The 57,395-nt window shown below is 62.9% G+C and carries 46 protein-coding genes and 2 pseudogenes (2 of these 48 cut by a window edge); 19 read left to right on the forward strand and 29 right to left on the reverse strand.

The genetic code is table 11. The annotated features are described in order from the left end of the window. From ACSVIK_RS00250 to ACSVIK_RS00275, 6 genes and pseudogenes are all read right to left on the reverse strand, one after another. Positions 1–873, reverse strand: partial view of a methyl-accepting chemotaxis protein gene (locus ACSVIK_RS00250; RefSeq protein WP_442442366.1) — the 5' end (the start) only. It extends 921 nt beyond the left edge of the window; the window shows 873 of its 1,794 coding nt (coding positions 1–873); it begins with the start codon at positions 871–873; the stop codon falls past the left edge of the window. Positions 874–1,009: 136 nt separating this feature from the next. Next, complete coding sequence (locus ACSVIK_RS00255) at positions 1,010–1,189, reverse strand: hypothetical protein (protein WP_442442367.1); 180 nt, start codon at positions 1,187–1,189, stop codon at positions 1,010–1,012. A gap of 59 nt (positions 1,190–1,248) precedes the next feature. After that, positions 1,249–2,616 (reverse strand): ammonium transporter, encoded by a 1,368-nt coding sequence (locus tag ACSVIK_RS00260; RefSeq protein WP_442442368.1) that lies wholly within the window; start codon positions 2,614–2,616, stop codon positions 1,249–1,251. A 260-nt stretch (positions 2,617–2,876) separates the two neighbouring features. Further along, a pseudogene (locus ACSVIK_RS00265) lies at positions 2,877–3,848 on the reverse strand (methyl-accepting chemotaxis protein); the annotation flags it as partial. 456 nt (positions 3,849–4,304) lie between these two features. Next, positions 4,305–6,650 (reverse strand): DUF1989 domain-containing protein, encoded by a 2,346-nt coding sequence (locus ACSVIK_RS00270; protein WP_442442369.1) that lies wholly within the window; start codon positions 6,648–6,650, stop codon positions 4,305–4,307. Between the two features lie 110 nt (positions 6,651–6,760). Continuing rightward, the gene (locus tag ACSVIK_RS00275) at positions 6,761–8,131 is read right to left on the reverse strand and encodes an NAD(P)-binding domain-containing protein (RefSeq protein ID WP_442442370.1); all 1,371 of its coding nucleotides are present in this window, start codon (positions 8,129–8,131) and stop codon (positions 6,761–6,763) included. 301 nt (positions 8,132–8,432) lie between these two features. On the opposite strand from ACSVIK_RS00275, the gene ACSVIK_RS00280 reads away from it, so the two are divergent. Genes ACSVIK_RS00280 through ACSVIK_RS00290 form a run of 3 tightly spaced genes read left to right on the forward strand, consistent with a single transcriptional unit; the run spans position 8,433 to position 10,947 of the window. Further along, positions 8,433–9,530, forward strand: coding sequence for an ATP-binding protein (locus ACSVIK_RS00280; RefSeq protein ID WP_442442371.1), 1,098 nt, complete (start codon positions 8,433–8,435; stop codon positions 9,528–9,530). After that, positions 9,527–10,177, forward strand: a complete 651-nt coding sequence (locus ACSVIK_RS00285; protein ID WP_442442372.1) for a response regulator — start codon at positions 9,527–9,529, stop codon at positions 10,175–10,177. The genes ACSVIK_RS00280 and ACSVIK_RS00285 overlap by 4 nt, the downstream gene beginning before the upstream one ends. Further along, a complete protein-coding gene (locus ACSVIK_RS00290; protein ID WP_442442373.1) occupies positions 10,174–10,947 on the forward strand; it encodes a PAS domain-containing protein in 774 nt (257 codons plus the stop codon). The genes ACSVIK_RS00285 and ACSVIK_RS00290 overlap by 4 nt, the downstream gene beginning before the upstream one ends. 889 nt (positions 10,948–11,836) lie before the next feature. Here the strand turns inward: ACSVIK_RS00290 and ACSVIK_RS00295 are convergent. Then, positions 11,837–13,174, reverse strand: coding sequence for an imelysin family protein (locus tag ACSVIK_RS00295; RefSeq protein ID WP_442442374.1), 1,338 nt, complete (start codon positions 13,172–13,174; stop codon positions 11,837–11,839). 190 nt (positions 13,175–13,364) lie between these two features. Between ACSVIK_RS00295 and ACSVIK_RS00300 the strand changes: the two genes are divergently transcribed. Then, the gene (locus ACSVIK_RS00300; RefSeq protein WP_268182054.1) at positions 13,365–13,937 is read left to right on the forward strand and encodes a LemA family protein; all 573 of its coding nucleotides are present in this window, start codon (positions 13,365–13,367) and stop codon (positions 13,935–13,937) included. Positions 13,938–13,939: 2 nt separating this feature from the next. Continuing rightward, positions 13,940–14,845 (forward strand): GIDE domain-containing protein, encoded by a 906-nt coding sequence (locus tag ACSVIK_RS00305; protein WP_442442375.1) that lies wholly within the window; start codon positions 13,940–13,942, stop codon positions 14,843–14,845. A gap of 40 nt (positions 14,846–14,885) precedes the next feature. Here the strand turns inward: ACSVIK_RS00305 and ACSVIK_RS00310 are convergent, their stop codons facing one another. The 9 genes from ACSVIK_RS00310 to ACSVIK_RS00350 form a co-directional block, all read right to left on the reverse strand. Further along, positions 14,886–16,940, reverse strand: coding sequence for a putative bifunctional diguanylate cyclase/phosphodiesterase (locus ACSVIK_RS00310; protein ID WP_442442376.1), 2,055 nt, complete (start codon positions 16,938–16,940; stop codon positions 14,886–14,888). 319 nt (positions 16,941–17,259) lie between these two features. Beyond that, a complete protein-coding gene (locus tag ACSVIK_RS00315) occupies positions 17,260–17,841 on the reverse strand; it encodes a superoxide dismutase (RefSeq protein WP_003462535.1) in 582 nt (193 codons plus the stop codon). Positions 17,842–18,062: 221 nt separating this feature from the next. After that, complete coding sequence (locus ACSVIK_RS00320) at positions 18,063–19,394, reverse strand: DUF58 domain-containing protein (protein WP_442442377.1); 1,332 nt, start codon at positions 19,392–19,394, stop codon at positions 18,063–18,065. Continuing rightward, positions 19,391–20,431: an AAA family ATPase gene (locus ACSVIK_RS00325; protein ID WP_442442378.1), complete on the reverse strand. Its 1,041-nt coding sequence runs from the start codon at positions 20,429–20,431 to the stop codon at positions 19,391–19,393. The genes ACSVIK_RS00320 and ACSVIK_RS00325 overlap by 4 nt, the downstream gene beginning before the upstream one ends. Beyond that, entirely contained in the window at positions 20,428–21,609 is a 1,182-nt protein-coding gene (locus ACSVIK_RS00330; RefSeq protein WP_442442379.1) for a DUF4350 domain-containing protein, read from the reverse strand. Before ACSVIK_RS00330 ends, ACSVIK_RS00325 begins: the two co-directional genes overlap by 4 nt. Next, on the reverse strand, positions 21,606–23,171 hold the full coding sequence (locus ACSVIK_RS00335; protein WP_442442380.1) for a DUF4129 domain-containing protein: 1,566 nt from the start codon (positions 23,169–23,171) through the stop codon (positions 21,606–21,608). The genes ACSVIK_RS00330 and ACSVIK_RS00335 overlap by 4 nt, the downstream gene beginning before the upstream one ends. Continuing rightward, complete coding sequence (locus ACSVIK_RS00340) at positions 23,158–24,138, reverse strand: stage II sporulation protein M (protein WP_442442381.1); 981 nt, start codon at positions 24,136–24,138, stop codon at positions 23,158–23,160. Before ACSVIK_RS00340 ends, ACSVIK_RS00335 begins: the two co-directional genes overlap by 14 nt. Next, complete coding sequence (locus tag ACSVIK_RS00345) at positions 24,135–24,854, reverse strand: RDD family protein (protein ID WP_442442382.1); 720 nt, start codon at positions 24,852–24,854, stop codon at positions 24,135–24,137. Before ACSVIK_RS00345 ends, ACSVIK_RS00340 begins: the two co-directional genes overlap by 4 nt. Positions 24,855–24,940: 86 nt before the next feature. Then, positions 24,941–25,750 carry a hypothetical protein gene (locus ACSVIK_RS00350; RefSeq protein ID WP_442442383.1) on the reverse strand — a complete coding sequence of 270 codons (810 nt, stop codon included), beginning with the start codon at positions 25,748–25,750 and terminating at the stop codon, positions 24,941–24,943. Between the two features lie 160 nt (positions 25,751–25,910). Here ACSVIK_RS00350 and sbcB point away from each other — a divergent pair, with 160 nt between their 5' ends. Further along, on the forward strand, positions 25,911–27,350 hold the full coding sequence (gene sbcB / locus ACSVIK_RS00355) for an exodeoxyribonuclease I (RefSeq protein WP_442442384.1): 1,440 nt from the start codon (positions 25,911–25,913) through the stop codon (positions 27,348–27,350). A 487-nt stretch (positions 27,351–27,837) separates the two neighbouring features. Here sbcB and mvaT read toward each other — a convergent pair whose 3' ends face one another. Beyond that, entirely contained in the window at positions 27,838–28,209 is a 372-nt protein-coding gene (mvaT, locus tag ACSVIK_RS00360; protein WP_268182076.1) for a histone-like nucleoid-structuring protein MvaT, read from the reverse strand. 408 nt (positions 28,210–28,617) lie between these two features. On the opposite strand from mvaT, the gene purU reads away from it, so the two are divergent. The 4 genes from purU (at position 28,618) to ACSVIK_RS00380 (ending at position 31,715) form a co-directional block, all read left to right on the forward strand. Further along, a complete protein-coding gene (purU, locus tag ACSVIK_RS00365; RefSeq protein WP_442442385.1) occupies positions 28,618–29,469 on the forward strand; it encodes a formyltetrahydrofolate deformylase in 852 nt (283 codons plus the stop codon). A gap of 44 nt (positions 29,470–29,513) precedes the next feature. After that, positions 29,514–29,939: a CBS domain-containing protein gene (locus ACSVIK_RS00370; RefSeq protein WP_442442386.1), complete on the forward strand. Its 426-nt coding sequence runs from the start codon at positions 29,514–29,516 to the stop codon at positions 29,937–29,939. A 15-nt stretch (positions 29,940–29,954) separates the two neighbouring features. Then, positions 29,955–30,128 carry a hypothetical protein gene (locus ACSVIK_RS00375; protein WP_442442387.1) on the forward strand — a complete coding sequence of 58 codons (174 nt, stop codon included), beginning with the start codon at positions 29,955–29,957 and terminating at the stop codon, positions 30,126–30,128. Positions 30,129–30,233: 105 nt separating this feature from the next. Then, the gene (locus ACSVIK_RS00380; RefSeq protein ID WP_442442388.1) at positions 30,234–31,715 is read left to right on the forward strand and encodes a helicase HerA-like domain-containing protein; all 1,482 of its coding nucleotides are present in this window, start codon (positions 30,234–30,236) and stop codon (positions 31,713–31,715) included. A gap of 140 nt (positions 31,716–31,855) precedes the next feature. On the opposite strand, the gene ACSVIK_RS00385 is transcribed toward ACSVIK_RS00380, so the two are convergent. After that, positions 31,856–32,074 carry a hypothetical protein gene (locus ACSVIK_RS00385; protein WP_442442389.1) on the reverse strand — a complete coding sequence of 73 codons (219 nt, stop codon included), beginning with the start codon at positions 32,072–32,074 and terminating at the stop codon, positions 31,856–31,858. 714 nt (positions 32,075–32,788) lie between these two features. Here ACSVIK_RS00385 and ACSVIK_RS00390 point away from each other — a divergent pair. Then, the gene (locus tag ACSVIK_RS00390; RefSeq protein WP_268182085.1) at positions 32,789–33,544 is read left to right on the forward strand and encodes a FadR/GntR family transcriptional regulator; all 756 of its coding nucleotides are present in this window, start codon (positions 32,789–32,791) and stop codon (positions 33,542–33,544) included. Between the two features lie 27 nt (positions 33,545–33,571). Here ACSVIK_RS00390 and ACSVIK_RS00395 read toward each other — a convergent pair whose 3' ends face one another. The 3 genes from ACSVIK_RS00395 to catB form a co-directional block, all read right to left on the reverse strand. Then, positions 33,572–34,474 carry an EamA family transporter gene (locus ACSVIK_RS00395; RefSeq protein WP_442442390.1) on the reverse strand — a complete coding sequence of 301 codons (903 nt, stop codon included), beginning with the start codon at positions 34,472–34,474 and terminating at the stop codon, positions 33,572–33,574. 142 nt (positions 34,475–34,616) lie between these two features. Continuing rightward, positions 34,617–35,087: a hypothetical protein gene (locus ACSVIK_RS00400; protein WP_442442391.1), complete on the reverse strand. Its 471-nt coding sequence runs from the start codon at positions 35,085–35,087 to the stop codon at positions 34,617–34,619. Continuing rightward, entirely contained in the window at positions 35,084–35,716 is a 633-nt protein-coding gene (gene catB, locus ACSVIK_RS00405; RefSeq protein WP_442442392.1) for a type B chloramphenicol O-acetyltransferase, read from the reverse strand. Before catB ends, ACSVIK_RS00400 begins: the two co-directional genes overlap by 4 nt. Before the next feature lie 280 nt (positions 35,717–35,996). Here catB and ACSVIK_RS00410 point away from each other — a divergent pair. Continuing rightward, positions 35,997–37,153 (forward strand): annotated as a pseudogene (locus tag ACSVIK_RS00410) (L-talarate/galactarate dehydratase). Positions 37,154–37,446: 293 nt separating this feature from the next. On the opposite strand, the gene ACSVIK_RS00415 reads toward ACSVIK_RS00410, so the two are convergent. The 6 genes from ACSVIK_RS00415 to ACSVIK_RS00440 all read right to left on the reverse strand — a co-directional run bounded on the left by ACSVIK_RS00415 (position 37,447) and on the right by ACSVIK_RS00440 (position 46,155). Continuing rightward, positions 37,447–40,926 carry a tetratricopeptide repeat protein gene (locus ACSVIK_RS00415; RefSeq protein WP_442442393.1) on the reverse strand — a complete coding sequence of 1,160 codons (3,480 nt, stop codon included), beginning with the start codon at positions 40,924–40,926 and terminating at the stop codon, positions 37,447–37,449. Between the two features lie 496 nt (positions 40,927–41,422). After that, positions 41,423–42,943, reverse strand: coding sequence for a tripartite tricarboxylate transporter permease (locus ACSVIK_RS00420; RefSeq protein WP_442442394.1), 1,521 nt, complete (start codon positions 42,941–42,943; stop codon positions 41,423–41,425). A gap of 9 nt (positions 42,944–42,952) precedes the next feature. Beyond that, complete coding sequence (locus ACSVIK_RS00425) at positions 42,953–43,459, reverse strand: tripartite tricarboxylate transporter TctB family protein (protein WP_442442395.1); 507 nt, start codon at positions 43,457–43,459, stop codon at positions 42,953–42,955. 66 nt (positions 43,460–43,525) lie between these two features. Beyond that, positions 43,526–44,503, reverse strand: coding sequence for a tripartite tricarboxylate transporter substrate binding protein (locus ACSVIK_RS00430; protein WP_442442396.1), 978 nt, complete (start codon positions 44,501–44,503; stop codon positions 43,526–43,528). Positions 44,504–44,539: 36 nt separating this feature from the next. Next, complete coding sequence (locus ACSVIK_RS00435) at positions 44,540–45,934, reverse strand: enolase C-terminal domain-like protein (RefSeq protein ID WP_442442397.1); 1,395 nt, start codon at positions 45,932–45,934, stop codon at positions 44,540–44,542. Positions 45,935–45,990: 56 nt separating this feature from the next. After that, on the reverse strand, positions 45,991–46,155 hold the full coding sequence (locus ACSVIK_RS00440) for a hypothetical protein (protein ID WP_442442398.1): 165 nt from the start codon (positions 46,153–46,155) through the stop codon (positions 45,991–45,993). 329 nt (positions 46,156–46,484) lie between these two features. Here ACSVIK_RS00440 and kdgD point away from each other — a divergent pair, with 329 nt between their 5' ends. From kdgD to ACSVIK_RS00475, 7 genes are all read left to right on the forward strand, one after another. Continuing rightward, positions 46,485–47,396 carry a 5-dehydro-4-deoxyglucarate dehydratase gene (gene kdgD / locus ACSVIK_RS00445; protein WP_442442399.1) on the forward strand — a complete coding sequence of 304 codons (912 nt, stop codon included), beginning with the start codon at positions 46,485–46,487 and terminating at the stop codon, positions 47,394–47,396. 110 nt (positions 47,397–47,506) lie between these two features. Then, the gene (gudD, locus tag ACSVIK_RS00450) at positions 47,507–48,856 is read left to right on the forward strand and encodes a glucarate dehydratase (protein ID WP_442442400.1); all 1,350 of its coding nucleotides are present in this window, start codon (positions 47,507–47,509) and stop codon (positions 48,854–48,856) included. A 56-nt stretch (positions 48,857–48,912) separates the two neighbouring features. Further along, positions 48,913–50,238 (forward strand): MFS transporter, encoded by a 1,326-nt coding sequence (locus tag ACSVIK_RS00455; RefSeq protein WP_442442401.1) that lies wholly within the window; start codon positions 48,913–48,915, stop codon positions 50,236–50,238. 22 nt (positions 50,239–50,260) lie between these two features. After that, positions 50,261–51,817, forward strand: a complete 1,557-nt coding sequence (gene garD / locus ACSVIK_RS00460; RefSeq protein WP_442442402.1) for a galactarate dehydratase — start codon at positions 50,261–50,263, stop codon at positions 51,815–51,817. A 12-nt stretch (positions 51,818–51,829) separates the two neighbouring features. Then, positions 51,830–52,771: a 2-hydroxyacid dehydrogenase gene (locus ACSVIK_RS00465; protein ID WP_442442403.1), complete on the forward strand. Its 942-nt coding sequence runs from the start codon at positions 51,830–51,832 to the stop codon at positions 52,769–52,771. Between the two features lie 195 nt (positions 52,772–52,966). Beyond that, a complete protein-coding gene (locus tag ACSVIK_RS00470) occupies positions 52,967–53,896 on the forward strand; it encodes an ABC transporter ATP-binding protein (RefSeq protein WP_442442404.1) in 930 nt (309 codons plus the stop codon). Then, positions 53,893–54,654, forward strand: coding sequence for an ABC transporter permease (locus ACSVIK_RS00475; RefSeq protein WP_442442405.1), 762 nt, complete (start codon positions 53,893–53,895; stop codon positions 54,652–54,654). The genes ACSVIK_RS00470 and ACSVIK_RS00475 overlap by 4 nt, the downstream gene beginning before the upstream one ends. A 231-nt stretch (positions 54,655–54,885) precedes the next feature. Here the strand turns inward: ACSVIK_RS00475 and ACSVIK_RS00480 are convergent, their stop codons facing one another. Together ACSVIK_RS00480 and lon are read right to left on the reverse strand one after the other, a co-directional pair. Then, positions 54,886–55,278 carry a protease inhibitor I42 family protein gene (locus ACSVIK_RS00480; protein WP_442442406.1) on the reverse strand — a complete coding sequence of 131 codons (393 nt, stop codon included), beginning with the start codon at positions 55,276–55,278 and terminating at the stop codon, positions 54,886–54,888. 134 nt (positions 55,279–55,412) lie between these two features. Then, positions 55,413–57,395, reverse strand: the 3' portion of a protein-coding gene (gene lon, locus ACSVIK_RS00485) for an endopeptidase La (RefSeq protein ID WP_442442407.1). Its footprint extends 414 nt past the window's final position; only the last 1,983 of its 2,397 coding nucleotides appear in the window; its start codon lies beyond the right edge, outside the window; the stop codon is at positions 55,413–55,415.

Raw genomic sequence — 57,395 nt, forward strand, 5'->3', positions numbered from 1 at the left:
CGAGCTGAGGTCGCTGAGCAGGGCGCGGCTCCAGTTGCTGCGCCCGCGCAGTTGGGCATCGGTACTCATGCCGAGTTGCACGCCGGCGGCGATGACGCGATTGTTGCCCTCGATCTCGTCGAGGCGCCCAGCCATCTGGCCGAACAGGTCATGCAGGCTGCTCAACGAGGTGCCGACCTGGCCGCTGAGCTGTTGTAGCTGCGCCTCGGCACTTTCGAGCAGGGTCGCCAGGCGTGCGCTGAGCTGGGACATGTCGATCTGCTCGAAGGCCTGGCGGGTGTTGGCCTGGGTGCGCAGGGCCAGGTCGCGAATTTCCGTGGCGACCACGGCGAAGCCACGCCCGGCATCGCCAGCGTGCGCCGCTTCGATGGCGGCATTGATCGACAGCAGTTGCACGGTGCGGCCGATCTCGTCGATGGCGCGGATCACCTGATGCGAGGCGCTGGTGCGCTCCTCGATGGCTTGTTGCAGTTCGGCGAACTGGCTGGCGAAGAACCGTCGGGTGTTGTCCAGCTCGCAGGCCAGCTTGCCGCGCAGTTCATCGGCGCTTTGGCTGCTGTGCTGGAGAAAGCCACGGGTATGGTCGAGGTAGGTCAGTTGCTCGCCACTGCGTGCGGCTATTTCGCCCAGGCTGTTCTCGCTCTGCTCGATGGCCTGCAGGGTGTGTCGTTGCAGCGCTTCGAGGCGCCCACAAAGCAGGCCGAGGGCGCGCCCGTCGCTGACGGGTGGGTCGCTCAGGCCGCGTTCGAGGCAACTGCGCAGGCGTTCGGGCAGGCTGCCATCGTCCTGCGCAAGGGCCGTTTCGATATCACCCGCGAGCAAGGCTCGCTGCCAGTCCGACAGGGTGGGGGCAGGGGGCTTGAACCAGGCCATGGACTACTTCCTCGATGTCCCAGGGCCAGGTCGTGGCCGACCTGGGCGCTGTTGCATAAAGAGCGTTGCGCAGTGCGCATGCCCGGCAGGCGCAACGCCTGGAAGATGCCGGCGGCCTGCGCCGCCGGCAGTGGGCTCATTTGAGTTTGGGTAGCTTTTCGTCCGGCAGGGCGTAGCTGTGCTTCTCGTGGATCATGGTGGCGATCAGCGCATAGAGGCTGACGCCCGCCACCAGCAGGCTGATGACCATCAGGATCGCCGGCTTGTCGGCGAAGGTGAACACGGCGCTGGCGCCTTCGTAGGTGGTGATGCTCATGGCGATGCTCCTTTGCTGCGGGTTGACCCGCCGCCTGATGACGGCGGGGCGCTCGTTGGTCAGGCGGGTTTGGTTTCGCCAACCAGCGTTGCCGGCTCACTGCCGCCGACGCTGCTGCTCTGGCCGTACATCGAGGACCATTCCGGATAGGCCTGGGCCGGTACTTCGGTCAGGTCCAGGCCGCGCTCCTCGGCATGTGCCGGTACGCGCAGCAGGTTGGCTTTCTTCAGGGCATAGGAAATCAGGTAGCCAGGCACGAAGCCCAACGCTGCCATGACCAGGGCGCCGCCCAGTTGGCCGAGGAAGCTGATCTCCGGCATGCCGTTCACGTTCGGGTAGCCGGCCAGGAAGATGCCGCTGATGACGATGCCGGCGAAACCGCCGAAGCCATGCACGGCGAAGGCACCGACGGCGTCGTCGAGGCGGAATTTGAGCAGCAGGTTGTTGATCAGCGGCGCGGTGGCTGACACGCCCATACCGATCAGATAGGCCAGGCCGGGGTGGTAGAGATCCAGGCCCGGCGCCACCGAAATGATGCCCACCAGACCGCCGGACATCATCCAGAACGGCTCGCGGGTGGTCAGGTAGGCGCCGATCAGGCCGCCGGCGAAGCCCATCAGGGTATTGAAGGCGAAGGCCGAGAGGTTGGTCGGCGCACCGTAGATGTTGATCCACTGCGCGCCCGAGTTGTAGATGATGCAGCCACCGAGGAAGCCGAAGAAGCCGACGATGATCAGCATCAGGCCGACCACGCTCATCGGCATGCTGTGACCGACGATGGCATTGGCGCTGCCGTCAGCGTTGAAGCGGCCGATACGTGCGCCGAGGTTGATCACCACCGCCAGGGTGAAGAAGCCGGCGATCATGTGCACGCAACCGGCGGCGCCGACGTCATGGAAGCCCCATTTGACGGTGAGCCAGCCTTCCGGGTGCCAGCCCCAGGACGCCGCCACCAGCCAGAGGAAGCCACCGAGGAAGATGGTCATGATGATGAAGGCGCTCATCCGTGTGCGTTCGATCAGCGCTCCGGAGAGGATCGAGCCGGTGGTGGCGGCGAACATGGCGAAGGCGGCCCAGAAAATGCCGGTGGCGTTGTCGCTGATGTTCGGCCCCATGGACTGGCTCCACGGCATGCCGGCGAGGATGGCGTCCATGCGCGGCACGATGCCGTCCGGGAAGCCGTTGTAGACCGCCCAGCCGAGCAGGAACACGCTGGGGACGATGAAACCGAAGGCGAGGATGTTCTTCACGCCGGCGGCCAGTGCATTCTTCAGGCGCGACGCGCCGATTTCATAGGACAGGAAGCCCACGTGAATGCAGATCATCAGGGCGATACACCACCAGTAGAATATTTCCATATTCAGGGTGTTGGTCATCTCTATCAGAGCTTGTAGCTCCTCCAGAGTCGGTGTCTTCTGCTCTTCCATCTCTCAATCCTCGATACTGTTCTTGGAATGTCTGTCGGTCTTGGCAGTGGGACTTCAGGTAGGCGCCGCTTCGGCCGTTATTTATCTGTGGTTATAAAAAGTTCCCTTGGTGAATAGGCAATCCTTGTGCCAGAAGTCCGTTTGCTGGCAGAGCCCTGTGGCCGCGCCGTCTTGGAAACATCTGGTTTAAAAATGCCCTCTTTGTGTTCATCGCATGGGCACTACGCCTGAAAATGGGTCGTGCCTCAGGGGTTCTTCTGCAGCATGCTCTGAATCTGCTGCACCGACTCCTGGGTACGCCGCGCCAGGTTGCGCACCTCGTCGGCGACCACGGCGAAACCACGCCCTTGCTCGCCGGCGCGAGCGGCCTCGATGGCGGCATTGAGGGCCAGCAGGTTGGTCTGCTCGGCGATGCCCTTGATCACCCCGGCGACCTGGGCGATCTGCCCATAGGTGGCCTGGATGCTCGCCTGTTCGCGTTCCTGCAGGCTGGCGGCGGCCTTCTCGTCGCTGATCTCGCGCACCGCGCCGGTGACGTAAAGCAGCTTGCCCTGGGCATCGCGCAGGCAACGGCCGCGCTCACGAAACCAGACTTCGCCACGGTGCTTATGGCGCATGCGGTATTCCACGGCGTAGAAACCATCGCCGCTCTTGTCCACCATCGAGGCGTTGAAGGCCTGCATCACCGCCTTGAGGTCATCCGGGTTGACCACCTTGAAGTAGCTGTCCCAGCCGTCCGGGAATTCGCTGTGGCTGTAGCCGATCAGCTCGCGGAACTGCTCGGACCAGCGGATCAGGTTCTGTGGGTGGTCGGGGTCGCCATCCACCACGTTCATGGCCCAGCAACCCTCGGTCAGGGTGCGCTTGGTCAGCTCCCAGACCTGGCGCTCCTCCTCCCAGTGCGCTCGCTCGGCGACCAGATACTGGTTCTGCGCCTGGCTGGCGCGCAGCTCGTCTGCGAGCTGCGCGCATTGCCGTTCCGCCTGGACCAGGCGTTGTTGTAGCGCGGCGAACTCTGCGGCGGTGCAGGGGGCTGGCGGCTGTTGCTCGCTGTGTTGGCGAATACGCTGCAGTTCCTCCCAGTCACGCTGCAGGCGCTCCAGGCTGCCGAGCAACTGTGGCTGTCGCTGTAGGTATGGGCGTGCGTTGCCTGGCTGGCGCTGGCTGAGCAGGTGTTCGAGCCATTGGTTGAGTTCGCTGGCCAGGTTTCGGGTGGCGTTGCTGAACCACATTGGCCGATCCTCCTTGGACGTTGACTAGGGCACTGCTTGCCTAGCAATTCCTTGTCCAATTCCGCTCGGTGCCTCCACGCGGGTGCGCTGTGCGCACCCAAAGCCGTTGCAGTGGTGCGCGCAGCGCACCCTACGGTGTTGTCCAGGCTCGGTCGGTGCCTTCACGCGTAGGGTGCGCCGTGCGCACCGAAAACCGTTGCAGCGAAGCATCCATGGTGCGCAGCGCACCCTACAGTGCGGTCGGTGCCTCCACGCGTAGGGTGCGCTGTGCGCACCGAAAGCCGTTGCAGCGAAGCATCCATGGTGCGCGCAGCGCACCCTACAGTGCGGTCGGTGCCTCCACGCGTAGGGTGCGCCGTGCGCACCGAAGGTCGTTGCAGCGAAGCGGCTGCAAGCTGCAAGAGCGGGGGCTTCGGCTTTTTCTTGTGGCTTGCCGCTTGCAGCTTGTAGCTGCTCTCAAGCTCTTACCCGGCTCTTGTCCGGGTCATAGGCCACGGTGCCGGCAGCGACCGTGGCACCGATGCGCTTCTGCTGGCCGTCGAGCTTGCCGATCTCGACGCGGCTGCCGGGCGTGCAGTAGTCCACTGCCAGGCGACACAGGGCGATGTTCTTGCCCAGCACCGGCGAGCGCGTGGCGCTGGTGATGACCCCGACCTGGGCGCGGCCGATACGCACGCAGTCGCCATGAGCGGCCGGCTCGTTGCCGTCCAGCTCCAGGCCGACCAGTTGCTGCAGCGGGTGTTCCTTGCGCCGCAGCAGGGCGTCGCGCCCGATGAAGTCGTCCTGTTTGCTCTTGAGTGGCACACAGAAGCCGATGCCCGCCTCGAACGGATCGGTCTGGTCGCTGAACTCATAGCCGGCGAAGATCAGCCCGGCCTCGATGCGCAGCATGTCCAGCGCATGCAGGCCGAGCGGCGCCAGGCCCAGCGGCTCGCCCAGTTGCCACAGGCGCTGCCAGACCTTCATCGCATCGCTTGGGTGGCACCAGATTTCATAGCCCAGCTCGCCGGTGTAGCCGGTGCGCGAAACCATCAATGGCGCGCCGTCGTAGTCGTCCAGGCGGCCGATGAGAAAGCGGAACCAGCCCAGTTCCTCCAGTTTCGGTTGTGTGCCCGGCGTCCAGATCATCTGCTTGAGCAATTCGCGCGATAGCGGGCCTTGCACGGCGATATTGTTGATCTGCTCGGAGGCGGACTTGATCCACACCTTCATGCCCAGCTTCTCGGCCTGCTGGCGCAGCCAGTCGCCGCCGAAATCTTCGCCACCGATCCAGCGAAAGGCATCCGGCCCCAGCCGTAGCAGCGTGCCGTCGTCGAGCATGCCGCCGTGCTCATGGCACATGGCGCTGTACACCACCTGGCCAACGCTGAGCTTGCGCACGTCGCGGGTCAGGCAGTGGTTGAGCAGGGCTTCGGCGTCCGGGCCGAGTACCTCGAACTTGCGCAGAGCGGACAGATCCATCACCGCCACTCGCTCGCGGCAGGCGTGGTATTCCTCGAGCGTGCCGTAGCCGTCGAACTGGGTGGGCGTCCACCAGCCGCGATAGTCGACGAACTGGCGGGTGAGGGCGGATGTACCCGGGTGAAAGCCGCTTTCACGAGTCAGCACCGGGTCGGCGTCGGGCGTCTTGCGGTTGGCCATGGCGATACTGAAGCGCTCCTTGTCGGCATACAGGCGGATATGGATGTCGGTTGGCTGCCAGCCGTTGGCCGGGTCGATGTCGTCCGGGCAGCAACTGCTGGCGCACACCAGCTCGCGCTGTGCGCGCAGCAGCACGTAGTCGCCGGGGCGCGACCAGGGCTCATCCAACGTAAGCTGCTGGTGTGCATCGACCCCGGTGTTGAAGAAGAAGTTGATTGCCGGCCAGCCGCGCCGGCCCTGCACACCATGGGCGGCGAGCGCGCGGCTGAGGTTGTCGCTGCAGTTGGCGTGGCCGAAGTAGCCCTGCGCCTCGTAGTAGCGCGCGGTGCAGGCCAGGGCGAAGGTGTCGTGGCGGCCCACGGTGTCGCGCAGCACCTCCAGCATCGGTTGCAGGTCGCGGTCGAAGAAGCGGCTGAACAGACCCGGGCCAGGGTAGGCATTGCCGTTGAGGGTGCGGGTAACGGTGGGATCGAGGTCGATCTCGCGGCCGGCATCCAGGCCGCGGCGGTCGAAGGCGACGAAGTCCGAGCACTGCCGACCGGCGACGTCGATCACCTGGATGTACTGGCCGGCCGCGACCACATAGTCGCGCGCCGTGCCGGGGGCGATGGTGAACTCGTCGACCACCTCGCCGAGCGGCGTCGGCAGGCTAGGAGTCAGCAGACTCGATGGGTTGGCGCGCTGAATGATCAGACGCAGCTCACTGGCGCGCTGCTGGCTGTCCACCGTTGTCTGGCCGCCGGGGGCCGCGACTATCACCAGCAGCGCCGCACTGGCACTCAGGCTGCGGCTGAAGCCGGCGGGTGTGCCGTCTGGCCATAGGCGCGCGGCCATGGGCAGGTGGCGAGCATCGATATGGCGTTTGCCCAGACCGCTGGCGACATGCTGCGATTCGCGGCTGCCATCGCTGAGCAGACGACCGATGAAGTCGGCGCCGGGGTTGGCCTGCAGGCCGAGGGCGGCCAGCGCCTCGCGGCCGCTCTCGTCGAAGGCCAACAGCTCAGCGTGCTGGTCGCCTTCGAGATCGATCACCTCGATCCTGTCACCCGGCTCCAGGGCGATCACCGTCAGCCCGCCAGGGGCGACGCGGTGGCGCTCCATTCCAGGTGTTCGAGCGAACAGCGCCGGCTCGTGTGGCCGGGAAATCACGGGCAGGTTCATTTCATGGCTCCACGCGAGAATTCGTTCCGTAGGGTGCGCCGTGCGCACCGACAGCCATGGCATTCGAGGGCCATCCAGTGGTGCGCGCAGCGCACCCTACGGGTACGGTTTCAACCCACGGCTTTTATGGCTGTCTGCGGCTCGTCCGCCAGGTAGGCGGCGAGCGAGTCGTCCAGCGCTTCCAGCCAGGGGGTGTGGTGCGGCGTGGCCAGGGTGCCGGTCATCAGCGAGCGGTGGCACTTGTCGCGGTAGCCCATGATGTCGTCGTACTTGTCGTGCTTCCAGTCGAGGAAGGTCTGGTTCACCGCAGCGATATCGAAGCTGGGGTAGTCGGTGGCGTCGATCAGGGTCTGGATGTACTTGCCCTGGAACTCGAACATTTCCTGGGCATTCTTCAAGGTCAGTTCTTCTTCGCGCCAGGCCAGGTCTTCGGCGTGCATGGCGGCCTGGTCGGGCAGGTCGATGCGCCCGAGGATCACGTCGCGGGCATACCAGGCCTGGGCGTCGAACATGTTGAAGCTGTACCACTGATCCTGCATGCCGAGGTAGATCAGCTTGGGGTTGCTCTCCCAGAACACGCCCTTGTACAGGTTCAGCGGCCACAGGCGGTTGTCGGTCTTCAGCCGCAGGTTCTCGGCCAGGAAAGGGAAGTGATGCTTGTAGCCGGTGCACAGGACGATGGCGTCGACGGGCTTGCTGCTGCCGTCGGCGAAGAACGCGGTGCTGCCTTTGACGTGGCTCAGCAGCGGTTTTTCCTCCCAGTTCTCCGGCCACTTGTAGCCCATCGGCGCGGTTCGGTAGCAACTGGTGATGGAGCGCGCGCCGTACTTGTAGCACTGCGAGCCGATGTCCTCGGCCGAGTAGCTGGAGCCGACGATGAGCACGTCCTTGCCCTTGAATTCCAGCGCATCGCGGAAGTCGTGGGCATGCAGCACGCGTCCGGCGAAGCTCTCGAAACCCTCGAAGTAGGGCACGTTGGGGGTGGAGAAGTGGCCGCTGGCGACCACCACGTAGTCGAAGCGCTCGGTACGGGTGAGGTCGTGGTCGTAGCTGTGCACGGTGACCTCGAACTGGCCGCTGGCCTCGTCGAAGACCACCCCGCGCACGGCGGTGTTGAACTGGATGTACTGGCGCACGCCGGCCTTTTCGACGCGGCCCTTGATGTAGTCCCACAGCACTTCACGCGGCGGGTAGGAACCCATCGGGCGGCCGAAATGCTCGTCGAAGGTGTAGTCGGCGAACTCCAGGCATTCCTTCGGCCCGTTCGACCACAGGTAGCGGTACATGCTGCCGTGCACCGGCTCGCCGTGTTCATCAAGGCCGGTGCGCCAGGTGTAGTTCCACATGCCGCCCCAGTCGCTCTGCTTTTCAAAACAGACCAGTTCGGGAATCTCCGCCCCCTTGGCGGCGGCGGACTGGAAGGCGCGAAGCTGGGCCAGGCCGCAGGGGCCGGCGCCGATGATGGCGATGCGAGTGGTCATGAAAGCTCTCCCGTGCGGATCGTTTTGATGATTGTCAGGAATTGAAATTTCCTTGTGGGAATTACCATACGGGCTCAGCCCCCCATCGCAATTCGCCCGTTGGGAATACCTCCTTGGGGGTAATCGAAGCAGGGCGCTGCCCTGATCGGAGGCGTGCTGGCGTCGGATTGGTGCAGGAAAGGTAGCTAGAGAAATTTCTCAGAAGGAATTTTTCTTTCTTTTCAGTGCAATCTGCTGCGCTCCGGGTAGGGCATGGAACTTGCTCGGGCCCCTAGCCAATCCCTGCCCGAACGGAGGCTGGATGATCCAGGTGCTGCTGCGCTCCCTGTTCCCCCTGCGCCCGGCCAGGTCGGCCGAAACGGCGCTGTCGGCCTGTCGCCAGGCATTGCTGGAGCTGCCGCTGCGGGCGTTGCAGCAGGGCGGCATCGAGGCGCCGTTGCGCGCCTTGCTACCCCTGCTGGAGGACGCCCTGCAGGTGGCGCAGGTCAGCCTGCTGTTGCCTCAGGCGGGAACGCCGGGCTGGCGCCTGCTGGGCGAGCCGCTACCCTGCGATCACGATCAGAGCGGTCTGTCGCCGGGCTCGCTGCAGTGGTGCGGGCGCTGCCTGGAGCAGGGGCGCTTTCTCGCCCTGTGCGGTTTGCACGGCGAGCAGGAACGTGTCGCCTTGCTGCAGGTGTCCTTCGCCCAACTTCCGGATGCCGGTCAGCGCGAATGCCTGCGTGTGATCGGCCGGCAACTGGCCGAGGTGCTGCAGGCCTTCGCCGAGGAGCGCCGCTTGCGCCGCCGCGAGCTGAGTGCCGAGCGTGGCGTGTTGGCGCGCGAGCTGCACGACTCGGTGGCGCAACAGCTCGGTTACCTGCAGATTCGCAGCAGCCGCCTGCAGCAGGTGCTGGCCGATCCGCAGCAACGCGAGCAGGCGCAGGTCATGCTCGATGACCTGCGCGACACCCTGCGCAGCCTGCAGCGTCAGGTGCGCGAGCTGATCAGCAGCGCGCGCCTGACCATGGACGGCCGTACCTTGCGTCAGGCCCTGGAAGCCTCGGTAGCGGAGTTCGCCCGCAGCAGCAGTTGCGTGTTCAGCCTGGACAATCGTCTGCCCGGCCACTGCCTGCCGGCCGAGAGCGAACTGCAGGTGCTGCAGATCGTGCGCGAGGCGCTGGCCAACGTGGTGCGCCACTCCCATGCTCGGCAGGTATGGATTCGCCTGTGGCCGAACGCCGACGGTGGCGTCGTCGAGGTCTGCGACGATGGCGTCGGCCTGCCGCAGCGCCTGCCAGCGACCGGGCATTTCGGCCTGCACATCATGCGTGAGCGTGCCGCCGCCATCGGTGCCGAGCTGCGTATCGAATCGGCTACGACTGGCGGCACCCGCGTGCTGCTGTGCTGGGGGGCGGCATGAGCGCGCCTTTCGATCTGCTGCTGATCGACGATCACCCCATGCTGCGCCGTGGCCTGGCGGAGCTGTTCGAGAGCAGTGGCGAATTTCGCGTGGTTGGCAGCGTCTCCACTGGCCGCGAGGGCATCGCCCTGGCACGCGCGTTGAACCCGGCGCTGATCCTGCTCGACCTGCACATGCCGGGGCAGAGCGGCCTGGCCACCCTGGAGTGCCTCAAGCGCGACCAGCCGGAAATCAGCATCATGGTGCTCAGCGCCTCGGCGGCTCGTGAGGACGTGCTACCGGCACTGCGTGCGGGGGCCGATGGCTACCTGCTCAAGGACAGCGAGCCGGAAGAGCTGCTGGCGGCGGTCAGTGCCTGTGCGCATGGCCATAGCCGGCTCGACCCGGCCCTCTCACGGTTGCTTGCCAGCAGTCTGGGCGAACGCGACAGCGCTGCGCCGGCAGCGCGTATCGAACTCACCGAGCGGGAGCGGCAGACCCTGGCGCTGATCGCCGAAGGCTTCAGCAACAAGCTGATCGGCCGCCAGCTCGGCATCAGCGATGGCACGGTGAAAGTCTACGTCAAGCACCTGCTGAGCAAGCTCAACCTGCGCTCGCGCCTGGAGCTGGCGGCTTGGGCGCATCGTCATTCGGGGGAGGCGTCATGAAGGTTCTGTTGCGCTGGTTGGCGGCCCGGCTACCCTGGCCGGGCGCCGACGAATTGCCCCTGGCGCTGATCCAGCTCGACGGGCAAGGGCGGCTGTGCCGGGTCAATCGTGGCTGGGAGGCCTTCAGTGGTTACCGCGCCAGCGAGTGCATCGGGCGTGAGCATGAGGCCTTCCTGCATCTGGAGGATCACGTCGCCTGGCAGCTCGGCTTGCATGGCCTGACCCCGGCACAACCTCTCTGGAGCGGTTGCCTGCGCTATACCACGCGGGCCGGCGAACTGCGTTGGGCCGATGTACGTGCACGGCGCTGTGCGACGGATCATCTGCTCACCCTGACCGACGTCAGTGCGCAGATGCCGCAGCGCGAACGTTTGCTGGCGCGCCATCGCAGCCTGAGCAACCTGCTCGACGGCCTGCCGGCCATGGTCTATCGCTGCCGCAACAATCGCCATTGGAGCATGGAGTACGTCAGTGTCGGCTGCCTGGAGCTGACCGGCTACCCGGCCGAGCGGCTGATCGACAGTCAGGATCTGACCTATAACGGGTTGATTCATCCGCATGATCGTGAGCAGGTCTGGCGCGGCGTGCAGGAGGGCTTGCGGGCGCGGCGCCCGTTCGTACTCGAATACCGCCTGCTGTGCGCCGATGGGCGGGAAAAGTGGGTCAGCGAGCGCGGCTGTGGGGTGTATTCGGATCTAGGCGAGGTGCTTGGGTTGGAGGGGGTGGTGATGGAGCGTGGGGTGGAGGTGGTGAGGCAGATGGTGGTTTAGTCTTGTTTTCGGGCATCGCCCTCCCGGGCGGGTGTTCTAACGCCGCTATGGTATGTTCAGGTAGTCCGGGTTTCGCCCCCTCGGGCGACTCACTTTTCTTTGAAATGCGCAAAGAAAAGTAAGCAAAAGAAACGCACCCCCGCCATCCGGGTCTCGCTTCGCTCGACTCCCCTCACTCCGGCATTGCTCCGGGGTCGGCTTACAAGGGCCATCCCTGGCCCTTTAAGCCTCTCGCGGCATCCATGCCGCTCGCCCCCTGCGCAATGCCTGCGTTCGGCCTCCTGAAGGGGGAGTTAGCGCGCCTGAACGAACCGGCATTCCACAGGCTGCTCGGTGTGTTCTAGTAGGGCGTACTCGCGAAGCAGTACGCCATTGGTGGGAGTATTAGGCGTGAGCCGTGGTGCCGAACTCGGCATGGCCCGGCGGACTGTTCGCTGGCGCTCCTGAGTCCGCCCTACGGCTGCCAAGCATCGGCGTACTCGCGAAGCAGTACGCCGTGGGGGCAGGGGGTAACCTTGGGTTCAGGCGCGTGCAGAGCCCGCCCAGGAGGGCGAACGGAATCGTCGTGGAAGAGGTTGAGCGGCATGGATGCCGCGAAAGCCACGATGGGCCAGGGATGGCCCACCGTGGCGGGCCTCTGGAGCGGCGATGGAGTGAGCGAACCCTGGCGCAGCCAGGGCCGGATGATCGGGCGGAAGGTTTTGGTTACTTTGCCCGCAAAGTGACTCGCCCGGGAGGGCGAAACCAAAAACATCCGCAAAAACGCGGCAATCCGGAACAGACACCTAAACAGCCAACAAACCAGCTCTCCAAGCCGGCACTCCCATCACCCACAAACAAAAACGGCCCGCCCCCAGTAGGGCGAGCCGTTGCGTTACGCGCGGATCGATCAGAACTCGTGATCAGCGGTATCCGGGTTCAGGTCGGAGATACCCAGCTTGCCAGCGGCCTGCTCGATGGCGCCGGTCTGCTTGACCAGCGCAGCGATGGCGCCACGTACCAGGGCCTGGCCCTCGGCGTTGTCGGCGGCGATCAGTTGGTCGAAGTGCACGTTGTCCTTCTCGGCGCTGTCGACCAGCTTCTGCAGCTCGGCCTGGGTGGCGTCGAGGTCGGCCTTGAGGGTGGTGTCGGTCTGCGCATCGACCTTGGCCACCAGCTCCGACAGGCTCGGGCCGGTCAGGGTGCTGCCGTCGACCTTCTTGTACTCACCCAGGTAGACATTGCGGATGCCCAGGCCATTGTAGAAGTGCGAGTTGTGGGTGTTGTCGCTGAAGCAGTCATGCTCGTCTTCGGTGGAGTTGGCTTCCAGCGCGACTTTCATGCGCTCGCCAGCCAGCTCGCCGAGGGACAGGCTGCCCATGCCGAAGAGCATCTTGCGCAGGCCATTCTCGCCGGAGTCGGCCACCAGTTCGCTGCGGTAGTTGCCTTCGACGCCGGGCTTCCACTGCTCGACCATGTCGTTCAGATCCTTGACCAGCAGGTCGGTGGCGGCCTTGAGGTAGGCACGGCGACGCTCGTTGTGGCCGCCGGTGGCGCCTTCACCCACTACATAATCGGTATACGGACGCTCGCCAGCGCCGGGCTTGGTGCCGTTGAGATCCTGGCCCCAGAGGAGGAATTCGATGGCGTGGTAGCCGGTGGCGACGTTGGCTTCGGAGCCGCCCAGCTCGTTCAGGCTGGCCAGCAGGTCGCCGGTGATGTTGCTGACGTCGATCTTGTCTTCGCCAACCTGTATCTCGGTGTTGGCGATGATGTTGGCCTGCGCGCCCGGGTTACCCAGTGCATGCTGGTAATCGGGGGCGACGTAGTCGATCAGGCCTTCATCCAGCGGCCAGGCGTTGAGCTGGCCTTCCCAGTCGTCCACCACCGGGTTGCCGAAGCGGAACACTTCGCTCTGCATGTAGGGCACGCGCGCGGCCAGCCAGGCCTGGCGGGCGGCTTTCAGGGTTTCTTCGCTGGGGTTGGCGAGCAGGGCGTCGACGGCGCTTTGCAGCGCTTTGCCGGTGCTGGCGGCATCGCTGAACACGGCCAGGGCCAGATCCGCGTAATGATTCACCACGGCCTTGGCGGCGGCTTCGTCCACCTTGCTGGCGGTGGCTGCCGGAGCGGCGCTCTCGCTGGCGGCCGGTGCGGCGGCTTGGCTGGCCGGTGCTTTGTCGTCACCGCAACCGGCGAGAGAAATGGCGATGGCCAGGAGGCTGGCCGAGGCCAGGGGCATACGAATCATGGCGGAGTCCTTTGCGTGTGCGGGTTGTGATAGATACGCGAGCGCATCTGCGAAACCCCGACATAATGCAAATGTTTCGCATTATGTGTAAAGGCCATTATGCGAAGCTGTGCGGGATATCGCTGCCGATAACGCTGGGCTGCCGCTAGAATGCGAGCTTCGTTGCGCAGTTCTACATGGAGATAACTGCATGAGCCTGACCGCTGTGATTCTGCTCGTCGTCGCCGTACTGCTGGGAGCCTATGCGGTCTCCCTCTACAACGGCCTGGTGCGCCTCAAGCATGGCGTGAGCAAGGCCTGGTCGAACATCGACGTGTTGCTCAAGCAGCGCCACGACGAGTTGCCCAAGCTGGTGGAGACCTGCAAGCAGTACATGCAGTACGAGGGCGCCACCCTGGAGCGGGTGATCGCCGCCCGCAGCGCCGTGGCCAGTGCTCGCGAGCAACAGGACGTGGGCGCCCTGGGCAAGGCCGAAAGCGGTCTGCGTGCCGGCCTCGGGCAGCTCTTCGCCCTGGCCGAGAACTATCCGCAGCTCAAGGCCAACGACAGCTTCCAGCATCTGCAGCAGCGCATCAGCGGGCTGGAGAATGGCATCGCCGACCGTCGTGAGCTGTACAACGAGGCGGTGAACCTCAACAACGTGCGCATCGAGCAGTTTCCGGACGTGATCCTGGCGCGGATGTTCAATTTCCAGGCTGCCGAGCTGCTGGTATTCAGTGAGGCGGAGAAGGCCGACGTCGACCTCAAGTCGCTGTTCAATTGACCATGATGCAGGGTGATCCCTTGGGCTTTTTCGTCACCCTGGCCTTTACCCTCGGCGCCTGTCTGAGCGGCGCCTGGTGGTGTCTGCGGCGTTGGTCACAGGCGCGCCATCTGCTGGATACCCCCACCTCGAAGATTCGTTCGGCGGCGCAGGGCTATGTCGAGTTGTATGGTGTGTTGCACGAGTTGCCAGGGATCGAGGTGCGCGGCCCGCTGACCGGCAAGCCCTGCCTGTGGTGGCGCTATCGCATCGAGGAGTACCAGTCCAGCGACAACAAGAGCACCTGGCGGGTGGTCGAGCGCGGCAGCAGCGAGGCCTGGTTGCGTCTGGATGACGGCACCGGCGAGTGCCTGATCGACCCGCGCGGCGCCGAGGTGCGCCCGGTGGTGCGCGATAGCTGGGAGGGCAACCTGCGCCATCCGCTGGGACCGGTAAAGACCGGGTTGTGGCGCTTTCTGAGCAGTGGCAGGCGCTACCGCTACGTCGAGGAACGCCTGCATGCCGGCCAGCCGCTGTATGCCATCGGCGATTTCCGCACTCAGGGCGCGGCGCAGCAGGGCTTCGATCCGACGGCGGCGCAGGGCGCGGTAATACGCGAATGGAAGGGCGACTTCGCCGGCCTGCTGCGCCGCTTCGACAGCGACGGCAACGGTCAACTGGATGAGCGTGAGTGGGATCGGGTGCGCCTGGCTGCGCGACTGGAGGCCGAGGATCGCCAGCGCCTGCGCGTGCAGGAGCCGGCCCGCAACCAGATGGCCAGGCCGAGGGAGGCGCAGCCCTTCATTCTGGCCAACGCCGGGGAGGACGAACTGGCGCGCGGTTTCTATTGGCAGGCGGCGGCTGGCGCCGTGCTGTGTCTGGTCGGTGCACTGGCCACGGCCTGGGTGCTGGGTGTGCAGAACTGGTGAGGCAGCTACCACGACGCCGCGACTGAGCGCGGCGTGCTGGTCACAGGGTGGCGGCTGAGTTCAGGCGCTGAGATTGCTTGAGGAACAGCGTCAGCTCACGCGCCGGTAGCGGTTTGCTGTACAGGTAGCCCTGCCCCTCATGGCAGCCTTGGGCGATGATGTAGGCCTCCTGCTCGGCGGTTTCCACGCCCTCGGCGATCACCTGCATGCCCAGGCTCTTGCCGAGCTGGATGATGGCGCGAACGATGGTGGCGTCGTCCTCGTCTTCGAGCAGATCCTGCACGAAGCTCTTGTCGATCTTGATCTTGTCCAGCGGCAGGCTCTTGAGATAGCTCAGCGAGGAATAGCCGGTACCGAAGTCGTCGATGGCGATCATCGCCCCGGAGCGGCGCAGGCTGAGCAGGTGCTGGGCGGCGGTGCTGATGTCTTCCATCAGGCCGGTTTCGGTGACTTCCAGCTCCAGGCTCTTGGGCGGCAGGCGGTAGACCTGCATCAGGTTGTTGACCACCCGTGGCAGCTCGGAGTGGTGCAACTGCACGGTGGACAGGTTGATGGCCATGCGCAGGTCGCTGAACCCCTGGTCGTGCCATTCGCGCAGTTGCCGGCAGGTCTGGTCGAGCACCCATTCGCCGATGGGGATGATGGTGCCGTTCTGCTCGGCCAGCGGAATGAACAGATCCGGCGCGACGAAACCGTGCTGCGGATGCTGCCAGCGCAGCAGCGCCTCGACGCCGACCACGCGATGGTCGCGGTAATCCACCTGCGGCTGATAGACCAGGTGCAACTGGTTCTGCGCCAGGGCGTCGCGCAAGTCCTTCTCCAGCTCGCGACGGCGGCGCATCTCGCTGTCGACGCTGGCGATGTAGAACTGATAGCGGTTGCGCGAGCGGCTCTTGGCCAGGGTCATGGTCTGCTCGGCTTTCTGCAGCAGCTTCTCGGTGCTGTCGCCATCTTCCGGGAACAGGGTGATACCGATGGTGGCGCGCAGGCGCACCTCATGCTGCTCGAGCATGAAGGGCAGTTCCAGGTCGTCCAGCACGCTTTGCGCCAACTCGGCGGCCTCGTAGGGTTGTTCGATATCGGCTTGCACCAGGGCGAACTGGTCGCCACCCAGGCGGGCCAGGGCGTCGAGGCGGCCACTGTGGCTGCGCAAACGGTCGGAGAGGGCCAGGAGCAACTGGTCGCCACTCTGGTAGCTGAACTGCTCGTTGATGCCCTTGAAGTCGTCGAGGCCGACGCAGAGCACGGCGACACGGCGTTGCAGGCGCCCGGCATCCTCGAGAATCTGGTCGAGCTGCTGTTGCAGTTGCTGGCGGTTGGGCAGGCCGGTGAGAAAGTCGTACTGGGCCATGCGCAGCAGGCTGTTTTCCGCTTCACGGCGCAGTTGCGTGTTGCGCTCGATGGAGGCGAGCAACTGGTTGGCGGTGTTGATCCACAGGCCCAGCTCGTTCCTCTCGTTGCCCGGGAGCATGGGCAACTTGTGCTCGCTGGGGCGGTCGGGGTTGATGTTGGTCAGGTGCTCGATGATCTTCGCCAAGGGTCTGGTCAACAGCCAGTGGTAGACCAGGTAGAGCACCAGGCCCATGGCCATGGCCCGCAGCACGCCGGAGATGAAGATGATCACCGAGTTGGTGATGAAGTTCTCTCCATAGAAGGCGGTGTCGAGGATGATGGTGAGGTCGCCGTAGTATTCGCTGTAGGGGCCGCGACCGACCAGCTTGATGGAGAACTGCTGCTCCTGGCCGAGGATCGGGTCGGTGAGCATGCGTGTGGGAATTTGCGCCAGATCTCGTGAACGCTCGGCCAGCATGGGTTCGTTGGGGTGACCGATGGAGGCGTAGCGCACCGATTCGTGCTGGAACAGGCCTTCGATCACCTGCATGCCCATTTCCCGATCCAGGCTGTAGACCGCCTGAGTCGAGGGGTCGCGGAACATGCCGAGGATGCGGTGCGCGTCGTTGGCCACTGCCTGGCGCGTCTTGTAGGCGTCGAAGACGATCTGCGCGCAACTCAATACGACGCCGACCACGAATGCTGAAAGCAGCACTACGCGGAGCAACTTGAGTGACAAGCTGTTCTTCAATTCCAGCTTCAAAGTCAATTCCTTGTGTCAGTGCAGCAGCGTCATCGGGCAAGTATTGGCAATCTCGCCCTGGCAGTCAAAGGGCCACCATGGGTGTATGCATTTTTCGTGCGTGAGTCCGCACAGCGGGGCGGCGCCGTCTCGATGAGGTTGTCGGTGAAGAAGGCTAGGACTTTAGTGCCATGTGCTGATATAGCGTCGATACTGGATCGTCGGCGAGACGACTGCAAGCATTTGCTCGCAGTGCTCCAAGCCTTCTGCTCTCGTGGCCGGAAGGGCTGAAAAAAAGAACCCGGCGTAGGGCCGGGTTCTCGTCTTACCTTGCCTGGGTTCAGGCAGCGTAGTTCTGGGCAACGAAGTCCCAGTTGACCAGGTTCCAGAAGGCCTCGACGTACTTCGGACGCAGGTTGCGGTAGTCGATGTAGTAGGCGTGCTCCCAGACGTCGCAGGTCAGCAGCGGGGTATCGCCGGAAGTCAGCGGGCAGCCGGCGCCGATGGTGCTGGCCAGGGCCAGGGAGCCGTCGGCCTTCTTCACCAGCCAGCCCCAGCCGGAACCGAAGGTGCCGATGGAGACCTTGCTGAACTCTTCCTTGAACTTGTCGAAGGAACCGAAGGCGGCGTTGATGGCGTCAGCCAGGGCGCCGGTGGGCTGGCCACCGCCGTTGGGCGACAGGCAGTTCCAGTAGAAGGTGTGGTTCCACACCTGGGCGGCGTTGTTGAAGATGCCGCCCGAGGAGGTCTTGACGATCTCTTCCAGGCTCTTGCCTTCGAACTCGGTGCCCGGCACCAGGTTGTTCAGGTTCACCACGTAGGTGTTGTGGTGCTTGTCGTGGTGGAATTCCAGGGTCTCGGCGGAAATGTGCGGCTCGAGGGCATTCTTTTCGTAAGGCAGCGGCGGCAATTCAAAAGCCATGGTCTATCTCCTACTCAGGTCGTGTGCGGTATGCGCATGAGGCCGATCACGGGCGGCCCTGAAGGCAGGCTGATCCCAGCCTGCGAGCGGCGTGGAGTTTGTACTCCTTGCGCCACAGACCCGGGATCATAGCACCCAGCCTCGACCATAACCACGCAACATCTGTGTGGGAAAGCCTTGGCCAGGGCCTCTGCGTCGATAGCTTCGACCGCCTCGTGGGGTCAAAGTGCACCCGCTTTCTTCCAGGCCAGGTAGCTGCTGACCAACTCCGGCCCCAGCTCGCCCGGGCGGGCATCGAGCACCGGCACGTCATGCGCGGCCAGGCGCTCGTGCAGGCCGGCGCGCGCGTTGAGGTAGTCCAGAGTGCCGCAGTAGGCCAGGGCTTGCTCGTAGCCGGTCACGGGCTCCTGGCGCAGTTGGTCGAGCACCTCTTCGCGCAGGCTGGCGACCAGCACGCGGTGCTGGCGCGACAGGCGCCTGACCGCGGCGAGCAGATCCTGGTCATCCTCGTCGCGCAGGTTGCTCACCAGCACCACCAGGGCGCGGCGGCGCTGACGGGACAGGAGCAGGTCGGCGGCGGCGCTGAAGTCGGCCGGCTGCTGGCTGGTCTGCAGGTCGTAGACGGCGCCCAGCAGGCTGTTGAGCTGGGCTTGGCCCTTGACCGGCGCCAGGTAGCGCTGGTGATTGCCGGCGAAGGTCGCCAGGCCCACCGCATCGCCCTGGCGCAGGGCCACGTAGCTGAGCAGCAGGCAGGCATTGAGAGCGTGATCGAAGTGCGACAGCTCGTCGTCCTGGCTACGCATGCGCCGACCACAGTCGAGCAGGAAGACGATTTGCTGGTCACGCTCGTCCTGGTATTCGCGGGCGATGGGCGTGCGTTTGCGCGCGGTGGCCTTCCAGTCGATCTGGCGCAGGGTGTCGCCGTCGCGAAACTCGCGTAGCTGATGGAATTCCAGGCCCAGACCACGGCGCGGGCGTTGACGCACGCCAAGCTGGCTGAGCCAGTCGTCCACGGCTTTCAACTGGGCGCCGTAGAGGCGGGCGAAGTCGGGGAACACACGGCTCTCGCCAGGCAGGTCGAGCAGGCGTCGGCCCTGCCACAGGCGTAACGGGCTGGGCAGCAGCAGTTCGCAGCGGGCGAAGGCGAAGTGCCCGCGTTGCTGGGGTTTGAGACGGTAGCTCGATTGCGTCTGCTGGCCCGGCAGCAGGTCGATGCGCAGTGGCATGCCCTCGAAGGCCATGCCGGCCGGGACATGGTCGAACAGCTCGATCTGCGCCGCGTTCGAGAAGTCGTGATGCACCTGCAACTGCACCTCGCTCCAGCGCCCCAGCGGCAGGTTGCCCGGCAAGCTGCGCTGCACCCGTGGCGTGGGCAGGCGGCGCAGCCACAGGGCATCGCTGGCCGCGACCAGCAACAGGGCGACCAGCATGCCCCAGCTCAAGGGTTGCAGGCTGGCCGGCAGCTCGATGCCGAACAGCGGCAGGGCGCCGAGCAGTACGGCGATTGCCAGCAGCGCAGCGAGCAGGGCGAGGAGCAAGCGCGATGGCTTCATAGGCGCGGTGCCGGTACCTGGTCGAGCAGTTGTTGCAGCACCTGATCCACTGACAGGCCTTCGATGTCCAGTTCGGGCGCCAGGCGCACGCGGTGGCGCAGCACGGCCAGGGCACAGCCCTTGATGTCATCGGGCAGCACGAAGTCGCCGCCGCGCAACAGGGCACGGGCGCGAGCGCCACGCACCAGGGCGATCGAGGCGCGTGGCCCGGCGCCCATGGCCAGGCCCGGCCAGGTGCGGCTGGCGCGGGCCAGACGCACGGCGTAGTCGAGCACCTGGTCATCGATGGGCAGGTCGCTGGCGATCTTCTGCAGGGCCAGCACGTCCTTGGCTTGCAGCAGGGGGCGCAGCGGGGTGACCTCGAGCATGTCGGCCTTGGCCGAGCGGGTCACCTGGCGCACCATGCTCAGCTCTTCGTCCTGCTCCGGGTAATCCATGCGCAGCTTGAGCATGAAGCGGTCGAGCTCGGCTTCCGGCAGCGGGTAGGTGCCTTCCTGTTCGATGGGGTTCTGCGTGGCCAGCACCATGAACGGCAGCGGCACGGCCAGGGCACGACCTTCCAGGGTCACCTGGCGCTCCTGCATCACTTCCAGCAGGGCAGCCTGGGTCTTGGCCGGGGCACGGTTGATCTCGTCGGCCAGTAGCAGGTTGGTGAAGATCGGCCCCTTGCGCAGCTTGAACTGCTCGCTTTGCAGGTCGTATACGGCGTGGCCGGTGATGTCGCTGGGCATCAGATCCGGGGTGAACTGGATGCGCGCGAAATCGCCGCCGAAGCAACGTGCCAGGGCGCGCACCAGCAGGGTCTTGCCCAGGCCGGGAACGCCTTCGACCAGCACGTGGCCGCCGGCGATCAGCGCCGTGAGCACGTCGTCGATCACCGCGTTCTGGCCGATCACGGCCTTGCGCAATTCGTTGCGCAGGGCCTGGGCCAGGGCGCTGGCGCGCTGGCGCTGCTGGGCCTGTGGGTTGGCCGGTGCGGCTGTCGTGGTGTCGGGTGCCGGCAGGTTTTCGGTATCAGGCGTCTGTTCGCTCGTCATAGGGCATTCCTGAGGGTTTGCAGGTGGGCGACCTGGCGGGTGAAGTCACTGGCCGATAGGCGCTGCTTGGGCAGCGGGCGCATGGCTTGACTGATGGCCTTGCTGGGCAGGCGGGTCAGACGGCCAAGTACCTGCCACTGTTCGGCGACGCCGAGTTTCTCGAAGCCGGGATAGCAGCGTCTGGCGCGGCGTTTGATGTCCTGCTGGAGGTTGTGCAGCAGGCTGTGCTGGCCGCTGCGGCGCAGGAGGAAGTCGGCGCTGGCGCGCAGGTGTTCCGCCAGTTGCCGGCGCGCGCGGCTGGCCGGCGCCAGCAGCGGGCCATGGCGCATACCGGCGTGCCACAGCGCGGCGGCGATCAGCAGCGCCAGTGCCACCAGCGCCAGTGGGAAATGGCGCAGCAGCAGGGTGAACAGGTCGTCGTGGTCGGCACGGTAGAGCAGGGTCACGGCGCTGTCCTGGCTGAGGTACCAGAGCAGCCAGGCATTGTCGTATTGGCCGATGGCCTGGTTCTGCCAGATCCACGGATCGCTCATCACGGTGATCAGGCCATCGCCGTGATAGAGCTGCAGCAGGTGAGTGGCGCCGGCGCTGTTGGCCCAGGCGTGGGCACGGTTCTGCGCGTCGTAGAGGTGGAAGGCGGTGTCGAAGGTGATGTAGGCCGGGGCGTCTTCGTTCTGCAGATACAGTTTGGTCAGATCGGGGTAGGCCTCTTCGTTCTGCGCGACGGCCGGTTCACCTTCGGCTTCGTCGTCGTCGAGGTCATCGCTCATGTACTGCTCGATGTCCAGCAGGTCGAGGAGTAGATCGCCGCTCTTGCCTTCGTCTGCGTCCCACAGGCGCTCGGCGATCAGCAGCAGGTGGCCGCCATTGGCCGTCCATTGCAGCACGCGCTCGGCCTGGCGTGGCGTCATCTCGCTGCGATCGGCCAGCAGCATCAGGGTCTGCCCCTGGCTTGGCAGCGTGCTCAGCACGTCGAGGGTATCGGCACGTTGCACGGCGATGCCTTGCTGGCGCAGGAAGTGTTCGGCGGCCAGGTAAGGGTTGGCGGCCACTTCGGGGGCGGGGCCGTGTTCGAGGGTTTCCTGATAGGGTTGCAGGCGCCCCAGCAGATAGATGGCCAGCAGACCCAGGGCCAGCAGCACGGCCATGGCCGTGAGAAATCCGGCGCGGCGGCTCATGCGCGAACCTGCTGACCGAACAGCTCACGCCAGCTCTGGCAGAGGTGCTGGGCCTGTTCGGCTGGCGGTTGGCGATGGCCGTAGGCGAGCGCCTGCCAATGGCCGGTGAGCTGTTCGCTGTAGTGTTGCAGGGCTTGCTGCTGCAGGGTGGCGACCAGATGCAGGACTTCGCCCTCGGTATGCGAAGCCTTCAGCGGCAGATGATGATCGTGCAGCAGGCGGCTGAGCAGCGCGCGGTAGAGCAGGCTCAAGGCCGCGCGCGGATCCTGGTTCCACAGCCGTTGCGCTTCGCTGGCCACGTCTTCGGGCAGGCTTTGCGGGGCCACTTCCAGGCCGAACAGTTGCGTGGGCGCCGCCACCGTGCGGCGTTGCGGCAGGCCGACGCGCTCGCCGAAGGTCTGCAGCCAGTCGCGGTAGCGCCAGAGGATGAACACCAGCAGGGCGAACAGGCTGCCCCAGAGCAATACCTCGAAGACCTGGGCCAGGGTGTTCAGGCTTTTCCAGAACTGGCCGAGCTTTTCCAGCAGCTCGAGGAAGCCCGTGGGCTCGGCCGGCTCTTCCTGCTCTTCTGCCGGCTCGTCGCCCAGGCGCCAGCGGGTGACGGTTTCGCGATTCTGGAAGGGTGGTGCGTCGAGCAGACGGGTGATGCCATCGTGCGCGGCCTGGCTGCTCAGGTGTTGCTCCAGCAGGCGTGGCGCCTGCGGGCCCAGTGGGTCGTTCTGCGCCGCGGCGGCTGCCTCGTCGGCCCAGGCCGTGCTGGCCGGCTGGCCGAGCAACAGCGCACAGCCGAGCAGCAGGGCATAGGCCGTGCCGATCAGGCGCTGGCGCAGGCGGCGGAACACCAGTTCGATGTCCCAGGCTTCCAGCTCGGTGCGGCGGTTGAGGTAGAGGGTGAAGCCACAGGCGACGTAGACCGGCTCCCAGACGATCAGCAGCAGGGCGTAGCCCAGGTTCGACAGGTGCTCGAGCCACAGCCACTGGCCGCCGTCTGCGGCGATCAGGCTCTGCCAGTTCCAGTCCATCTCCATCTGCTGTGGCAGCATCAGGTAGAACAGGGTGCTCAGGCCCAGCAGCAGGGCGCTTTCCAGGTGCACGCCGACCACCGTGAGCCAGGTCGCCGCGCCGCTGCCACGCTGCGACAGCACGATCAGGCGTTGGCTGCGCGCCTGGCCCGAGAGCCCTTCGAGCTGCAGCACCGGCAGGTCGAAGCTGCGCGTGAGGCTCAGTCGGCGCCAGGTCAGGCTGGCCAGCAGTTGCGGTTTCAGCAGTCTGGGCCAGGCCTTGAGTGCCTGCTTGAGCGTCGGCGTGTTGCCGAACAATGCCTGCGAGAGGATGTACAGCGGCAGGCGTTCGTAGGCTGGCTTCAACCACCAGAACAGCAGGATGGCCGCTCCCGGATACTCCCAGAGCAAGGCGCAGAGCAGGGCGAAGATGGGCAGGGTGACCATTGCCCAACTGGCCATCAACAGGCCGGCGTGACGCTGGGCCATGAGCACGCCCAGATCCAGTGCTTCCCAGGCTGTGCGTGGGCGGATGGCCAGGCTGGCTTCAGTCAGGCGCATGCTGCCTCCGCCCGGCCAGGGTCAGGTAGCTCAGCACGAGGATCCAGAGCAGGGCACCGACGGCATATTTGACCTGGGGTGTGGCCACTGTGGTGGACGACCAGAAGGCCTCGATGAAGGCGGCCAGCAACAGGAACAGAATGACTCCGGCCACCAGTTGGATGGCCTGGCCGGCGGCCTGGCGCAGCGCTTCGCCACGGCGTAGGCGGCCGGGGGCGAGCAGCGCCCAGCCCAGCTTGAGCCCGGCGGCGCCAGCCAGGGCGATGGCGGTCAGCTCGAAGGCGCCATGGCCGATGACGAAGGACCAGAAGGTTTCGCCGTAGCCGATGCGGCTCAGATGGCCGGCCACGGCACCGATCATCAGGCCATTGAAGAGCAGGAAGAACAGGCTGCCCAGACCCAGTAGCAGGCCGCCGGCGAAGGTCTGAAAGGCGATGCCGATGTTGTTCATGATGTAGAAGCCGAACATCATCCAGTCGTCGCCGGACGCGCGCTCGGCGAAGCGGCCGATGCGTCGGGCGTCCGGGTCGTACATGCGCTCCATCTCGCTGACCTGATCCGGCGCCACCAGGCTGTAGATCAGCTCGGGAAACAGGTAGGTGAGCAGCCCCATCAACGCCAGGGTGCCGAAGAACAGCAGGCTGGCGGCGCACACCAGGCGCCACTCGCGCCGCACCAGGCGTGGAAAGCCGCCGAGCAAAAAGCGAATCGACTGTGCGCCGAGGGTGCTGCGGTGACGGTAGAACTGCTGGTGGCCGCGCATGGCCAGTTGCTGCAACTGGTCGATCAGGTGGCTGCTGTAGCCGCGCGCCTGAGCCAGTGCCAGATGCTGGCAGAGCTGCCGGTAATCGGCGGCGAAGCGCGTACAGGCTTCGGCCTGGGCCTTGCCCTGTTCGAGCGCTGTGAGCTGCTGGGCGAAGCTGTCCCACTCGCTTTGGTGACGCGTCTCGAACAGGCTCTGTTTCATGGCGCAGCTCCCAGCAGCCCACGGGCGATGCCATTGAGGCGCGCTTCCGCCTGTTCGGCTGGAACCTGCAACGGCTCGGCCAGCAGGGCGGCCAGTTCGGCGCGCCGCGCGCTGGACAGCTGCCCGCCGCGCTCGGCGAAACCGAGCAGGGCGCGTTGTTCGCTCAGCGTCAGCGGGAAGGGGGCCGGCAGTGGCTCGGCATCCGGCAGATCGGGGCGGCTCGGGGCGACCTCGCGATAGACCACCAGGGTGCCGGCGGCGATATCGCCGAGGCGCTTGAAGGCCGGATGATTGAGGCAACTGAGGATGCCGAAGGTGTAACCGAACGGCAGCAGGTCGACGAAACGCAGCAGGTTGCGGGTCAGCGAGGCGGCCCAGCCGATGGGCGTGCCGTCGTCGTGCACCACACGCAGGCCGAGCAACTGCTTGCCGGGGGAGCGGCCCTGGTTGAGCACCTCGAACAGCACCATGTACCACCAGGTCACGAGAAACAGCAGGATGGTGGCCAGGCCCAAGCCGAACTGTCCGAGCAGGCCCAGCACCACGTAGGCCACGCCGAGAATCAGGCCACGTATGGCCAGATCGATGGTGAAGGCCAGGGCACGTGGCACCAGGCTGGCGGGGCGCAGATGCAGGTCGATGCCTTCCGGGGTTTCCACCTGATAGTGGGTATCCAGGGCCGGGGTATCGGCAGCGGTGCTTGTGGTCAGGGACATCGGCGGTCTGTCTGGGCGAAAGCCCGATGCTAGCGAGCAGCGGGACACGAACGCAACCGGGCCGAAGGATGGGCCCGGCATGGGACTCAGGCAGCAGGCGCCGGCAGAACACCGAAGATGCGGCTGTACAGCTCACCTATCAACACGATGAACATCGGCATGGTCCAGATCAGGCCGATACCGAATGGCAGCGCGCTGATCAAGAGCAAGACGCCCATGCTCAGCATCAGGAAGAACACCTTGAACCAGTGACGATTGATCGCTTTGCAGGACACCACCATCGCTTGCCAGGCCGAGAGCTTGCGCTCGACCACCAGTGGGATGGTCAGCAGCAGTGCGATTTGCAGGTAGATACCGGGCACAATCAGCAGCATGTAGCCGATGTTGGTGGCAATCACGATCAGCAGACCGGCGACGAACAGTGGCAAGGTACGCCCGAAGTGGCTGAATATTTCCGCGAAGCGCAGAGGCTGGCCTGCTGCCTGACGAATGCCGATCATGTTGAGGCCGGCCAGGAAGGGGTACATCAGCGCCACGACCGCGACCGAGCTGATCATGATGAAACCGAACAGGCCGAAGGCCCCGGCCACGGCCATTCCGCCTTCAGAGCCGCTCAGGGCGCCGAGGCCGATAAAGCCGATGCCGAAGATCATGGCGACGATGTACAGGATGATCTGGGCCATGAACAGCGCGCCCATCATGACCAGAAAACCGCCCCAGATCAGGCCTTTGGTGCCACTGGTCTTGCGCCAGGCGGTGGCGAGCAGCTCGCCGATGGAGAAGTCGTAACCACGCGCCAGTGCCAGGTGCGGATCGGCGCTGACCTGGTCGCTGCTGATGGGGTTGAGATCGCTGCTGGGGGCAGAGTACGGATTGAGTACGCTGGTCTCACTCACGGTTGCGTCCTTGTAGGGAGTGGCGGGAAACGGCATCGTAGTGGCTTGCGCCGCGTCACTCAATGGCAGTCTGCAAGCATTGGCAGCAATGAGTGCTCGTTCACGTTTCTCGACCGCAACGGCAGAGCCCGCTGCCGTCATCGCTTGTAAGGAATAGGTTTTGAGCCGCAGCATCTTCTGGTACGACTACGAGACCACCGGCATCAACCCACGCTGTGACCGACCGATTCAGGTGGCCGGTATCCGCACCGACGAGGCGCTCAACGAGATCGACGAGCCGCTGAATCTCTATTGCCGTCTGAGTGACGACATCCTGCCGCACCCGGCTGCCTGCCTGGTCACCGGTATCGACCCGCAGCGCCTGGCGCAGCAGGGGCTCGACGAAGGCGAGTTCATCACCCGCGTGCACGCGCAGTTGGCGCAGCCCGGCACCTGCAGCGCCGGTTACAACACCCTGCGTTTCGATGACGAGGTCACGCGCTACAGCCTGTACCGCAACTTCTTCGACCCCTATGCCCGTGAATGGCAGGGCGGTAACAGCCGTTGGGATCTGATCGATCTGGTACGCACCGCCTATGCCTTGCGCCCTGAAGGCATCGAGTGGCCGCAGGAGGACGGGCGCGTCAGTCTCAAGCTGGAGCGTCTGACCCAGGCCAACGGTATCGACCACGGGCAGGCGCACGATGCGCTTTCCGATGTGCGCGCCACCATCGGCCTGGCGCGCCTGCTGCGTGAGCGCCAGCCACGGCTGTACGACTTTCTCTACCAGTTGCGCAGCAAGCAGCGCGTGCTCGACCAGATTCGCCTGCTGCAGCCGCTGTTGCACGTTTCCGGCCGTTTCTCGGCGGCGCGCCATTATCTGGCGCCGGTGCTGCCGCTGGCCTGGCACCCGCGCAACCGCAATGCGCTGATCGTGGTCGACCTGCAGGCCGACCCGGCCCCGCTGCTGGAGCTGGACGCCGAAACCCTGCACAGCCGCCTATACACCCGGCACGATGAACTGCCCGAGGGGCAGGCACCGGTGCCGTTGAAATTGCTGCACATCAATCGCTGCCCGGTGCTGGCACCCGTTTCGGTGCTGCGCGACGAGGATCGCCAGCGTCTGGCGCTGGACTGGTCGCAGTGCGAGCGGCATGCCGCAGCGCTGCGCGACAACCCCGCGGCCTGGCAGGACAAGCTGGCTTCGATCTATCGCGAGGAAGCCTTCGCCGCCAGTCTCGATCCTGAACAGCAGCTATACGATGGTTTCATCGGTGACCGTGACCGCCGGTTGTGCGAGCAGGTACGGCGGGCGCAACCGGAAGATCTGACCAATCAGTCACTTTCTTTCGACGATACTCGTTTGCCGGAATTGCTCTTTCGTTATCGTGCACGCAACTTCGCACAGACACTTTCGGCGGAGGAGCAGCGGCGCTGGTTCGATTTCTGCCGACAACGCCTGAGCCAGCCTGAATTCGGCGCGCCCAATACCCTCGAGCAATTCAAGCTAGCGCTGGAGAAGTTACGCGGTGAATGTTCCGCCGAGCAGGGGCAACTTCTTGCGCAATGGCTCAGCTATGCCCAGGCACTGGAAAGTCGCTATGGGCTCGGCAATTCCTGAGTTGGGGCAATGCCCAATAGTGGTGCGGTCGCTAGGCTCTGTACGAAAAGTCGTCGAGCGAAGGTCAGGCAAGGCGAAATCACTCGAAGAAGCGCAGTTTACGTGTTGTAAATGAGCATTCTGACCGGGCTGGCGTACCAGAGTGATTTCAACGCAGCATCACCGAGCGCAGGCACTTTCCGTACAAAGCCTAGCGTGAACATGAGTGCGTTCAGCTATCACCCCTAGGGCATCTCTGAAGACGTAGGGCTGGCAATCAGCCCAATAGCGATGGCGGCCTGACAAAGACCGGTGAAAAAGCACTGGGCTCGTCGTTGTAAATGAGCCTGTTGAGCGCAACGCAAGTTTGTAGAGGTGCCCCTGTAGGCGAGACGCCGTCGCCAAATTCATGACAGACGGCTGCCGCAGGAGTGCGATATGACCGGGGCCAATCAGCGCGCATAAAAAACGCCAGCAAGGCTGGCGTTTTGGCTTCACTGCGCTTGGATCAGCCCAGCAGGGTGGCCCAGCTTTCTACGGTGTCGGCGCCCCACTTGGCTTTCCACTCTTTCAGGGTCTTGTGGTTGCCGCCTTTGGTCTCGATGACTTCACCCGTGTTCGGGTTCTTGTACTGCTTGACCTTGCGCGCACGCTTGGTAGCAGGCTTGGCGCTACGCGGGGCCTTGACCGACTTGGCCTCCGGATCGAGCAGGGCGATGATGTCGCGCAGCGACTTCTGATACTCACCCATCAGGCTGCGCAGCTTGCCTTCGAACTCGAGTTCTTTTTTCAGCTTGTCGTCTTGCGACAGATTCTTCAGGCGCTCTTGCAGTTCTTTGATGTTCTCTTCGAGCGAACGGTATTCGGTGATCAGCGACATGGAATTTACCTTACGATTTGGATTTACGGCGACGAGTAAGCCAATAATAGTCAGGCGCTCAAAACAAGTAAACACTGAAATAAAAACTTCTGCTTGCGCTCTGCAACCGATTGTATCAGCCGGACAATAGTGAACCGAGATTGTTCGCTTAGTTCATGAATCGCTTTTCAACCTGAAATACCGATGCGCTGTTGGCCTGTTTTTCGTATCTTCGTACCAGGTGCATGAGGTAAACAGTACCTGGCCGTCGGGCAAGTTGAGGTTGTCGATAGCGCATATGAATTCAGGGCGCAGTGCGTCAGGGCCGCTGCCTGGAGTGCATGACGGTGTGCGCGTCTTCGCTCGACGGTTTTTTCTGCAAACCCTAGAATGGCGCCCTTTTGCGCTGTTACCTGGGGTCAAAACTTCATGCGTACGTTCAGACTGGTCATTTCCTGCCCAGACCGTGTCGGCATCGTTGCCAAAGTCAGTAATTTCCTGGCCACCTATAACGGCTGGATCACCGAAGCCAGCCATCACTCCGATACCCAGAGTGGCTGGTTCTTCATGCGTCACGAAATCCGTGCCGATTCATTGCCATTCGATCTGGAGGGCTTCAAGCAGGCCTTCGCGCCCATCGCCCGTGAATTTTCCATGGAGTGGCGCATCACCGATTCGGCGAAGAAGAAACGTGTGGTGTTGATGGCCAGCCGGGAGTCGCACTGCCTGGCCGATCTGCTGCACCGTTGGCACAGCAACGAACTCGATTGCGAGATTCCCTGCGTGATCGCCAACCATGACGACCTGCGGCGCATGGTGGAGTGGCATGGCATCCCTTACTTCCATGTGCCGGTCGACCCCAAGGACAAGGTACCGGCCTTCGCCGAGGTGGAGCGGTTGGTCAAGGAGCACCAGGCCGATGTCATCGTCCTGGCGCGCTACATGCAGATCCTGCCGCCGGCGCTGTGCGCCGAGTATGCGCAGCGGGTGATCAACATTCACCACAGCTTCCTGCCGTCTTTCGTCGGCGCCAAGCCCTATCACCAGGCCTCGCTGCGCGGCGTGAAGCTGATTGGCGCGACCTCGCACTACGTCACCGAAGAGCTGGACGCCGGCCCGATCATCGAGCAGGACGTGGTACGCGTGACCCACCGCGACGATATCGAGGAGATGGTGCGCCTCGGCAAGGACGTGGAGAAGATGGTATTGGCTCGTGGGCTACGCTATCACTTGGAAGACCGGGTTCTGGTGCACGACAACAAGACGGTGGTATTCGACTGATCCGTCGTCGGGGCCGAACCCATTCACTGTGGAGGACGCTGCCCATGCTCAAATCCATCAAGGTGCGCGACTACATGACCCGCCGCCTGGTGACCTTCAGATCCGACACCGATCTGTTCACCGCCATCAATCGCCTGCTGGAGCACCGTATTTCCGGGGCTCCGGTGGTCGACACCCAGGGCCATCTGATTGGCATGCTGTCGGAGGGCGATTGCCTGCGCGGCATTCTCTCCGGTGCCTATTACGAGGGCACTGGTGGTTGCGTCAGTGCCTACATGACCAGCGATGTCGAGGCGATAGGCCCGGACGTCGATGTCATCGAGCTGTCCGAACGTTTTCTCAACGGTCGACATGGCCGTCTGCCGGTGGTCGAGGACGGCCGACTGGTGGGCCAGGTCAGTCGGCATGATGTGTTGCGCGCGGTGAAGGAATTCGCCCAGCACGATCCCGGTCATGTCGAGGCGAACTGAGCGGAGACCCTGTTCATGAGCGATCCACTGGACAAGGCGACATCCAGCGCACCCCCGACCCTGGGCGAGGGCTGTGTGCGGCGCTACGATCCCGAGGCCTTGAGCGAAGAGGATGGCACCGACTTCGCAGGGGCCGCCGAACTGTGGCAGCAATTGCAGGAAGACGCGGACGAGGCGGATCCCACCTGAGGGACGCTTGTCCTGGCTGCCTGGCGTATTCGCAGCGACGCTGGCGGATGGCGCAGATCCCAGGTGCACGAAACAGCGACAGACTCCAACCCAGAGGACGGCAAGATGCCTGCAAGTTCCCAGTTCATCATTGGTGCCGGTAGCCAGGGGCAGCCGGTGGGCCAGCCGCTGCGCCTGGCCAACCGTCACGGGCTGATCGCCGGGGCCACCGGTACCGGCAAGACCGTGACCCTGCAACGCTTGATCGAAACCTTCAGCGATGCTGGCGTGGCGGTATTCGCCGCCGACGTCAAGGGTGACCTCTGCGGCCTGGGAGCCATGGGCGCACCTCAGGGCAAGGTGGCCGAGCGCATCGCCAGCATGCCCTGGCTGGAGCATCGGCCGCAGGCTTATCCGCTGACGCTGTGGGATGTGCATGGCCTCAGCGGTCACCCGTTGCGAACCACCCTCAGCGAGATGGGGCCGTTGTTGCTCGGCGCCCTGCTGGAGTTGACCGACAGCCAGCAGGCGGCGCTCTACGCGGCGTTCAAGGTGGCCGACCGCGAAGGGCTGTTGCTGCTCGATCTCAAGGATCTCAAGGCGCTGCTCGGCTATCTCAAGGACAACCCGCAGGCGCTTGGCGATGACGCCGCGCTGTTCACCAATACCTCGGCGCAGGCGCTGTTGCGGCGTCTGGCTGGGCTGGAGCAGCAGGGTGCCGAAGCGTTGTTCGGCGAGCCGGCGTTGCAGCTCGAAGACCTGTTGCACCCGGATCGCGATGGCCGCGGACGGATCCATCTGCTCGATGCCAGCCGCCTGGTGCATGAGGCGCCCAAGGTCTATGCCACCTTCCTGCTCTGGCTGCTGGCCGAGTTGTTCGAGCAACTACCGGAGCGCGGCGATGCCGACAAGCCGGTGCTGGCGCTGTTCTTCGACGAGGCGCACCTGCTCTTCCAGGGGACGCCCAAGGCCCTGCAGGAGCGCCTGGAACAGGTGGTGCGGCTGATTCGTTCCAAGGGCGTGGGGGTTTACTTCGTTACCCAGTCGCCCAGTGATCTGCCCGATGAGGTGCTGGCGCAACTGGGCTTGCGCATCCAGCATGGCTTGCGCGCCTTCACCACCAAGGAGCAGAAGGCGTTGCGGGCAGTGGCCGAAGGTTTCCGTCCCAACCCTGCCTTCGACAGCCTGACGGTGCTCACCGAGCTAGGGATCGGCGAGGCGCTGGTCGCCACCCTGGAGGACAAGGGCACCCCGGCCATGGTGCAGCGCGTGGCCGTGGCGCCGCCGCAGTCGCGCATCGGCCCCTTGAGTGTAGGCGAGCGCGCAGCGCTGGTGCGCCAGTCGCCTTTGGCCGGGCGTTATGACAGACCCATCGACCGCGAATCGGCCTACGAGCGGTTGCTGGCTCGGGCAACCCAGGCCGCCGATGCCGACAAGGCTGCCAAGGCAACGGCAGAGGCGCCGGGGCTGGGACAAATGGCCGGCGAGTTTCTCGGTGGCATTGCCGGGCAAGCCCTCAAGTCCGCCGTGCGCCAGGCCGCCAATCAACTTGGCCGACAACTGGTGCGCGGTCTGATGGGCTCGCTGTTGGGTAGCAAGAAACGCTGACCGTCGAAGAACCCAGGGCGCGGCCAATGAGCGGGCGCGCGGGCACGACTTGCCGTGGCCGCGCGTTGGTTCATGCGGCAGTACAAGGTCGCTCGTTCTTCTTTGCGATGTCTTCGAGAGAATGACGACAGTGGACGAACTCAGCCGAGTTCTTCTGCCGCTTCCTGTTTCTCTTTGCGTTCTTTTTCGATCTTCTCGATTTCTTTATCGAAGGCCTGGTCGAGCAGGCTGGGGCGTTTGCGCCAGGGTTTGCGGTCGGGATCCGGTTGAGCGGCGTAGGTGATGACTTCCCCGCCGTATACGTCCTTGTAACGCTGCGCCTGGCGCTCGAGCTCGGCGCGCAGTTCGTCTTTCGTCACTTGGCTTTCCTATTTTTTCTTCAATGATTTCAGGTGGCACGTGAAGCGAGTTGCTTCACTGTTGCGGCCATCCTCTGATTCGGCAGTTCTGAACCGGCCATGCTGGCCCGTCAGTACCTTGGAGCATGAATTTCCCGTTTAGTTACAGTGGAGATGTAACTTGCTGTATGCAGCGCCCGAAACAGTGCGCGCCATTATCGCCAAAAGTTCTCGACTGTCCAGCGTCGTCATGCCATCAACGCCGGATATTGCAATTCACCACGCAATTGGCAAGTTGCGCCGGGCTGCAATAATTCCAGTCCTGGTCGGCCTGGCAAATGGTGCGCATTGACCGGATGGCTGACGGGCTCGAAGCAGATGAAGTGTCGCGCGGGCGGGCACAACAGCAGGTAGACCGAGCGGTTCTGTGTTCGGCCGTGCAATTGATAACGGAATGATGTGCGTCTCGTCGGAACAATCGGTAAAGGCATTGTCCGGCGGCTCGGTCGGTAATGGTCGCGCAACGCAGAAATCCCATTACGCAACAATGGCTGCCTGTTCGCGGAACAGTTTGTCTACATCGCGCAGCCACATACGCTGCGCTGTCGCCTGCAACCGGGCGAGGCTGTATTGCAGCGACAGCGCTGGGCAGGGTCAAGGTCGCAATTGGTAGTGTCATCGTACAACTGCTGGGCTATGATTGGTGCTGACCGTAAGCCGAGAATCGCCATCGATATGGACAATATCCCTGCCCAACCCCGCACCCCTCGCAAGCAACGCAGCCTGGCCCAGGAACTGGTGGCCGAGCTGTCGCAGCGTATTCGCGATGGTGTGATCAAACGCGGTGAGAAGCTGCCGACCGAGTCGGCGATCATGGCGGAGCAGGGCGTCAGCCGTACCGTGGTGCGTGAGGCTCTGTCACGCCTGCAGGCCGCCGGCCTGGTGGAGACCCGCCACGGCATCGGCACCTTCGTGCTCGATACGCCCAGCGCCAGCGGTTTTCGCATCGACCCGGCGACCATCGTCACCCTGCGTGACGTGCTGGCCATCCTCGAGCTGCGCATCAGCCTGGAGGTGGAGTCTGCCGGCATGGCGGCGCAGCGCCGCAGTGACACCCAGCTCCAGGCCATTCGCGAGGCGCTGGATGCGATCAACGAGAGCACGGCCAACTCCAGCGATGCCGTGTCTTCTGACTTCCAGTTCCACCTGCGTATCGCCGAAGCCACCGGCAACCGCTATTTCACCGACATTCTCAGCCACCTGGGCACCAGCATCATCCCGCGTACCCGGGTCAATTCCGCGCGTCTGGCGCATGACGATCAGACGCACTACATGGCGCGCCTGGAACGCGAGCACGAGCAGATCTTCGAGGCCATCGCCCGCCAGGATGCCGAGGCGGCGCGGGCGGCCATGCGCCTGCACCTGACCAACAGCCGTGAACGTCTGCGCCAGGCCCACGAGGCCGCCGAAGCCGAGGCGCTGCACGGCTGACAAGGCAGAAGCGGCCCGTTCATTCCTTCAGCGGCGGTAGGCCAGGGCGACGATGCCGCCGACCACGATCAGCCCGCCCAGCACCTGCAGGGCGCCGAGCAACTGACCCAGGATCAGCCAGCCGAAGAACATGCCGGCCACGGGTTCCATGTTCATCACCGGCGCGTTGCGTGCGATATCCAGCCGCGGCATGAGAATGAACAGCAGGGAAAAGGCCGTGCCGTAGAGCAGCACCAGCACCGCCAGGGCCATCCAGCCCGTGCTGGCGTTGGGCAGGCCCAGGCCCCCGGGCAGCGCGCCGCTGAGGCCCGCGAGGATGGAGGCGCTGAATACCACGGCCATGGTCAGCATGCTGCGTACCCGGCCGGGCATGCGTGATAGCCGATGCTCGGTGATCCACAGGGCCACGGCGAATACGCCCGCGGCGGTCAGGCTGAACAGCACCCCCTGCAACCAGCGGGCATCGCTGGCGGTTGCGCCGCTCAGGCGCGCCGACACGTCTAGCACCAGCACCAGGCCGAACAGGATCACGCCCATGATCGCTGCGGCGCGGCCGGTCGGTGCCGGCCCGCCGAGCAGCCAGGTCAGCAGCGCCAGGAGAATCGGCGAGAGGTTCACCACCAATAGCGCCAGGCCCACCGGGATGCGTGCCACGGCGGAGTAGATGCAGAAGCTCTGAATCGCGATCAGCAGCCCCAGCACCAGTTGCCAGCCCCAGGTATCGCGGCTCAGGCGCAGCGAGTCGCGTTGCCACAGCACCAGTGCGCTGAGCACCAGGAAGGTCACCCCCGAGCGGCAGAGGATGGCCAGCAGCAGGCCTGCTTCATGATCGAAGGCGATCCGCGCGGCGATATGGTTGCCGGCGAAGGCGCAGGCCAGGCTGGCGAGAATCAGCGCGGCGATATGCCGGGGGAAGGGAACGGCTGACATGAAGAGGCGTTGTGTCCTTGTGAAGCGAGGCGCCGCCAGGCGACTCGGGTTGAGCTGGGCACGGCTCTGGGCGCGAATGCAGGGGGCCGGTTGCGGCAATGACCAATCCGGGTACGACACTTGGCAGCCGTGGAGGTCACACCTATGCAGCCCCAAGGGCCTTTCTGAGCACCTGGTGCCGATGGATGAAGACACGACGAATGAACCCGGCAACGAGGTGCTTCGCCATGCGTGGTTGGAAGGTGAGTTGGTCGACCAGCAGGCAGACACCGGGCTCGTGAGGGCACGGTGCAATATACCGTTCGTGGCGCCACAGCTTCATCGAGCCCATGGGCGACTGTTCGACGAAGCCCACACCAGGGGTGAGTTCCAGCAGGGTCATGTCCGAGTAATCGATAGGGAGAACGCCGAAGAGAAAGACATGACTGCGAAAAATCCGCATGGCCGGTTGCAGCGTCACGTCAGCCAGTGATCGAACACCCTTCGGTGCAGTCATGCGGAAGAAGGGCCAGATTTCCCTTGAAATGCCTTCGACCGAGGTGATCCACGTCCAGATGCGCTCACGCGGGGCCCTCAGCCTGGACTCGAAGCGGAGCGAGAATGGCTCGCTCATCGGCTGCATCCTTGCCAGTAGTCGTACAGGCCGGCAATGTCGGACGAACACAGCAGGGGCATGGCGTGCCCAAGGCGATCCAACGGCCAGTCCCACCATGCCATTTCCAGCAGCATGGCGATGTCTGGTTCGCCAAAGCGCTTCTTGATCGGCTTGGCGGGGTTACCGCCGACGATGGTGTAGGGTTCTACATCTTTGACGACCAGGGCGCGACTGCCGATGACCGCACCATGGCCGACCTTTATGCCTGGCATGATCATCGCCTCCGAGCCTATCCACACATCGCTCCCTATGACCGTGTCGCCTGCCCGTTGAAAGGCGTCGCGCGATTCGGCAAATGCTGGCTCCTCATTCATGTAAAAGAACGGGAAAGATGAGGCCCAGTCGTAGCGATGCCCCTGGTTGCCGGCCATGATGAACGATGCTCCTGAGCCGATGGAGCAGAAACTGCCGATGATCAGTTGATCGACGTCATCACGGTCGGGCAAAAGGTAGCGGGCACAGTCGTCGAATGAATGGCCATGGTAATAGCCGGAGTAATAGCTGAAGCGCCCTGCCTTGATGTTAGGGTTCTTGATCTGCTCGGTCAGAGGCTTCCCCTTGAAGGGGGTCTCGAAGTGGTTTTCCATGATTTGATTAAGCTCCTGATATCGCAAGAATCGAAAGCGTGTCTTTGCCTTTTTCTTCGATTCCTGCCTCCTATTCATTGTTTCTTGTGACTGATTTATTTGGATCGGGCCAGGTGGCCATGGGGTCATCATCCTACGCATTCCCAGCGCTAGACATGGTCAGTGATCTTTCCTCGTTCATCCTGCCTTGAATGATTGCGCAATCATCGTAGCCTGAAGCGGGTTGTCCATTTTCGGCGGCCCTGTTGGGTCGTCGATTGTCCATCCCGAGGAGGTTTGTATGAACGATCGACCCGCCCCTGTCTGCGCCGATGACGACCGCATCGCCTGGCTGAGCTTGCGCTCGGTGGCGCTGCCGCTGGCCAATCCGATCAGCGATGCCAAGGTGCTCACCGGCCGGCAGAAGCCGATGACCGAGATCGCCATTCTGATCGCCGAGATCGAAACCCGCGACGGTCATCGCGGCCTGGGTTTCAGCTATTCCAAGCGTGCTGGTGGCCCCGGCCAGTTCGCCCATGCTGTGGAAGTGGCGCCGAACCTGATCGGCGAAAATCCCAGCGATATCGCCAAGCTGTGGGACAAGCTGTGCTGGGCCGGCGCCTCGGTCGGGCGCAGCGGCCTGGCGACCCAGGCCATCGGCGCTTTCGACGTCGCCCTGTGGGATCTCAAGGCACGCCGTGCCGGGCTGTCGCTGGCGCGTCTGCTCGGTAGCCATCGTGATTCGGTGCGTTGCTACAACACCTTCGGTGGCTTCCTGCATACGCCGCTCGACCAGTTGTTGAAAAACACCGACATCTCCCGCGAGAAGGGCATCGGTGGCATCAAGCTCAAGGTCGGTCAGCCCGACTGGGCACTGGATATCCACCGCGTTAGCACGGTTCGTGAACACCTGGGCGAGAGCTTTCCGCTGATGGTCGACGCCAATCAGCAGTGGGATCGGGCGACCGCACGGCGCATGTGCCGACGCCTGGAGCCTTTCGATCTGATCTGGATCGAGGAGCCGCTGGACTGCTACGACGCCGAGGGCCATGCCGAACTGGTGCGCCTGTTCGATACACCGATCGCCACCGGCGAGATGCTCACCAGCCCGGCCGAGCACTGGGAGTTCATCCGCCAGCGCGGTGCCGACTTCCTGATGCCGGATGCGCCACGCCTCGGTGGCATCACCCCTTACCTGCGCGTGCAGACCTTGGCGAGCAGGCCGGCATGACCCTGGCGCCGCACTTCGCCATGGAGCTGCATGTGCACCTGGCCGCCAGCCATACGCGCGAGCCCTGGGTCGAGCACTTCGAGTGGCTGGAGCCTCTGTTCAACGAGCGTTTGGAGATTCGCGACGGGCGCATGCTGGTGCCGACTCGCCCAGGGCTTGGCCTGAGCCTGAGCGAACAGGTCGCTGGGTGGACGGTGCAGCAGGCCGAGGTGGGACGGCGAGACTGATAGGGAAGGTTCTTCGGAATCTATGGTGAGCCGTTGGATATGCCCCGCCTGGAGTCGGGGCATGTGGCGAGGTTGGCGCACTCGCGCCAGCAGACTTCGCCCCATTGCGGGCTGTTACGGCCGGCTGCCATCGGCCAGAAGCGGACTGATCCGTACCAAGCTAAGTGGTACTCACTATAAGGCTTTGAGGTCTCTAGTGAGGCAGGCCCTATTAATTTCAAAAACGCCTGAGCAAAATGGCTATATGCCAATTTCTCCTTCGCTTTAGATTGACCTCATGAGGTAGCGGAAAGCTAATCGCTAACACGCAGGAAGTGACCTCTAGCCCAGTCTTCGATATAAGCGGACAGCCTTAATGCTGGTATCTGTGCAATCGCATTGAGTAGCGAAACACCACCGGGAACCCGAATTAAGTTCTGAACTAGGATGCTAGTCGCCTTCATTGCCTTGTGATCTGGATGCTCTCTGCTATGAGACCGCAAGAGGTATTCTAAGACCAAGGAGTTATCCGGATTAGACACTTCTAATATCCATCTTAGCCCTATGAAATTCTTAACCAATCCAAAATGACTTTTGATATCGGCATTATGTACGCCAATATACCTCGAGATTATGGAGAATTTCAGCAGGTCTGGGTCATCTTGCTCATAGACTGTATTCAGGGCAGCCACAGTTAGAGCTATGTGGCTGTGACGATATCTAGCCAAGTCAAACAGGCACTCGCTATATTCAACCAGGTTTATGTTCGATTTGGATAGAGCGACATCAAGCAGTGTCTGTAGCCAAACTGCTGAGTTCAAGTTAAGTAGGCCTTTGGCGAACTCGCGCGAGTAGCTGTCATCTGAAACGAAAATCGCGTTTCCATTTAATGCAATAAAATATGGCGCCAACAGATTTGGGCCGAAGTTTTCTAGAATTTGCTCCGTTATCTCGTCCTGGGTGGACGGATAGTCATACTGCACCACTTCAAAATTTTCTTCTAGTGAACGGATGCGCTCGCTGATTTCATTTACAAGCTGCTCTTTTTCTGATTGAGACGAGATGGTTTTCTGAAACTGTCCATTCAGCCAGCTAATAGACAATTCAGAGCCAAATGACGCCCTTATCTCGTCGCACAAGTGCATCAACTCAATGATTGTGGTGCGAGACACCATTATTTTTTGGTACGATTTCTTAAGTGCGATAAAGATATTGGGAGACGATGCAACCCAAGCGGTATAAGTATCTAGAACGATTCCGTTTTTAGCGTGATCATTAATAATTGCGTAAGCTTGCGAACGCTCCTCTAGCGTGCCCGAGCATGTGGCGATCTCGCCTTTGTACGTCCGAATCATATCGGCAATCTTAATTGGATTTTTCTCCCAAATTGCCGCCATCGCACTTATTGGAATATGTTTCTCGCAGAACTCGGAAATGACATTTTCATCATGCTCGGAGTTCTTTTTGATAATATCCAGCATTGGCTGGACATTATCTTTTTCTATCTTTACAGCCCAAAGTCCGCCGGAATCTGGAAACTCTGTTTCATACCTTTCAAGTACGTAATGAAAGGCTCTAAGAAATTTATGCTTGATTTCCGTAACAGTCCACGTTACATCGCCTTGTATTTTTTGTTGCGTGAAGGAGTCGCCGATCTTTAGGCCGTACACTTTCTTTACATATTGATCCACATTGTCCGGCGCCAGTAGAAGCTGGCTATCGATGTCATCTTCGACAAGTTTTTCGATTTTAACTCCTTCGGAGGATGTAAGTGTAAAATAAACTCCTGCTGAAATATCATCAATCGCTTGTATGTCTATTCTCTTTCCTGAAAAAAGAAATATATGCGAGTAGCCTAACCATATCTCGGCAGACTTGGAGTTTTCAACGAAAATTTTATACCCAAGCGCTAAGCCTTTTTGTGCATCGCCATGTAAAGTAAGTAGTTTTGCTATGTGCATTATTTGCTCAGGACTACCCTCTAACTCTTCTGCCTCATAACCATTTAAGAGTTCCTGCAACGAATTATCGTCATTCTCTAAGCGGCAAATGTCGGAAAGAATTAGATACGCTGTCGCATCGCGACCGCCTTTGCTCAGGTAGGAATTAAGCTGTGCTTTAGCAAGCGCAAAATCATGGTGTTTATAGCCAAAGAGGCCGACCATTAATGTTAAAAAGATACTTGCTAGACCGCCAGCAATGATGCGATCAAAAAAATGTACTGCATCCTCTCTTACAGGATAATCGTTGATATACCCTAAGCACAGAAGCCTAGTTTCTTCTGAGTTCTCTAAAGGATTGGCTATGCCCTTTAGCAGTCGAACTATAATTTTCCAGTCAGAGAAGCTTCTTGCAATTCGGCAGAATGATATGATCTCAGACAAATCATTCTCGGGTGTTATCTGAGAAACGCCGTACTCATATGCTATTTGCATTATTGCGCTTACATTAGAGCCAAGCGCCAGCTCGAATAGTGTATACCTTCCGCGACCCGAAAGCTGCTCTTCTGAGATAAGCTTTTCAAGCCGCTCCTTTCCATGGGCCTGCCCCTGCTTTGCTTGAGCAATGAAAGCTGCAACTTTTGCGGCAGATCTTACCTCTGGATCAAACCGATCTATCGAGTAGCTTTGCATTTTTGCTAACTCAGACCAGTTTCTATCATGAATATTTTTTACAAAGGTATACCTGCGGCGCTCTTGCTCGTTTTCAAGCAGGCTGATTGCTTTATTGAACAGGTCTGGCAGTTTGAAGTCCAGAGAAATCTGAACCGCCAGCTCAGCAAATCTAGGGTTCTCAGGGTAGTTAGCAAGTAACTCTATACTAAACTGCTTTAGATGCTCTGTATCTGCAACTAGCGCGTAGCACAACAAGAGATTGCACGCGTCTACCTCTTGCATAACCCCTAGAGAATGCTGGCTTTCTCTAAACTCGGCCCAGTTCTTTTCAAGGTGCTCTTTTGCTCTATTGACGCTATCAGGGTTTGATACTGGGAATTTGCACTTCCCATTAAGATTGTGCTCAGCGACAACAGCTTCTAGCTCGGCAGCAGCAACAATTCCGCTGATGGTCTTGTTGTCAGGAAATTTTAAGTGAGCCTCTTTCGCAAGCTCCAACCAGTTCCCTATCCTTTTGACCGCTAGCCCTTCAAGATAGGCGGCCTGGACAGACTCTGTTTGCTTTACCCCCTCCCCAATAAGATCGTAAATACCCTCATCATCTGAGCACATTCGAGCGGCTTGGAGTCCATTTGCCGCGAGCCATTCGTTTGACGGGTCTAGCTTTAGTTGCTCTACGGAATACTGGTAGGCTTCATCAATTTTACCGTCAAACATATAGGCTAAGACTTTGTTAGCCTTGGCTTTAGGCTCGTCTGGTGCAAAGCTGCAAGCCTCGTGCAACGTGACGGCCGCTTCGCTTGACCTTCCAAGCTGATATAGGCAAACAGCAATATTTGCTTTTATACGGAAGACCTGTAGCGATGAAAGCTTAGACGCTTGGCGATCTAGAAGGTCTTTAAGTAAGCCTAATGCAGTGTTTGCTTGCCCAGACTCGACTTTTTCTTTAAAACTATCAATCAGCTTGTCGAGTTCGTTTTGCCACTCCCTCGCTATATCGATCTGGGCCGCGCTAACGCCCTGGGCTTGGTGCTTTTGTAGCGCGGAGAGAAGGGCAGCTTCTATTGCGTCAGGGGTATTAATGTTGACGGTGCCATACAACCCCCCTCCGACCGCTACGCTTCCGCCCTCAGCATGCACATGAGTGACCTCAGCGTCTGGCGCCGCTTTCTCTTTCATCTGCGCGTCCGTTCGTCAATGAGAATTAGTTCTTAGTGTTTGTGGTGTTGTTGATGTTGATCGTTCCGTTCATGTCACCACCAGAGGCTGCCGATCCGTCATGGGCCGTAACCTCAATGCGCTTCGTCTTTTTCACGCTGTTCCGAACAAAGTTCACAGTGAAAAAGAAACAAACCACGAAGAAGATCCCAATGCCCGTGAGTACCTTCCAGTTTTCGAGTAGCGAAAAATTAGCGTCCATTTTTACCTTCGCGAAGTGCTGACGTAGCCTCGCACAAATATATCAGGCTGCGGCTCTTCAGGCAGCGCGATGGTTGAAGATATTTTTGTCAGTTCCCACCGGCCGCTTCTGGCCGTTTTCTGCCGTGTTTGCGAGCCATACAGCCAAGGGATGCTGAGAGGTACCGTCGCTGGGTCTCCAACCGCGTTTGCAAGTAATCAAGCAAAAGGCCCCGCCAACCGATTAGCTGGCGGGGCCTTTTGTTTGCCATCCGGCTCAGGTACGCAGAATCTCGTTGATCGCGCTGGGTTTGGGGCGTAGCGCGCTGAACACCTGCCAGAGCACGAACGCCAGGGCCAGACCCAGGAAGGTGCCGGCGATGGGGTTGGTGAAGAAGTCGGCGAAGCTGCCATCCGACAGCATCAGGCCACGGCGCAGGTTGGTTTCCGCCATCGGCCCGAGGATGAAGCCGATTATGAACGGTGCTGCCGGCATGCCCGCCTTGACGAAGCCATAGCCGAGCAGACCGAACAGCAGGATCGACCAGACGTCGAACAGGCGGCTGGACAGGCCGAAGGCACCGACCACGCACAGCACCAGGATGATCGGCAGGAGGATGTGCTTGGGCACGTCGAGCAGCTTGATGAACAGGCGCAGGCCGTAGAACTCCATGAACAGCATCATGCAGGTGGCGACGATCAGCGCGGCGAAGATGGTGTACACCAGCGGGCCCTGGCTGATGAACAGCAGCGGGCCGGGCTGGATGCCGTGGATCAAAAATCCGCCGAGCATGATCGCGGTGACGGTGTCGCCGGGGATGCCCAGGGTCATCAGCGGCATCATGGCGCCGCCGATGCCAGCGTTGTTGGCGGTCTCGCTGGCGACCACGCCACCGATATTGCCCTTGCCGTAGGTGTGGCCGTCCTTCGCACGCTTCTTGGCGATGATGTAGGACACCAGGTTGGAGGTGCCGGCACCGATGCCCGGGAGGATGCCGATGCCCAGGCCGATCAGGCCGGAGCGGCCGGCGTTGGGCAGTTGCTCGCGGAACTCCTTGAGCGAGAAGCCGAAGCCCTTGATGTTCTTCATGCTCACCGACCTGGCCTTGCCCTGCACGGCATGGCGACCGGTTTCCGCCAGCTTGATGACCTCGGCCACGGCGAACATGCCGATCATCACGGTGAGCATGGAGAAGCCGCCGTTCAGCTCGCTGATGTCGAAGGTGAAGCGGCGGATGGCCTCGACCGGAGCGATGCCGACGGTGGACACGGCGATACCCAGCGCGCCGGCGAACAGCCCCTTGATCATGGAGCCGGCCGACAGCGTGGCGATCAGCGTCAGGGAGAACACGGCAATGGCGAAGTATTCATGCGGGCCGAAGCTCAGCGCCACCTTGGCTAGCTGCGGGGCAATGAACATCAATGCGACGATGCTGAAGATGGTGCCGAGGAAGGAAAACACGATGCCGACGCCGAGTGCCTTGACGCCATGCCCCTGCTCCATCAGCGGGCCACCGTCGAACACCGTGGCGATGGAGGAGGGCGTACCGGGAATCTTCAGCAGGATGGCGGAAATCAGGCCGCCCGAGGTGGCACCGATGAACAGCGCCACCAGCAGCGACAGACCGGCTTGCGGGCCCATGGTGAAGGTCAGCGGCAGGCACAGCGCCACCGCCATGGTGGCGGACAGGCCGGGTACGGCGCCGAAGACGATGCCCATGGCCACGCCGACGGCCATCAGCATCAGGATATGAAGGGAGAAGACGGCACCGAAGCCTTGCTGCAGTAATTCGAGCATGGTCGATCCTCAGAGGAAGTCGTTCAGCAGGCCAGCGGGCAGCAACAGGTCGAAGGCCTCGCGGAACAGCAGGAAGATGACGGCCGAGCTGATCACGGCGATCAGGGCATAGGTCAGGTGACGGACTTTCTGGTTCACCGGCGTCAGCACGATGAACTGCAGGTACAGGTACAGCGCGGTCATGATCGGGAAGCCCACCGGGCCGAGCAGGGCCATGTAAGCGAGGATCAGGCCCAGCGTCTTGAACACCGTCCTGGGTTCGACGATCGCGGGAGCAGCGGTTTCGCTGCTGTCATCCTGGCTGGGGGCTTCGTTGGTCACTGCCGTCTTGCTGGCAAAGGCGCCGAGCACTTGCATCACGCCCAATAGCAGAAGCAGGCCGGAGAGCAGCACGGGAAGGGTGGCGGCGTCGACGCCGGCGTGCCCGGGCAGTTGGTAACTCATCGCCATGTAGCCGATGCTGGCGACCAGCATGGCGACGCCGATGATCAGTTCTTTCTTGTTCAGGGTGCTCATCGCATGCCTCGATGTTCTGAGGTGCGATGCGGGCCTGTATCAATCAGACCCACATCGCCTTAGGGCTTACTTGGCCTTGCGCAGCTCGTCCTTGAACTGCATGAAGTCGTCGCGGGTCTTGGCCAGGATGGCCTTGGCTTCTTCGGTGGGGTAGAAGGCGACCGGCTGCTTGAACTTCTTCAGATCCTCGGCGTACTCGGGCACTTCGCTGATCTGCTTCATCAGGTCGGACATCTTCTTGACGATGGCCGGATCGGTGCCCTTGGGGAAGGCCACGATATAAGGCTTGTCCATGGTGATGTCGAGGCCCTGTTCCTTGAGGGTCGGGACGTTGCCAATCATGGGGTTGCGTTCGGCGTTGGGCTGGCCCAGTGCGACCATCTGCCCGCCCTGCACATAATCCTGCACCGAGCCATAGGTGATGGCGCCCATGTCCAGGCGACCGCCAAGCATGCCGACCACGCGGTCGGACACGGTGCCGCCGTCGACCATCTTCAGCTTGATGCCGGCGAGTTTTTCCAGCATCAGGCCCTGCAGGTGGGAGAAGCTGCCCATCTCGGTGCCATAGGTGATGCTGCCCGGATTGGCCTTGGACTTGTCGATCAGGTCTTGCATGCTGGTCACGCCGGATTGCTTGGAGGCGACGAACACGGTGCTCTTGTCGACGCCGGCGATGCAGGACACGTCGAAGGTCTCATAGCTGTCTTCGGTCAGCCCGGCGACCTCGTTGACGATCATTTGGCCCGGATGGGTAAAGAGGATGGTGTTGCCATCCGGCGCTGCGCCCTTGACCTGTTCGGCCGCCAGAGTGCCACCGCCGCCGGCGACGTTGGTCACCACCATGGTCTTGCCGGTGATCTGGTTGAAGTACTTGGCCATCGTGCGGGCGTTGAAGTCGGTGTCGCCGCCAGGGTTGGCGATAACCACGACCTGGATCGGCCGAGTTGGCCATTTGACCTCATCGGCGAAGGTGGCCGCATGGCTGACCAGGGCACCGATGCCGACGATGGCAGAAAGGAGGGAGGCGCGGAATGTTTTTTTCATTGGAATGCTCCGGAGGGTGAATCGAAGTCGCGTGAGTCAGTCGCGACCGAGGCTGGGACGTTTCGGGTGGTATTGCCAACCCGGAACCAGGTATTGCATGGCCATGGCGTCATCACGCGCGCCGTTGGCCACCTTCTTGTAAAGCTCGTGAGCGGCCATGATCTGCTCCATGTCCGGCTCGATGCCGAGGCCAGGCTTGTCGTTTACCCGCACCTGGCCGTCGATGATCTGCAGTGGCTCGCGGGTCAGACGCTCGGTGCCTTCCTGCCAGATCCAGTGGGTGTCGATGGCGGTGACGCGACCCGGCACGGCCGCGGCGGCATGGGTGAACATGGCCAGGGAAATGTCGAAGTGATTGTTGGAATGCGAACCCCAGGTCAGGCCGAATTCTTCGCACACCTGGCCAAGGCGCACGGCGCCCTGCATGGTCCAGAAGTGCGGGTCGGCCAGGGGGATGTCGACGGCCTCCAGGCGCAGTGAGTGGCCCATCTGTCGCCAGTCGGTGGCGACCATGTTGGTGGCGGTGGGGATGCCGGTGGCGCGCTTGAACTCGGCCATCACCTCGCGGCCCGAGTAGCCGTTTTCCGGGCCGCAGGGATCCTCGGCATAGGCCAGCACCTGGCCTTGCCCCTGGCACAGGGCGATGGCTTCATCCAGTGACCAGGCGCCGTTGGGGTCGAGGGTGACACGGGCGTTGGGGAAGCGCGCCTTGATCGCGCGGATCGCGTCCATCTCCTCGGCGCCGCGCATCACTCCACCCTTGAGCTTGAAGTCGTTGAAGCCGTAGCGGGCATGCGCCGACTCGGCCAGGCGGGCGATGGCCTCGGGTGTCAGCGCAGCCTGGTGGCGCAGGTGGTACCAATCGTCCGCCGAGCCTGTGCCGGCGAGGTAGGGCAGGTCGGTACGCTGACGATCACCGATATAGAAGAGGTAGGCGAGCATCGGCACGCTGTCGCGCTGCTGGCCGCTGCCGAGCAGCTCGCAGACCGGCACGCCCAGATGTTGGCCGAGCAGGTCGAGCAGGGCCGCCTCGACGGCGGTGATCACATTGTCCAGGCGCAGGTTGATCTCGTGCGGTTGCTTGAGCACGCGTGCTTCGGCTTCCGAGGTGACCTCGTGCTGGGTGGTCTGTGGCCCCTTGGCTGGCCCGGCGATGGCCTGGCGCAGGCTATTGATAATGCGGTTGTAGCGGCCGATCTGTTGGCCGATCACCCGTTCGCGGCAGCGCTCCAGCGCCTGACGAATGCCTTCGCCGCCTGGCACTTCGCCGCAACCGGTATTGCCGGCGCTGTCCTTGAGCAGCACCAGATTGCGGGTGAAGTAGGGGGCATGGGCGCCACACAGATTGAGCAGCATGCTGTCATGGCCGGCGACCGGGATGACCTGCATGTCGACGATCTGTGGCGTGCTGTGGCGGGAGGCTTCGTACATCTTGGCTGGGGCTCCGGAACTGGCGCGGCCCTTGGCCGCAATGGCGAAGGTACGGTTCAGTCGTGCACCGGGGTCGGCAGGCGAGCCTCGCGGTAGCAAGTGAGCGCATGGGCATGGACGGCAACGAAGCCTGTGCGGCTTGCGCTGTTCGGGCGGCTGCTGGCGGCAGTGCAGTGACCAGCACGATGGCAGGGCAGGGCGGCAATGAAGGTCTGTGACATGACCTGGGCCTCGCTTGTTTTTATTGGTTTGTCATAGGTTGTCGTATGACTTGGCGAAATTAGTACCAGCCCGATCCTGGCCTGTCAACGCTGTTGTGCTTGCCGACGATAACCCTGGCGCTGCTCGACAGGCGTGTTGAGAGCGTCCTCTGTATCTGGATTTCCCTGAGAACACGGGCCCGTGCGTTGAACGTTGAGGGATGGGGGAAAGCGCTACGACGAACGGCGAATGGAAAAACTGGTGTTTTTTTGTTTGTTGTACGATAACGTATCTCTACAGCCGAGGCTGACCTCCTTCCTCACAACTCGCTTTACAGGGTGTTCGCACAATGAATCCACAAGAACTCAAGTCCATCCTCTCTTCCGGTCTGCTGTCTTTCCCGGTGACCGACTTCGATGCTGCTGGCGATTTCAACCCGGCTGGCTATGTGCGCCGCCTCGAGTGGCTGGCGCCTTATGGCGCCTCCGCGCTGTTCGCTGCCGGCGGTACGGGCGAGTTCTTCTCCCTGGCGCCGGACGAATACAGCGCCGTGATCAAGACCGCCGTGGACACCTGCGAGAAGTCCGTGCCCATTCTGGCTGGCGTTGGCGGCCCGACCCGCGTGGCCATCCAGATGGCGCAGGAAGCCGAGCGCCTGGGCGCCAAGGGCCTGCTGTTGCTGCCGCATTACCTGACCGAAGCCTCGCAGGACGGCGTTGCCGCCCATGTCGAGCAGGTGTGCAAGTCGGTGAAGATCGGCGTGGTGGTGTACAACCGCAACGTCTGCCGCCTCAACGCCAGCCTGCTGGAGCAGGTGGCCGAGCGTTGCCCGAACCTGATCGGCTACAAGGACGGCCTGGGTGACATCGAACTGATGGTGTCGATTCGTCGTCGCTTGGGTGAGCGCCTGACCTACCTCGGTGGCCTACCGACTGCCGAAGTTTACGCCGCGGCCTACAAGGCCCTGGGTGTACCGGTATATTCCTCGGCCGTGTTCAACTTCATCCCGAAAACCGCCATGGCCTTCTACAAGGCCATCGCCGCCGACGATCAGGCCACCGTTGGCAAGCTGATCGACGATTTCTTCCTGCCCTACCTGGATATCCGTAACCGCAAGGCAGGCTATGCCGTGAGCATCGTCAAGGCTGGCGCCCGGATCGTCGGTTACGATGCCGGCCCGGTACGCGCGCCGCTGACCGACCTGCTGCCGGACGAATACGAAGCCCTGGCCAAGCTGGTCGAAGCGCAAGGCGCGCAGTGATGCCGCCGCGGGCCGCCCGCCCCGGCTGGCGGCCCGGTCGTGCTCCGGCAAGCCGGCCGCGACGCTTTTGATCGACCATTGACCCCCATAAGAACAACAGGGTAACGCTCATGAATTCACAGACCCCTGCCGCTGTCGGCACTCCGCTGATCACCGAGCTGCAAGTCGTACCGGTCGCCGGCCAGGACAGCATGCTGCTCAATCTGAGCGGTGCCCACGGCCCTTACTTCACCCGCAACATCCTCATTCTCAAGGACAGCACCGGCCATGTCGGTGTCGGCGAAGTCCCCGGCGGCGAGGGCATTCGCAAGACCCTCGAAGACGCCCGCTCCATGCTCGTCGGCCAGCCGGTCGGCAATTACAACGCGCTGCTCAACCAGGTGCGCCGCGCCTTTGCCGACCGTGATTCCGGCGGTCGTGGCCTGCAGACCTTCGACCTGCGTATCACCATCCATGCCGTCACCGCGCTGGAGTCGGCGCTGCTCGACCTGCTCGGCCAGCACCTTGGTGTGCCGGTGGCTGCCCTGCTGGGCGAAGGCCAGCAGCGCGATGCGGTGGAAATGCTCGGCTATCTGTTCTTCATCGCCGACAAGGACAAGACCGATCTCGGCTACCGCGACGAACGCGATGCCGACGATGCCTGGCAGCGCGTGCGCAACCAGACCGCGCTGACCCCCGAGGCCATCGTCCGTCAGGCCGAGGCCGCGCATGCGCGTTACGGCTTCAACGACTTCAAACTCAAGGGCGGCGTGCTGCATGGCGAGGCCGAAGTCGAGGCGATCCGTGCCCTGGCCGCGCGCTTCCCGGATGCCCGCGTGACCCTCGACCCCAATGGTGGCTGGTCGCTGGATCAGGCCATTGCCCTGTGCCGTGACCTGCATGGTGTGCTCGCCTATGCCGAAGACCCCTGCGGTGCCGAGAACGGCTACTCCGGCCGCGAGGTGATGGCCGAGTTCCGCCGCGCCACCGGCCTGCCGACCGCGACCAACATGATCGCCACCGATTGGCGGCAGATGGGCCACACCATCTCCCTGCAGTCGGTGGACATCCCGCTGGCCGACCCGCACTTCTGGACCATGGCCGGTTCCGTGCGCGTGGCGCAGATGTGCAACGACTGGGGGCTGACCTGGGGTTCGCACTCGAACAACCACTTCGACATTTCTCTGGCCATGTTCACCCACGTCGCCGCTGCGGCGCCGGGGCGCGTCACCGCCATCGACACTCACTGGATCTGGCAGGACGGTCAGTACCTGACGCGCAACCCGCTGCGCATCGAAGGTGGCCTGGTGCAGGTGCCGAAAACCCCAGGCTTGGGCGTCGAGCTGGACTGGGATGCGCTGGCCAAGGCGCACGAGCTGTACCAGGCCAAGGGCCTGGGCGCGCGTGACGACGCAGTGGCCATGCAGTACCTGATCCCCGGCTGGACCTTCGATAACAAGAAGCCCTGCCTGGTACGCTGAGCCAGGTCGCCCGGCGCTGTGCGCCGGGCCTTTCGTTCCCCGTGCGAGTCCCCCTGATGCCAGCCGCCAAACCCGGTCGTGTGCGCTACAGCATCCTGCTGATGCTGTTTCTGGTCACCACCATCACCTTTGCCGATCGCTCCAGTCTGTCGGTCGCCGGTTCGGCGATGCAGGCCGGTTTGGGCATCGACGCGGTGACGCTTGGCTATATTTTCTCGGCGTTCGGCTGGGCCTATGTGATCGGGCAGATTCCCGGCGGTTGGCTGTTCGATCGCTTCGGCAGCAAACCCGTCTATACCCTGGCATTGTTCGTCTGGTCGGTGCTGACCCTGCTGCAGGGCTTCGTCGGTTGGCTACCGAGCACCTGGGCGGTGACCTCGATGTTTCTGTTGCGGCTGCTGGTGGGCTTTGCCAGCGCGCCGTGCTTTCCTGGCAATGCGCGCATCATCGCCTGCTGGTTTCCCACCGCCGAGCGCGCCACCGCCACGGCGATTGCCAGTTCGGCGCAGTACGCCGCCACGGCGTTGTTCGCACCCTTGATGGGCTGGGTGGTGCAAACCATGGGCTGGCAGTCGGTATTTATCGTGCTCGGCTGCCTGGGCCTGGCGTTGTCGTTCGTCTGGCTCAAACAATTGCATGGCCCACGTCAGCACCCGCGTATCGAAGCGGCCGAGCTGGCCCATCTGGAACAGGGTGGGGCGCTGATCGATCTGGAAGGGCAGCATGGCGGCAGTGGCGGTTCGCAGTGGCGCTACCTGGGCCTGCTGCTGCGCCAGCGCACGATGATCGGTATCTACCTTGGCCAGTACTGCAATAACGCCATTACCTACTTCTTTCTCACCTGGTTTCCGGTCTACCTGGTGCAGGCGCGCGGCATGAGCATTCTTGGAGCCGGTTTCGCCGCTGCCTTGCCGGCCATCAGTGGTTGCGTCGGTGGTGTGCTCGGCGGGCTGCTGTCCGATGGCATGTTGCGCCGCGGTCATTCACTGACCCTGGCGCGCAAGCTGCCGATGGTGCTCGGACTGCTGCTTTCGAGCGCCGTGGTGCTGTGCATTTTCGTCGAGAGCGACGCGGCCGTGGTGGCGCTGATGGCCCTGGCCTTCTTCGGCAAGGGCCTCGGCTCGCTGGGCTGGACGCTGGTGGCCGACACCTCGCCCCGGCAGATCCTTGGCCTGTCCGGTGGGCTGTTCAATACATTCGGCAACCTGGCGGCGATCACCACGCCGATCATCATCGGCTACCTGGTCAGCCACAGCGGTTCTTTCGATGGGGCATTGGTCTATGTCGGCCTCAATGCCCTGCTGGCGGTCGTCAGCTTCGGCCTGATCGTCGGCCGTATTCACAGGGTCGAGCTGGACGCCGCGTCCGGCTCGACAGCCTGAACGCACAACAGGAGCACGCAGCATGCAGTTGATTCCCCATCAGAATTCGCCCCGTTATATCCGCCTGCACCCGAGCGACAACGTCGGCGTGGTGGTCAATGACCAGGGCGTCGCCGCGGGCGGCCAGTTCGACGATGGCTTGACGGCTATCGAAGGCATCCCGCAGAGCCACAAGGTGGCGCTGGTGAATATCGCCGAAGGTGGCGAGGTGGTGCGTTATGGCGAGGTCATCGGCTATGCGCTGAAACCCATCGTCGCCGGTAGCTGGGTCACCGAGCAGGTGCTGCGCATGCCCGAGCCGCCAGCGCTGGACAACCTGCCCAAGGCGACCCTCAAGACCGCACCCGGCGAGCCGCTGGAAGGCTACACCTTCGAGGGCTTCCGCAACCCGGACGGCAGCGTAGGCACGCGCAACATCCTCGGCGTGACCACCACAGTGCAGTGCGTGGTCGGTGTGCTCGATCATGTGGTCGAGCGCGTGCGTAAGGAAATCCTGCCCAAGTACCCCAACGTCGACGACGTGGTGGCGCTGTCGCACAGCTATGGCTGCGGCGTGGCGATCAACGCGCCGGACGCGGTGGTGCCGATCCGCACCCTCTACAACATCAGCCGCAACCCCAATCTCGGTGGCCAGGCGCTGGTGATCAGCCTTGGCTGCGAGAAGCTGCAGGCCAACCAGTTGATGGATGGCGATGCGCTCACCAACGGCATGGACGAGGAAGACTGGCTGTTCCGCCTGCAGGATTCCGGCAGCGGCTTCACCGGCATGGTCGAGCAGATCATGGCCATGATCGAGGAGCGCCTGAAGGTGCTCGACCAGCGTCGCCGCGAGACCGTACCGGCCTCCGAGCTGGTGGTTGGCATGCAGTGCGGCGGCAGCGATGCCTTCTCCGGTATCACCGCCAACCCGGCGTTGGGCGTGGCTGCCGACCTGCTGGTGCGCGCCGGCGCCACCGTGATGTTCAGCGAGAACACCGAGGTGCGTGACGGCATCCACCTGCTCACCCCGCGCGCCGCCAGCGTCGAGGTGGCCGATGCGCTGATTCGCGAGATGGACTGGTACGACCGCTACCTGGCGCGCGGCATGGCCGATCGCAGCGCCAACACCACGCCGGGCAACAAGAAGGGCGGGCTGAACAACATTGTCGAGAAGGCCATGGGCTCCATCGCCAAGTCCGGCAACGGCGCCATCGCTGGCGTGGTCGCGCCGGGCGAGCGCATCCGTGGCAAGGGCCTGTGGTTTTGCGCCACCCCGGCCAGCGACTTCATCTGCGGCACCCTGCAACTGGCCGCCGGCATGAACCTGCACATCTTCACCACCGGTCGCGGCACGCCCTATGGCCTGGCCATGGTGCCGGTGATCAAGGTGGCCACGCGCAGTCAACTGGCCGAGCGCTGGCCGGATCTGATCGACGTCGACGCCGGTCAGATCCTCTCCGGGCGCATGAGCCTGGAGGAAATGGGCTGGCATATCTTCCAGCTCTATCTGGACGTGGCTAGCGGTCGCCAGCAGACCTGCGCCGAACGGCTGCGTCTGCATAACGATCTGGTGCTGTTCAACCCGGCGCCGGTGACCTGACAGGAGGTTCTCATGGCCAAGACCAAGGTGTTACAGATCGGCCCGCTGAGCGAGCGTTTCAATCGCGAGCTGGCCGAGCAATACGAGGTCAGCGCGCTGTGGCAGCAGGCCGAGCCGCTAGCGTTCCTGCGCGAGCAGGGCGAGCAGTTTCTCTACATGGTGTCCTCGGCGCGTTTCGGCTGCACGGCCGAGCAACTCGACCTGTTGCCCAATCTGCGTGCCATCTGCAGTTTCGGTGTCGGCTACGACCCCTATCCGCTGGAGCTGCTGCGCGAACGAGGTATCGCCCTCAGCACCACGCCGGATGTGCTCAATGACTGCGTCGCCGACCTGGCCATGGGCCTGATGATCGACTGTGCGCGGCGCCTGTCCGAGGCCGACCGTTTCGTGCGCAGCGGGGCCTGGAACAGCACCACGGGTTTCCCGCTGGCGCGGCGGGTCAGCGGCAAGCGCCTGGGCATCGTCGGTCTCGGCCGCATCGGCGAGGCGGTGGCCCTGCGCGCCTCGGGTTTCTCCATGCCGGTGCGTTACCACAATCGCCGGCCGGTCGAGGGCAGCCCTTACCAGCATGAGCCGGATCTGCTGGCGCTGGCGCGCTGGGCGGATTTCCTCGTGCTGACCTGCCCGGGCGGCAAGGCCACCCATCATCTGATCGATGCCGAGGTGCTCGAAGCGCTGGGGCCTGATGGTTTTCTGATCAACGTGGCGCGCGGCTCGGTGGTCGATGAGGCTGCATTGATCACGGCGCTGCAGCACAAGGTGATCGGCGGTGCCGGGCTGGACGTCTTCGAGCGCGAACCCCAGGTGCCGGCGGCACTGCGCGAGCTGGACAACGTGGTGCTGCTGCCGCACGTCGGCAGCGCCAGCGTCGAGACGCGCCAGCAGATGGCCGATCTGGTGCTGGACAACCTGCGCGCCTTCATCGCCACCGGCGAGCTGCTGACGCCGCTCTGAGCCGCCGCTGAATACGCCGGGCGACGCTTGCCGCCTGGCCTGTCGTCACAGCATCACAAGTGCTGTGATCGTTGTTTACCTCACCTGCAGCATCCTCGGCGCACCACAAGTGCGCCGTTTTTCATCTGGCGCGATGAAGCGGTTGCTCGGGCGCTGTAGACTGTGGCGTTTTCCGCAGGCAAGGGGCCAACCACCGTGCAGTCGGTCATTTCCATCGAGCAATTGAACAAGATCTATGCGTCCGGACACCCGGCGCTGCAAGGCATCGACCTGGAGATTCGCCAGGGCGAGATCTTCGCCTTGCTCGGCCCCAACGGCGCCGGCAAGACCACCCTGATCAGCATCATCTGCGGCATCGTCAATCCGGGCGAGGGCAGGGTGCTGGTCGGCGGCAAGGACATCGTCCGCGACTACCGCGCGGCCCGCTCGCAGATCGGCCTGGTGCCGCAGGAGCTGGTCAGTGACGTATTCGAGACGGTCTGGGCGACGGTCAAGTTCAGCCGCGGCCTGTTCGGCAAGAAGCCCGATCCGGCCTACCTCGAGCAACTGCTCAAGGATCTGTCGCTGTGGGACAAGCGCAATGCCAAGATCATGGAACTGTCCGGCGGCATGAAGCGCCGGGTGATGATCGCCAAGGCGCTTTCGCACGAGCCGCAGATCCTCTTTCTCGACGAACCCACCGCCGGTGTCGACGTGGAGCTGCGCCGCGACATGTGGAACATGGTGCGGCGCCTGCGCGAGCGCGGCGTGACCATCATCCTCACCACCCACTACATCGAAGAGGCCGAGGAAATGGCCGACCGCATCGGGGTGATCAGCAAGGGCCGCATCATCCTGGTGGAGGACAAGCAGGTGCTGATGCACAAGCTGGGCAAGAAGCAACTGACCCTGCAGTTGCAGCAACCGCTGTCCTGCGTGCCGGCCGAGCTGGCGCGCTATGGCCTGGAGTTGGCCGATCAGGGCCATGCCCTGGTGTTCACCTTCGATGCCCAGCACGAGAACACCGGCATTGCCGAACTGCTGCGCGACCTGGCCCAGCACGGCATCGACTTCAAGGATCTGCAGTCGAGCCAAAGTTCGCTGGAAGAGATTTTCGTGTCCCTGCTGGAGGAGTCGCGCGCATGAACCTGTACGCCATCAAGGCCATCTACCTGTTCGAGCTGGCGCGCACCTGGCGCACCCTGCTGCAGAGCATCGCCACCCCGGTGATCAGCACCTCGCTGTATTTCGTGGTGTTCGGCTCGGCCATCGGTTCGAGCATGACCCAGGTGCAGGGCGTGAGCTACGGCGCCTTCATCATTCCCGGGCTGATCATGCTGGCGCTGCTGACCGAGAGCATTTCCAACGCCTCGTTCGGCATCTACATGCCCAAGTACTCGGGGAGCATCTACGAGATTCTCTCGGCGCCGGTGTCCTATCTGGAGATTCTGATTGGTTATGTCGGTGCGGCAGCGACCAAGTCGGTGATTCTCGGCATCGTCATCCTGCTCACTGCGCGGCTGTTCGTCGATTTCGAGATCCAGCACCCCATCTGGATGGCGGCGTTCCTGGTGCTGACGGCGCTGACCTTCAGCCTGTTCGGCTTCATCATCGGCGTCTGGGCCGATGGCTGGGAGAAGCTGCAGATCGTCCCGGCGCTGATCGTCACGCCGTTGACCTTCCTCGGCGGGGCCTTCTATTCCATCAGCATGCTGCCGCCAGCCTGGCAGACGGTGACCCTGTTCAACCCGGTGGTGTACCTGATCAGTGCCTTCCGCTGGAGCTTCTACGGCGTGTCCGACGTCAACGTCGGCGTCAGCCTGGCCATGGTGCTGGGCTTTCTGGCGCTGTGCATCGCGCTGGTGGGCTGGATCTTCAAGACCGGTTATCGGCTCAAGAGCTGAACCTGGCAGGGATTTGTGGGAGGCGCTTTAGCAGGCTGTTGAAAAACTACCTGCGTTGCCATTGCTGCGTTAAAAACAGGCTCAAAATGCTCATTTACAACTCGTAAACTGCGCTTTTTCGCCTGTTTTTGCCTTGCACTGGCTGCCTCGCCTACGTTTTTCAACGGCCTGTTAGCGGCGACTGATTTCGAGTCGTCGCGGATAAAGCCCCTCCCACAGAAGCAGTTCTGATCACTTCACCCGCACTTCACACTCGAAGCTTTCCGCTGGTGGCACGTTCGGCTCCCAGGGCTGCTGGTAGGTCAGCAGCAGGCGGCCTTCGCCACGTTCCTGGGCGCTGAAACGCCAGGTGGAGATGCCCCCAGCACCGACCAGGCCGGGATCTTCCGGGTTGCTGTAGACCTCCGGGCCAAGGCTTTGCAGGACTTTTTCGGCGCCATCGCGCACCTCCCAGCGAAAGCCGGTGGTGGGGTTGCTGGGCAGGCTGAGGATCAACAGTTGGCCCTTGTCCAGGGTCAGCGGGCATTGCCGCTGCTTGCTCAGCTCCAGCGTGCCGGACTGGTGGGCACAAGCGCTGAGCAGGGCCAGGGCGGGCAGTGTGAGCAGGCGCAAGGTGGCGTGCATGATGAACTCCAGTCGAATAGAACCTGGCCCAGCATAGCCTTACCAGCAAGCCACAAGCCACAAGCCACAAGTTGCAAGCGGCAAGTCGAGGCGCCCACCGCTATTTCTTGTGGCTTGAAGCTTGCCGCTTGCGGCTATTCAAAAAGTACCTTGGCCACATCGCTGTAGCGCTTGGCGAAGTGCACGGTCAGGCCTTCCTTGAGGTAGTCCGGCAATTCCTCGTAACTGCCACGGTTGGCCTCCGGCAGGATCAGCTCATGGATCTTCTGCCGCCGTGCGGCGATCACCTTCTCGCGCACGCCGCCGATGGGCAGCACCTGGCCGGTGAGGGTCAGCTCGCCGGTCATGGCCACGCCCTTTTTCGGTGCCTGGTTGCGCGCGAGCGAAAGCAGGGCGCTGGCCATGGTGATGCCGGCGCTGGGGCCGTCCTTGGGGGTTGCGCCTTCCGGCACATGCAGGTGGACGAAGGCCTGGTCGAAGAAGGTCGGGTCACCGCCGAACTGCTTGAGGTGCGAGCTGACGTAGCTGTAGGCGATCTCTGCCGACTCCTTCATCACCTCGCCGAGCTGGCCGGTGAGCTTGAAGCCGCGATTGAGCGTATGAATGCGCGTCGCTTCGATCGGCAGGGTGGCGCCGCCCATGCTGGTCCAGGCCAGGCCGGTGATCACCCCGGTGCCCGCCAACACCCGCTCGTTGCGGAATACCGGCATACCGAGGGCGTCCTCCAGATCCTTGGCGCCGATGCGGATCTTCGCTTCGGGATCCTCCAGCAGCTTGACCACCGATTTGCGCACCAGCTTGCCCAGTTGCTTCTCCAACTGGCGCACGCCGGCTTCACGGGCATAGCCTTCGATCACCGCGCGCAGTGCCGCATCGCTGATGGACAGGCGCGCCTTGGGCACTCCGGCCTTCTCCAATTGCTTGGGCCACAGATGGCGCTTGGCGATGGCCAGTTTTTCCTCGGTGATGTAGCCGGACAGGCGGATCACTTCCATACGGTCGAGCAGCGGCCCGGGGATGGAGTCGAGGGTGTTGGCGGTGCAGACGAACAGCACCTTGGACAGATCCAGGCGCAGATCCAGGTAGTGGTCGAGGAACTCGACGTTCTGCTCCGGATCGAGGGTTTCCAGCAGCGCCGAGGCCGGGTCGCCCTGGTAGCTGGTGCCCATCTTGTCGATCTCGTCGAGCATGATCACCGGGTTCATCACCTCGGCTTCCTTCAGCGCCTGCACCAGCTTGCCGGGCATGGCGCCGATGTAGGTGCGGCGGTGGCCCTTGATCTCCGCCTCGTCACGCATGCCGCCGACCGAGAAGCGATAGAACGGCCGGCCGAGGGATTCGGCGATGGACTTGCCGATGCTGGTCTTGCCCACGCCAGGCGGGCCGACCAGCAGCACGATGGAACCGGCGATCTCGCCCTTGAAGGCGCCGACGGCGAGGAACTCGGTGATGCGCTGCTTGATGTCGTCCATGCCGGCGTGATGCTTGTCCAGCACCTTGCGCGCGCGGCCGAGGTCGAGCTTGTCTTCGCCATTCACCCCCCAGGGCAGGGCGGTGGCCCAGTCCAGGTAGTTGCGCGTGACGGCATATTCCGGCGAGCCGGTTTCCAGGATCGACAGCTTGTTCAGCTCCTCGTCGATGCGCTTCTGTGCGGGGGCGGGCAGGGTCTTGCCTTCGAGGCGGGCGAGAAATTCCTCGCGGTCGGCGCTCTTGTCGTCCTTGCTGATGCCCAGCTCCTGCTGGATCAGCTTGAGCTGTTCCTTGAGGAAGAATTCGCGCTGGCGCTCGCCAATCTGCTTGTTCACCTCGGCGGACAGCTCTTTCTGCAGGCGGCCGACCTCCACCTCCTTGCGCAGCAGCGGCAGCACCTTCTCCATGCGTTTGAGCATGGGCACGGTGTCCAGCACTTCCTGCAGCTCGCGGCCCGGGGCGGTGGTCAGCGCGGCGGCGAAGTCGGTGAGCGGTGACGGATCGTTGGGGCTGAAGCGGTTGAGGTAGTTCTTCAGCTCTTCGCTGTACAGCGGGTTGAGCGGCAGCAGTTCCTTGATCGCGTTGATCAGGGCCATGCCGTAGGCCTTGACCTCGTCGCGTGGGTCGGCTGGCGGCTGTGGATATTC

It is taken from the genome of Pseudomonas sp. NCHU5216 (assembly GCF_052156495.1).
In the GTDB taxonomy this organism is placed as follows: Bacteria; Pseudomonadota; Gammaproteobacteria; order Pseudomonadales; family Pseudomonadaceae; genus Aquipseudomonas.

What these genes read in the sequence shown, in the direction of transcription:
- ACSVIK_RS00420 (WP_442442394.1), bottom strand. Translation starts at nt 42,943, where the DNA reads ATGCTCGAATTACTGCAGCAAGGCTTCGGTGCCGTCTTCTCCCTTCAT.
- ACSVIK_RS00455 (WP_442442401.1), top strand. Translation starts at nt 48,913, where the DNA reads ATGCCAGCCGCCAAACCCGGTCGTGTGCGCTACAGCATCCTGCTGATG.
- ACSVIK_RS00480 (WP_442442406.1), bottom strand. Translation starts at nt 55,278, where the DNA reads ATGCACGCCACCTTGCGCCTGCTCACACTGCCCGCCCTGGCCCTGCTC.
- ACSVIK_RS00325 (WP_442442378.1), bottom strand. Translation starts at nt 20,431, where the DNA reads ATGACGAGCGAACAGACGCCTGATACCGAAAACCTGCCGGCACCCGAC.
- ACSVIK_RS00390 (WP_268182085.1), top strand. Translation starts at nt 32,789, where the DNA reads ATGGACAATATCCCTGCCCAACCCCGCACCCCTCGCAAGCAACGCAGC.
- garD (WP_442442402.1), top strand. Translation starts at nt 50,261, where the DNA reads ATGCAGTTGATTCCCCATCAGAATTCGCCCCGTTATATCCGCCTGCAC.
- ACSVIK_RS00335 (WP_442442380.1), bottom strand. Translation starts at nt 23,171, where the DNA reads ATGCGCCTGACTGAAGCCAGCCTGGCCATCCGCCCACGCACAGCCTGG.
- ACSVIK_RS00285 (WP_442442372.1), top strand. Translation starts at nt 9,527, where the DNA reads ATGAGCGCGCCTTTCGATCTGCTGCTGATCGACGATCACCCCATGCTG.
- kdgD (WP_442442399.1), top strand. Translation starts at nt 46,485, where the DNA reads ATGAATCCACAAGAACTCAAGTCCATCCTCTCTTCCGGTCTGCTGTCT.
- mvaT (WP_268182076.1), bottom strand. Translation starts at nt 28,209, where the DNA reads ATGTCGCTGATCACCGAATACCGTTCGCTCGAAGAGAACATCAAAGAA.
- ACSVIK_RS00340 (WP_442442381.1), bottom strand. Translation starts at nt 24,138, where the DNA reads ATGAAACAGAGCCTGTTCGAGACGCGTCACCAAAGCGAGTGGGACAGC.
- ACSVIK_RS00330 (WP_442442379.1), bottom strand. Translation starts at nt 21,609, where the DNA reads ATGAGCCGCCGCGCCGGATTTCTCACGGCCATGGCCGTGCTGCTGGCC.
- ACSVIK_RS00475 (WP_442442405.1), top strand. Translation starts at nt 53,893, where the DNA reads ATGAACCTGTACGCCATCAAGGCCATCTACCTGTTCGAGCTGGCGCGC.
- ACSVIK_RS00260 (WP_442442368.1), bottom strand. Translation starts at nt 2,616, where the DNA reads ATGGAAGAGCAGAAGACACCGACTCTGGAGGAGCTACAAGCTCTGATA.
- ACSVIK_RS00255 (WP_442442367.1), bottom strand. Translation starts at nt 1,189, where the DNA reads ATGAGCATCACCACCTACGAAGGCGCCAGCGCCGTGTTCACCTTCGCC.
- ACSVIK_RS00435 (WP_442442397.1), bottom strand. Translation starts at nt 45,934, where the DNA reads ATGTACGAAGCCTCCCGCCACAGCACGCCACAGATCGTCGACATGCAG.
- ACSVIK_RS00305 (WP_442442375.1), top strand. Translation starts at nt 13,940, where the DNA reads ATGATGCAGGGTGATCCCTTGGGCTTTTTCGTCACCCTGGCCTTTACC.
- ACSVIK_RS00400 (WP_442442391.1), bottom strand. Translation starts at nt 35,087, where the DNA reads ATGAGCGAGCCATTCTCGCTCCGCTTCGAGTCCAGGCTGAGGGCCCCG.
- ACSVIK_RS00465 (WP_442442403.1), top strand. Translation starts at nt 51,830, where the DNA reads ATGGCCAAGACCAAGGTGTTACAGATCGGCCCGCTGAGCGAGCGTTTC.
- ACSVIK_RS00315 (WP_003462535.1), bottom strand. Translation starts at nt 17,841, where the DNA reads ATGGCTTTTGAATTGCCGCCGCTGCCTTACGAAAAGAATGCCCTCGAG.
- ACSVIK_RS00345 (WP_442442382.1), bottom strand. Translation starts at nt 24,854, where the DNA reads ATGTCCCTGACCACAAGCACCGCTGCCGATACCCCGGCCCTGGATACC.
- catB (WP_442442392.1), bottom strand. Translation starts at nt 35,716, where the DNA reads ATGGAAAACCACTTCGAGACCCCCTTCAAGGGGAAGCCTCTGACCGAG.
- ACSVIK_RS00295 (WP_442442374.1), bottom strand. Translation starts at nt 13,174, where the DNA reads ATGATTCGTATGCCCCTGGCCTCGGCCAGCCTCCTGGCCATCGCCATT.
- gudD (WP_442442400.1), top strand. Translation starts at nt 47,507, where the DNA reads ATGAATTCACAGACCCCTGCCGCTGTCGGCACTCCGCTGATCACCGAG.
- ACSVIK_RS00275 (WP_442442370.1), bottom strand. Translation starts at nt 8,131, where the DNA reads ATGACCACTCGCATCGCCATCATCGGCGCCGGCCCCTGCGGCCTGGCC.
- ACSVIK_RS00300 (WP_268182054.1), top strand. Translation starts at nt 13,365, where the DNA reads ATGAGCCTGACCGCTGTGATTCTGCTCGTCGTCGCCGTACTGCTGGGA.
- ACSVIK_RS00415 (WP_442442393.1), bottom strand. Translation starts at nt 40,926, where the DNA reads ATGAAAGAGAAAGCGGCGCCAGACGCTGAGGTCACTCATGTGCATGCT.
- ACSVIK_RS00425 (WP_442442395.1), bottom strand. Translation starts at nt 43,459, where the DNA reads ATGAGCACCCTGAACAAGAAAGAACTGATCATCGGCGTCGCCATGCTG.
- ACSVIK_RS00395 (WP_442442390.1), bottom strand. Translation starts at nt 34,474, where the DNA reads ATGTCAGCCGTTCCCTTCCCCCGGCATATCGCCGCGCTGATTCTCGCC.
- ACSVIK_RS00290 (WP_442442373.1), top strand. Translation starts at nt 10,174, where the DNA reads ATGAAGGTTCTGTTGCGCTGGTTGGCGGCCCGGCTACCCTGGCCGGGC.
- ACSVIK_RS00375 (WP_442442387.1), top strand. Translation starts at nt 29,955, where the DNA reads ATGAGCGATCCACTGGACAAGGCGACATCCAGCGCACCCCCGACCCTG.
- ACSVIK_RS00320 (WP_442442377.1), bottom strand. Translation starts at nt 19,394, where the DNA reads ATGAAGCCATCGCGCTTGCTCCTCGCCCTGCTCGCTGCGCTGCTGGCA.
- ACSVIK_RS00370 (WP_442442386.1), top strand. Translation starts at nt 29,514, where the DNA reads ATGCTCAAATCCATCAAGGTGCGCGACTACATGACCCGCCGCCTGGTG.
- ACSVIK_RS00380 (WP_442442388.1), top strand. Translation starts at nt 30,234, where the DNA reads ATGCCTGCAAGTTCCCAGTTCATCATTGGTGCCGGTAGCCAGGGGCAG.
- ACSVIK_RS00440 (WP_442442398.1), bottom strand. Translation starts at nt 46,155, where the DNA reads ATGTCACAGACCTTCATTGCCGCCCTGCCCTGCCATCGTGCTGGTCAC.
- purU (WP_442442385.1), top strand. Translation starts at nt 28,618, where the DNA reads ATGCGTACGTTCAGACTGGTCATTTCCTGCCCAGACCGTGTCGGCATC.
- ACSVIK_RS00430 (WP_442442396.1), bottom strand. Translation starts at nt 44,503, where the DNA reads ATGAAAAAAACATTCCGCGCCTCCCTCCTTTCTGCCATCGTCGGCATC.
- ACSVIK_RS00280 (WP_442442371.1), top strand. Translation starts at nt 8,433, where the DNA reads ATGATCCAGGTGCTGCTGCGCTCCCTGTTCCCCCTGCGCCCGGCCAGG.
- ACSVIK_RS00270 (WP_442442369.1), bottom strand. Translation starts at nt 6,650, where the DNA reads ATGAACCTGCCCGTGATTTCCCGGCCACACGAGCCGGCGCTGTTCGCT.